Source organism: Petrocella sp. FN5, from assembly GCF_029210395.1.
GTDB lineage: Bacteria > Bacillota > Clostridia > Lachnospirales > Vallitaleaceae > Petrocella.
The window spans coordinates 1-57,671 of sequence record NZ_JARGDP010000008.1 but is presented as its reverse complement, the minus strand read 5'-3'; the positions used below and the strand labels follow the sequence as shown (position 1 = coordinate 57,671).

Here is a 57,671-nt window from a genome sequence, read left to right as displayed (position 1 = left end):
AATTGATAGTTCTTTACTCATCTCGATTAACGCTTTATTAACAAGATGCTGTTCTTCATAACCATGGTCTTGTAGTTCAAGGAAAAAATTACCTTGTCCGAAAATCTGATTATAGGTCATAGCAACTTCTTTTGCTTGTGCCATGTCCCCTCTAAGAATCTCACTGGGCACATGACCACCTAGACAAGCGCTCAACCCAATAATACCTTTACTATAACTTCTAAGTAAATCCAGGTCGATTCTTGGTTTATAATAAAAACCTTCCGTAAAGCCATCTGACACAAGACGCATCAAGTTTTGATAACCTTCTTGGTTTTCAGCCAGTAGTACCAAATGATAATAGGTGTTATCTATACCCGTTTCTTTATCTGTTCTTTTTCGATTTGCCACATAGACCTCACAGCCTATAATTGGCTTGATGCCTTGTTTAATGGCTTCGTCATAAAAATCAACAACACCATACATAACACCATGGTCTGTTATGGCTATGCTTTTCATACCCAAATCTTTAACTTGTCCAATAAGTTCATCAATCTTGCTTGAGCCGTCTAATAAGCTATATTGAGTATGAACATGTAAGTGGGCAAACTCTATTTTCGAATCTTGTGTCGTCATGTTTTTTTCCTCAATTCATTCAAGTGTTCACGATTTGTAATAATGCCATCCCCTCTACTGATCCTATCCAGATTCAATTTTAACATATCCTGCAGTAAATTGAAACTTAAGCCTTCTCATCTCTAATGGTCATTTTTTCTTCAACAACGCCATGGATATGGTTTAAATAACGACCGAGAGCATACATATAGTCCGCAAGTCGATTCAAATATTTTAAGTCCATAGGATAATCATCACCCACATAAGCTCTTACAAACGCCCTTTCACCACGCCTAATAATGCTTCTTGCCAGTTGAGCATATGTTGCTGTTTGATGCCCACTATAATAGAGAAATGTTGTCTGCACCCCAAATGCACCGGTCATTCTGTCAATCTCCGTCTCTAGTACTGATACATCTTCTTCAATAATGAGTTTTTGGGTAAAACCATAGGTCACATCACTACCCATTCTAAAAAGCGCATATTGAATATCTCGCAACCCATCTTCAAGATCAGGATACGCCCCCTCCATTAAAGATCTAAGATAACCTATAGCTGCATTTGCTTCATCTATGGTTCCTTGGAGTTCTAGTAATGCCTCTGACTTCTTGATTGGTTCTCCTTTTATATTGCTGGTATAGCCTTGATCACCTTTTTTTGTATATATCTTCATTCTAATACCTCCTTTTGATAATCATTCTCATAATCATATTATATCATTCTCACATAATAAAATATATAAAAAAACCAACCTATAATAGCATTGGCTTTTAGTATACTCTACGACTCCGCTGGGGCATCCGCCTCACGTATATCCGGATTATCAAACTCCGGTTCATCTTCAATCTCAATCTCTATTGTATCCTCAAGATCAACACGTTTAATCTCAAGTCCAGCAAACTTAATATTATAATCAATGGTCAAGCGTTTAGAAGTCGTGTCATCGGCTCTATAATCCACCTGATTGCTAACCCCTGCCTTATCTGCTATACCATCTACTTTAACATTCCAATCGCTAGGCACAGTAATCTCAACACCGGCAAACTCAGCATAGATTCTAAGCACTGCGCTATCACCTACCATCTCTGCCTGACTAAGGTCAATCTCTACACCGGCAAATACGGCTGCATAAGAATCACCTTCAAATATTTCATACTTTTTCTCAGATCCGTTAAAGGCTATTACTTGATCGTAAGTTGCTTTAAGGACCTTGACCTTTGTCATGGTTTTATATGCCGCATAACCACCACCGGCTAAAGCTGCTAATCCTGCTACGCCAAAAATCTTACTCTTTTTCATACAAATACCTCCGTTTCATTCATCTTCATTGATAATAGTTTCGTAATCGATAACCAAATTACGACCTTTTTCTTTAGCTTTTTTAAGGGCCATTTCTAATATTATGACCCAATCATCCACGTCCATAGCTGCATCTCGATCCGCTACACCAAAGGAACAGGTTAGATTCCCCACCCCTTCAAAGTCTGTGCCATCAATGGTCTTTCTAAGTTTTTGTGCTAGCCACTGGGCCTGAACATTATTCGTTGTTGGTACAACCAATATAAAAGCTTCACCATACCAACGCCCCAATACATCCGTTGTACGAATATTTGACTTAATAATCTCTGCCAACTTTAAAAGGGTTTGATTACCTATATCCCGGCCATGCTCAGCAATTATTTCATCCCATCCATCTACTTCAAAAAGGATTAAAGACAAAGGTGAATGGTACCTTTTTCCCCTTGACCATTCATGGTCTATAATATTTTGCATCTTCGTTGGATTATACACTTGTGTCATTGCATCTGTTTCTGATAATTGGGACATTTCTTCCATGCGAAGCTCCACCATGCCAATGAGTGCCATATAATCGTTTAGAAGATGTTTTGAAAAATCCTTGAGATTCTTTTTGTGTCCTTCATCTTTTAGATAGTTCTTTAGAGCCTGATAACAATTATGGTCTCTCTGGGCGTCGTACCCATTTCGCTCAAGATACTCAACTGTTTTTTCCGGTAAATAACGCATTATATGCCACCTCTCACTCAATTATAGGGTCTATCTATTACTGTGCCAAGTTCTAACTTACTACGCTTGTGCTTCCATTTCTCTTTTATGGGCATACATTTTTTGATCTGCAAGCTTGATTAATTCTTTGTAATCCCTTTCATCTGTAGGACATTGTACGACACCATAGCTATAAGAAACAAAAATCACATCTTCACCTGCCTTAATCGGATCATCCGCCAGCTTTTGATTGATCTTATCAATCAATGCATAGGCCTCATTTTTTGTCCAATGTGGCAATAATATATTAAACTCATCGCCACCATAACGACCAAATATGCAGTTTTCAGCTAATAAACTTGAAACATTTTTTGTAAAATGTCGAATCAAACGGTCACCAATACCATGACCATACGTGTCATTGACCTCTTTTAGATTGTTTAGATCCGTTGCTATGAATATATAATCTTTAATCGCCGGGTTACCATACATCTTCTTGTGTAACTCATAAAAGTAACCTCTATTATAGATTTTGGTCATATCATCATATCTAGACAAGTATATGTTCTCATTCATGACTTGAGTATAACGAATCATCCGACCTACCTCATAGGCAAATATTTCTAGGATGTCCACTTCTTTTTGAGTAAAAGCATCATACTTGCAACTGTCTACATTTAACATACCAAAAACTTTACCGTTTACCATGATGGGGGTACATACAGTTGACCGAATTGTTTCACTGTCTCCCTCAATAATCTGGTCTACGTAAGCTGATTTACTCTGATTTTTAATGTATGATACCGTATCCGGAATGATAATGGTTCGGTCCATCTTGCCTTCTGTTTCTTTATATAAATATGTATTTTTCAAACTAAGTCTCATTCCATTTAGTTGATCAAGGCTATAACCTTCATAGGCTTTGAACTGGATCAAGTCAGGACTAGTGACATCCATAATTGTACCTCGCCTAGCAAAAGGTATGGCCTTAATGGCTGCTTTAAGAATCAAATCACAAGTCTCTTCTATGGAATGCTTTAGTGAAGTCTGATGGAATAGATCATATAGAATATCCTTCAATACCAAGTCTTGCTTCAAATCCTTCGTCGCTTTCATGAATCTTACGGATAACAATATGTTAAATATAATCATGAGTATGGCATTTATAGCTATAGCCATTGATATAAGTATTGTCCTATCTTGTATATCATATAAAGTAACAAGAATAAAGGTGATTGCAACAGCTAAAACTGCAAGTATAAAGGTTGTAACGATTGCAATATATAATTCTATTGATTTTAGACTTCCCATCAGGTCACCTCACCTATCGGCTTCTCTTTTTCCCGGATGGTTTCTATATTCTTGGCTAGCTCGTTCATTCGCCTTGAAAATCCACTAACTGGGAATATTGAGTTTATGCTTTTAAACAATTAACATGTAATGACATTTTACCACAGTTCTGAAAAAATATCATTATTTGTCATGTATGTTTTATCTTATGTACTTAATCATGGTTAAAGTGTCAAAAACTTCATCTTATTTTCTGTAAGGGTTGGTCTTTCCATATCATAACCATTTATAACTGCTTTGGGGTTGTCCACAAAAATAAGTTCAGCAGCATCTTTTCCGATTTTTTTCATCACCTGATTGTATGCTTTTTTTATGGTTGGTTTCCTTACAGATGTATCATGGGCATCGGTACTTATCAAATGAACCAAGCCTAGTTTTATCCATTTAAATCCGATTTTTTTTGTTTTTTTATTCAGTAGGGCGTTTCCTGTTAACTGTATATATATGTTTCTATCCACAAGCTCTTTTATTTTATTTGGCTGATGAATGAGCGCCTCATATCGTTCTGCATGAGCTAAAATAACTTTGTAACCCTTTAATTGTAATTGATGCAATAAGACATCGTGAAATGGAAAATAGTGGCGAAAAGGTAGTTCTACAAGAACATAAGGACCATCATTTAAGGTATATGCCTTTTTTTCCATCAGATCCATCACATTGTCTTCACTTAAATAGATTTCATTACCCATATACAGTTTTAGGTTTATGTCTTGTTTAATCAATTCTTTTTTTAGTGATTCATAAGACGCATGCACTTTCTCGTTTGTATATCCCGGCCTTTTATAATGGGGTGTAACAATCATTTCCGTTATGCCTTCATCTATTGCCATCCTGGCCATTTTAATGGATTCTGACACTGTCTTTGGACCATCGTCCACATTAGAGAGTATATGTATATGTGTATCAATCATTCACATAACCCTCCGGATACATGCTTTGCCAACGCCATGCATCTCTACACATATCTTCTAGGCTTCTTTTTGCTACCCATCCCAATAACTTTTTTGCCTTGCTCACATCTGCATAACAAGTCCCAATATCACCAGGACGTCTTTTTTCAAAGGTATATGGAATAGTTACATTATTGGCTTTTTCAAAGGTCTTAATAACCTCTAAAACACTATGCCCATTTCCTGTTCCTAAGTTGATGGCTTCAATGCCTTTATGCTTTGTTATATAGGTCAAGGCACTCAGATGGCCCTTTGCCAAATCCACCACATGGATATAATCACGTACACCCGTACCATCCGGTGTATCATAATCTTTTCCAAAAACACCCAATTGTTTTCTTTTCCCAATACCTACTTGTGTTACATAAGGCATAAGGTTGTTGGGTATGCCATTTGGATCTTCTCCTATAAGACCACTTTCATGAGCGCCAATGGGATTAAAATAACGCAACAATACAATCTGCCATGTTGAATCAGCATGGTAAATATCTTGCAAGATTTTTTCTATCATCCACTTGGTTGTACCATAAGGATTGGTCGTACTAAGAGGCAAGTTTTCTGTTAGCGGCGATGGGTTGCTTAATCCATAAACCGTTGCAGAAGAACTGAACACCAATCTCTTGACATTATACTTATTCATGAGCTTAAAAAGTATTATAGAACCGGTAATATTATTATGATAATAGCTTAAGGGTAAGGCAACCGATTCTCCAACCGCCTTTAACCCTGCAAAGTGAATAACCGCTTCAATTTCATGATTCTCAAAAACCTGTTCCATGCTTTTTTCGTCTAAGATATCTACTTCGTAAAAAGTTAAATCTTTACCTGTTATAGCCTGGACCCTATTTAGGGCTTCCGGCTTACTATTGATATAGTTATCTACCACCACCACATCTATAGATGCTTCCAATAATTCAACTATGGTATGACTACCAATATATCCTGCACCGCCTGTGACCAGTACTGCCATTTCATTACCTCCTCATTAGGCTTATACACCCTTAATAAATCAGTTTGACACCCTGAATATCAAGATGTTTACAATGTTCCTCATCCGGTTTCGTGTCTGTTATCAGACTATCAAAAGACTGCCACCGTTCCAGTTTTGCAAAAGATGACGCATTGATCTTCGAACTTTCTACCAACAAAACATTACTTTTACCTTGCTCAATCATTAAGCTAATTGCCTTTAACTCTTCATAATCACTAAAAGTAATCCCTTCCGTTTTTGATATACCTTCCGGTTCAACAAAGACGATATCAATATTGAATTGTTTAATAAACTGTTCCATTTGGCTGCCTGTTAGAATCTTGCTATCGTTATCCAATATGCCTCCCGGTACATGTATTTTAATAAAAGGTTTTTCTGATGCAATCAAAGCATTGCTAATAGATGGGGTGATGAGGTTGATTCTTAGCTTAGGGTCCATATTTTGAAGCAGAAGCGCTGATAGCGTCCCATTTCCAAGAGCTATTGTATCACCGTCTTTAATGTAACCATGGGCTTTACCAACAATCTTATTATAATGGTTTTTTAATATGCTATCTTCTATGATGATTTCTCGAATGACTTGCTCTTGGCCATTTCTTTTGATCGTCGTTGTATTCTGTAAGCGAGCGTTGTAGCTGCTTGTACTCTCTCCAGGATATTTATCTGCAGGGTTTTTATTAATCCATTGTACCCTATTCTTATAAGCAACATCATTTGGAATCTCACGCAAATAAGCACCACCATAGGTAACAACTAAGCGGTCTTCTTCAGCCAATTGCTTCAGGTCCCTTCTAATCGTGGCTTCTCCAACACTATAGGCTTTTGCCAGTTCTTTTACCTTAACAGCACCATTTTTCTTTATTTCTTTCATAATATCTTGGCGTCGTTCAATTTGATCCATAACTCCTCCTAGATGTTTATTTCATCTATCCTTGGTAAGGCATCAAAACTATATATTATATGTGATTCTTGCGAAACTTGATTTTGACCCTTTAACATATTATAACATTTTCTTTCTTTATTTCATAATCATTTTATCATCAATTTAAGCAAGCAACAGCTTCAAGGCTTCCGTCAGTTCATAGTAATATCAGAAGTATATTACTATGAATTCTAGGTTAAACGTCATTTGCGTTCTCTATTGAATATTGTTAAAGTCTTTATATTCACTTTATATTCATATTATATTTAATTTATATTAAAAAGATATTGACTTTTATATAATTTATATATAATATATATATATATATATATTAAAGTGTTGTATGTTTATATTCATTTTATATATTACATGAATTTATCGGTAAAGTTGATATATGATCACGAGAGGAGGGAAACGTTTTCAACTTAATAACCGATGAAAATAAAGAAACAAAGGAGATTATGATGACACTGTTACATTTATTAATTAGTTTTGGCGGCGGCGTATTTGCTGCTACCATAGGGGCTTTGGGCGCCTTTATCTTTGTAGGTTTTACCGGACTTATAGGTATTGCTGTTATGCTGGGCGGTGGTGAAGCTACTATTCTAAACGAAATTGCTTTTGGTAGTTATTTCGGTCCACATATTGCCTTTGCAGGTGGTGTGGCCGCTGTTGCTTTTGCCGCCAACAAGAAAAAACTTATGGGTGATGCCAACGGCACAGACATCGTAGCACCTATGTTTGGTCTAGGGGATCCTACTGTACTTTTGGTAGGTGGAATTTTCGGTTCCTTAGGCTATGCAATCAATTATTTACTTTCAACCGTTCTAGCTATTCAAACAGACACCATCGCACTGACCGTTGTCATTTCAGGGCTCATTGTTAGGCTTATTTTTGGCAAGACCGGGCTTATAGGCTCATTCGATGGTTCAAAAGGTGAAGTTAGACGCTTTTTCCCCGAAGGTAAATTCTTTCTGTTCATGTTGATCCTTGCGGCCGGCTTGGGGTTAGTCGTATCTAATATGGCTATTGCTTTGAACATTGCAGCAATCGGCTTTACCATCAGTGCCGCTTCATTGATTTTCGCAGAAATGGGATTGCCTGTTCCCGGTACACATCATATCACTATGATTGCAGGTCTAGCCGCCGTTTCCTCCGGTGACCCCTATATTGGTATGGCTTTTGGTATCTTGTCCATGATTATCGGGGAAGTTTTCACCCTCGTCTTCAACAGTCACAACGATACCCACATTGACCCACCAGCTGGTGCGATCTTCATATGTGCATTTATCATACTCGCTATCTTTTAGTTCCTTAAGCAGTGAATAATCTCTCCCAAGATGAGAAACACAAAAAAAGAAAAGGCCCCAAACCTTTTCTTTTTTATGTTTCTATATTTCCACTCAGCATAACTTTACTTTTTTAGTACTTTCACTACTCGATTTCGCCCTTTTGCTTTGGCCTCATATAAGCCTTTGTCTACCCTTGATATAACGGACGCAGGTTCTTCATCACCTTCCCATATGGCAACACCGAAACTGCATGTTAATGTATCGATTTTTTCAAAGTTATATGTTTCAATTTTTTTTCTTAATTTTTCTGCTAGGATGAAGGCTCCTTGCATATCCGTCTTTGGCGCAATAATAATAAATTCTTCTCCACCCCACCGTCCTAGTATATCAATCTCCCTCACGCTCTTCTCCATTAATCTAGATAGGTCATATAGGGTTTTGTCACCAGTTTGATGTCCAAAGTTATCGTTGACATGCTTAAAATGGTCGATATCAAGTAATATAACACCAAATGGCCATTTGGTTCTCTGTGCTCTCTCTAATTCCATTTCCAATACTTCATCTATTTTCAAACGGTTATAAAGTTGCGTCAATTTGTCTGTAACAGATAACCTTCTGATTTCTTCTTCCATTGCTTTTCTCTCTGTATAATCTTCAACAATACCAATTCCACCTGTCATAATACCAGAATCATCAAACACCGGAGCAAAAGTTGCACGTACATAAACTTCTTTACCTGTAATGGTTGATTTGTAAAGATCTTCATAAACAGCCGTATTGCCTGTTAATGATTTTTCAATCACCTGTGCCAGATGCCTATCCGGAAGCTCCAACATATTTAGATTGAGCAATTGTTCCCTTGTCGCATCCAATAGATTGCAAAAATACTGATTGATGTTTAGAATCATGCCTTCCGGGTTGTATTGTATAATTCCGATAGGTGAGTTCTCAAATATGAGTTCCAACTGAGTTTCCCTGTCTTTGATAGATCTTTCATAGGCTTTAAGTAGAGTGATATCCCGAATAACATGAACCACCATCGTAACATCTTCTACCATATAAAGTCTGGCTGAAACCAAGCCAATTCGAATTCTATCGTTTTTTGTTTTGAACTTAACTTCTATGTTCTCACAATAACCTTGTTCATTCAGCATCGATTTAATAATATCTCTTTTTTCTGAATCGTTGGTATAAATATGAATGCTATCTTCTCTTAAAGCTTCAATATCTTCTACCGTATACCCACTATTGCTTAAGTAGGCATTATTATAATCCAAAATACGAAAATCATTCAATGTTGTAATCACTGTAGGTTCAGGAATCATATGAAAAATCGTTTTAAAGTGTTGCTTCAATTCTTGTTCAGTGAGTCTTGCTCGCTCAAGGGCTTCCATATCTTCAAAAAGTCTTTCCTTCATTAGCAAAAAGGCACTTGAAAACTCTCCAAAATAATCTGTATCTTGGGAAAAATCTCCTTCCGAAAGTGCCTCCATCTGTGTGTTTAAATATTGTAATTTTGTCTGAAGTTGTTTGATGGCCTCAAAAATCGGTCCTATTCCTCCTATTTCAAAAGATATCACGCCATCACGCATCTTCAGCATCGTTTCCCTGATTTTCCACAAATCAAGCACTATGCTTTCCATACTTCCAAACACAAGTGACCCTCCTGCCAAATCAGACAAGATCGTATCACTTAGTTCGTCTTGGTAGAGTATTGAAGAGATTAAACGTCTAAATTTGTCATAATCTATTTTTTCTTTCATTCCATTCACCTCAACCAACAAGGATATAATAATGAGCATAAGTTATCCATCTATTATACCATACTTCTTAGTTCTCCGACATTACATATGGGTCCATAGGACTATTTTCTTTTATATCAGCCCTTATAATGATGCATCTACTATTATTAAGAAGCATAAAAAAAAGGTTATAAACCTCAATCAAACAAAACGTACCGGTGGCGGTATGCGCCATAACAGCTAGAAATCTCATGTCAGTTAGGCTTTACTGAATATACGAAATCCAAACGTATCATTTAATCAAATTTATAACCCATTAATATTATATGGTTTAGTTAAATATTTGTCAATTTGTCGGTTCTATTTTTTTAACTTCTTGGTTAAAGGGTCAAAACTAAGCTTCACTTTATAGTTTTGACACCTTAACCCTTCTTACTTTAATCAAATTTTCTCTTTTTGTATAATGTCGACATTGTTTTCTGCAATATATGCTTCCATGGCTTGAACGTCTTTGTCGCCTCGTCCTGATAGATTGACAAGAATAATCTTATCCTTGGACAATGTTGGCGCCATCTTCATGACATAGGCTATGGCATGAGCACTTTCAATAGCCGGAATGATACCTTCTGTCTGAGACAAGTATAGAAAAGCTTTAACAGCTTCTTCATCTGTAATAGACACATATTCTGCTCTTTTAGTGTCTTTTAAATAGGCATGTTCAGGACCGACACCCGGGTAATCCAAGCCTGCAGAAATAGAATAGACTGGGCTGATTTCACCGGCATCATCTTGAACATAGATGGTACTCATACCATGTATAACGCCTTCTTTACCTTTAGCCATTGTTGCTGCATGCATATCGGTTTCAACGCCCAAGCCGGCCGCTTCTACACCAATAATGCCAACCTCTTCATAAGGTAAAAAAGCATGAAATAAACCAATGGCGTTACTACCACCACCTACACAAGCGACACAATAATCCGGAAGTCTTTTTTCTTTTTCCTGTATCTGTGCCAAGGCTTCCTCACCGATGATTTTTTGAAACTCACGGACCATACTTGGATAGGGGTGTGGCCCAACAGCTGAACCGAGCAGATAGAAGGTGTCATCAATGCGTTCTACCCATGTCTTTATGGCAGCATCCACAGCATCACTTAAGGTTCTGGTACCTTCTTTGACCGCCACTACTTTAGCGCCTAAAAGTTCCATTCTAAAAACATTCAATTGCTGTCTAACCGTATCTTCTTCACCCATATAGATTTCACATTCCATATCAAACATAGCTGCTGCTGTAGCCGTAGCCACACCGTGCTGACCGGCTCCTGTCTCAGCAATGATTTTCTTCTTACCCATTCGTTTTGCTAACAGAATCTGTCCGATAGCATTATTAATCTTGTGTGCACCTGTATGATTCAAATCTTCACGCTTTAAGTAGATCTTAGCCCCACCCAGTCTGCTTGTTAAGTTCGCTGCAAAATATAAAGGATTCTCCCGTCCTACATACTCTTTTAAATAGTACTTATAGTCTTTGATAAAGCTCTCATCTACAATTGCCGCTTCGTAAGCCGTCTCAAGCTCACGCAAAGCTTCAATGACCGGTTCCGGGACATATTGCCCCCCAAATCTTCCAAATTGATGTTTCATAATAGTATCCTCCCATAAGTTGAATTATTTATCATAGTACCATAGCACTGTAAGAAATTCAATACAATCAAAGTTTATAAACCTTAAGTTCGTCCCCAATCTTCTCTACACTTGATTTTAATTGTTCCATATTTGAGACCACCACTTCCGTATTGGCTGTCTGTTCTTCAATCAGTGCTGTCATCTCCTGTATTTGAGTGGTGGCACTTTGAGATATATCACTTATGACGACAAATTTATCCATAACATCATTTTTATGCAACATGACTACATCTGACTTTTTGTCAAGTGCATCAATTTCATACAAAACATGATCTATGGAATCCTTTAATTCACTGTAAGCCGTCACAGTTTCTTCCAACCTGTTTGTTGACTTACTAATTAGAGTTGTATTATCCTTGTTTGTAATCATGGCCTCATCGATATCCTTTAATACACTTCCAATAATGGCTTCAATCTCGGTTACTGATTTATTTGATTCTTCCGCCAGATTACGTATTTCATTGGCAACCACCGCAAATCCTCTACCCGCTTCACCGGCTCTTGCCGCCTCTATCGAAGCATTAAGAGCAAGTAAATTGGTTTGACTGGCAATTCTTCTAATGGTCTCAATAATGTTCACCACACTGCCTGATTTTTCTTCGAGACTCACAAATTTTAAAGTGTTTTTATCAAATCCAACAACCGCATTTTGAAGGCTTTCAGATAATTTTCCAAGTTCTTGTTCTGAACCTACTGTTTTTGTCTTTAACACTTCCATACCTTTCGAGGCTTTACTGATAGATGCATCCATGGCACTGATTTCTACGTCTAATTGTTCTCCAAGGTTTTTTGCCAATACCACTTCTTCTGCTTCTTTAATAACACCATCAGAAAGATTGCCAATGCGTAAGGCATTTTCGTTAGAAGAATTCGATAGCATCTCCATTGCTTGAGTCACTTCATTATAGGAAATGATGACTTTACTCGTCACTTGTGAGATTTCTGTTATCATTTTTCTATTATTTCCAATCATCTGGTTCAAGCTTCTTTGCAATATACCCAGTTCAGACTTCAAGGCCTTATGTTGGAACTCCTCTGAAAGATCAAACTTAGCAATTCTAGTAAATGCCCCTGCCATAGCATGAATCGGGTTTACTAACTGCTTTGTAAAAATCATAATAACAACCAGCGACAGACCCAGAACAACCAGTGAGATTAGTAAACCCTTTATAAAGGCATCAATAAAGCGTTCATAATCCGCAGTAATGTCAAAATCCGTTCCAATAACCGCCACAACGACGCCATCATTGTCTTTTACCGGGTAATAACTGCTCATCATTTTACCATACTCACCAGACTCATACTCACCTGGCATTGCTACTCCTTGTGAAACTAATGCTTCATAAACCTCCTCATAATCTTCCTCTACCGGTGTGCCAAGAGGTGTATATAGTTCATCGCCTTCGTCATAGGCGTCTACCACATAAATCCATTCACCTTTTTCATTCATCTTAGAAATATAAACAAATTTCGCACCACTTGACTCTTTCAAGCCTCTTATTAGGCTTTTTAATTCTTGATAACCTTCTTTGTTTTGATCTGACTCTAGATTATAAGACGCTAAAGTTGTAAAATCCACTTGACTGCTAATATAATTCTTTGTGTTGTTGGCCCGGTCTATTGCAGATGACTTCACCATATCGAACATAATATTAAAAGATGTGATTTGTAACGCGATGCTGCATAAGAAAATTAAAGTAAACACAATGGAAATGAGCCTAAAGCTGATTCTGTGAAAGACTTTCATAAATAGTTGGTTACCTCCGTGTAATGACCCTTCGGTCTCTATTTGGAACTGATAAACAATCCCCTCCGTGAAATTTTATCACTAATCCCACTATTTTTCTACTTTTATATTTGGTTAAAGTTCAAATCATGTAGTTGAACTTTCATAAAGAGTTTATAGTTACGAATGCATCAACGTAATCTATACATTCTTTTTGATTTAGTGAAACTTGGTTTGATCTTTAACCATATTTGGTTAAAGTTCAAATTGCTAACACCCCCTGAAATAAATTTTGAATGAGAAAATGGATATTTCAAAATTTTTTCATGGTAAGATGCTTCATATAATGGTAAAATATAATATATGTACAATTTATGACTAACCTTGCATAGATCATCTAAATACCATGGCACACCTATTGAAAAATAGGGTCGCAAAACTTGAGTCTAAGGCTTATGCTATGACAGTTCGGTTGCAAAATTTGTTATTAAAGTTTATGCAACTTTTTTAATTCAATTCATAATTTCGTGAGGTCTATTATGACTAAAGCAAAGCACACTAAATACAAACAAAAGCATACTTATACTGTATATACCTTGGGTCGTTTTGATGTAATTAAGGATAACGATTCTCTAATTACGTCTACTTCTACCTCAAAAAAAATATGGGAGCTCTATAAGTTCATGTTGACCCATAGAGATCGTTCATTTACACCCGAAGCACTTATGGATCAATTATGGATTTATGAAGAATATAATGATCCAAGAAGTACCTTACGCAGACAAATGCATCGGCTGAGACAAACTTTGCACGAAGATGGGAAAATGGATGACGAAACCACTGTCCTCTATACCAATGGCTACTACAAATGGAATGATCAAATCGAACTTATATTAGATGCCGACCACTTCGAGATGCAAATACAACAAGGTGATGCTTCAATTGATTCAAATCCAGATTTGGCTTTAGAATCATATCTTCAAGCAATCGACCTTTATCTAGGAGATTATCTACCGGAGTGTGCCGACCAGCATTGGGTTTTTCCTATCCGAAATCAATATAGAAGGCGATTCATCAAAGCCATATACAGTGCAATCAAGATTTTAAAGGCTCAAGACAATTATGATACCATCATCAGAATATCTCAAAAAGCAATAAAAATGGATATTTACGAAGAATCTTTTCACCTTAACCTAATGGACGCGCTACTCGTTATAGGTGAGCAGCGCCAAGCTTTTGATCATTATATATACATCAATGCGTTCTATGATCGTGAGATGGGCATTCAGCCTTCCGACGAAATGAAAGCCATTTACAAAAAACTACTACAAACACAACAGACCCTTTATACCGAAGATGATCTGATGAAAGTACTTGAATCCAATCACCTTATTGAAAATGCTTTTTATTGTGAGCCGGATGTTTTTAAGTCTATTTATGAATTAGAACGCCGCCGAAGTGAACGTAGCGGCAAAGACTTTAGCATCGGTGTCCTTACGCTTCAATTCTCTAACAAAGATACCTTAGCCCAGCGCGATCACCGCATAAGACTTTTAAAGGAATTACTTATGTCTCAACTAAGAAAAGGTGATACTTTCACACAATGGAATGAACAGCAAATGATTATACTACTACCCGGTGTGGATGAGGTTCTAACAGAAAAAATCTTAAAAAGAGTGGTTTCAAAAGTCCCCCTTGCCCCCACTGTATCGGTTCATCACATTGACAGTTTGAAAGTTGACCTAAGCATTACCCCCTCACTCTAGTCTTTGTTTAGTCCGAATAAGGATGTCACAGTATTGTAACGCTCATTTGTTATAATATAATTCAACAAGGGTCAAAAGATCAAAACTAAGTTACAATAAGTTAACACCATAACCAAGACTACCTTTTCAAGCGTTCCTCAATTAGGAGGTATATGATATGACTAATAAACCATCGCAAGCACAACCCATAAAAAGCTCCAACTTTCTAATTACGATACATCATACCGATAATTATGGTTACCAAGGCTTAATTCAGTGGCTTGACACCGGTGAAAAGATTCATTTTAGAAGTGAACTGGAACTGATGATGCTTATACACAGTGCAGTTTCTTGTCATACAGCAGAAGATTCACCCTTGCGAAACTGGGGTCAGACCGAAAACATAAGTGTTTCATAAATTCGCTTTATTCAATTCAATTTTTTAATAAGAGGTTCAACCATAATTTGGTTGAGCCTCTTATAATTTTGTCAACATGGCGTCACAAGGATGTCACAAGGATGTTCGTCTTATGTCACAGCGCTTTGGTATAATAGTCTTATTCAATTGATTTATCCTATAGGCGTAGCCTATATAGGAGGCTAGAAAATGAAAAATCAAAAAGTACAATTAACAAGAAGTACCAATTTCTTAGTTTCAATCTATCATCAAGATCACTTTAGTTATCAAGGCTTGATTCATTGGATTGACACAGGAGAAAAGATTCACTTTAGAAGTGAACTTGAACTGATGAACCTCATCCACAACGCACTGCCCATCGTTCAAAATCAAGAAATTCGCAATTGGAACAAACAAGAACAAGGTAGTGCCTAGATGACATTTGGCAAATTATCGTTTAATAAGGACATAAAGTAAAACACAAGGGTAACCACGTCCCAATAAAAAACGAGGCTGAAAAATAACCTGTCCCATAGATGGACAACGACTTTCAGAAGGAGAGATCTATTATGAAAAAACAAAGATGGCATAAAATAATGAGTTTGGTATTGGTATTTTTAATGATGTTAAGCAGTACAGTAACGGTAAATGCGGTAGTTGAAAATCCTATGGTATATACGGGTAATGACCAGCATTTGGATTTCGAAGAGATTTTAGAGTATTTTGGTTCTTATTATTCTGAAGAGCATATAGACTTTGTAGAATTTAATCAGAGCATTATTAAAAATGATAAAGTAACTGTAAGTGGTTTTAGTGTGACTTTTAGTGATATAGAGACTAAAGAAGATGAAACTTCCGAAATAATTTCATTAAATTGGTCAACTTCTTCTAAACAAGTCCTTTTTGTTTCAGTAAAAGCAGGCAATGGTGGCAATCTTTATTACTACAATCCTTTAAGTGATGGTGGATTCGTAGAAGTTCCCAGTAATAACTCAGTTAGTCATTTAAGATTCTACTATGTTGACGAAGATGTTGATGATGATGATGATGATGATGATGATGAAGATGAAGATGAAGATGAAGATGTTAATGACGAAGATATTGATGACGAAGACGTTGATGACGAAGACGTTGATGACGAAGATGTTGATGACGAAGACGTTGATGACGAAGACGTTGATGACGAAGATGTTGATGACGAAGACGTTGATGACGAAGATGTTGATGACGAAGATGTTGATGACGAAGATGTTGATGACGAAGACGTCGAAGAAGAAACAACAACAACCAGAAGAAGAAGAGTTGCTGTTGTAGAAGTTCCTGAAATCGAACTAGAAGACGAAGAAATTGCCGAAGCTCTACCTGAACCAGTGATGGAAGAAGTTGTAGAAGTTGTGGCCCCTATCGAAGAAGTTATCCTAGATGAGCCAATAGCTGAAGCACTTCCTATAACCATTCTTGAAGATGAAGAATTACCACAAACTGGTGGTATCCCACTAGAAGCATTATCACTTATCGGTGTTGCACTTACCGGCATCGGTGCTGTTCTAAGAAAAAAGAGTTCATAAGATAAATTTATAATCAACAAAAAGAAGGGGTTGTCCAGTGGACAGCCCCTTCTTCTTGTTTTCTTGAATCTCTATGAAACCTATGACGACTTAGCCCTTACCCCAACCTTAAGGCCTTTCGCTTCTAAATCCGTAATAATAACCTCACCTTCTTCAACACCTTCTTCAATAACCGTGCGCCCTGTTAATTCATAACCTAGGGTAACGGGCACCTCTTCTACCTTGCCATCTCGAATAGCTAAGACCATGTCTTTGTCATCTCTTTTATATAAAGCACTGTTAGGTAATATCAGTTTATCCGGTTCATTAAAAACAATGAACTTAACATCCACTTCATAACCTGTCTCAAGATACGCGTTGACCTCCGGCTCAATAATGACCAAAACCTTTCGTTCCTCTATACCTAGAGGCGATAACTCAACTGTAGCGTTATTTGCTACGTAAGTAATTCTACCTGTCAATGTCACTTCTCCCGAACGACGGTTATAGATTAACTCAACCCCATCACCTTCATGAACATATTCAATGTCTCTGGTATTCACCTTGACTTGTATCTCTCTTACCCCATCACCTATGAGTAAAAAAGCCGGTTCCATTCCACTGACACGGTTGGTGCCATCCACCATGATATCACTAATATACCCATCATGTGGCGCTTTGATATCCATTTCTTCTGCTTGTGCTTTTAAGCCCGAAAGACTTGCTTTTGCACTATCAATCATAGACTGATAATAAGCTTCTGTTGTGGTTAGACGGTCTCTCTTTAACGAGGCATCAATACTGCTGATTTGTGCATGAATAGCACTTTTCATGCCCTTGTAATAATCAGAACCTGAAACTTTTGATACCTGACTCATTTGATAATCTGCTTCTAAGCCATTCACCATGGTCTTGAAATCATTAAATTCACTTTCAGCAATGATACCTTCTTCAAAAAGTAATCGATATTTTTCTAGATCCGCAAGACCTTGTTCATATCTCTCCTTACTTTGGGCTACTAACATTGCTTCTAGTTCTCTCTGATCTTCTGTACCTATTTCTGCCTCAAGGCCCTTTAACTGACCTACCAATTGAGCTCTAGTGAGCCTCATATTGTCCATACTTACTTGAATATCCACCTCAGCCCCGTTTTTTTGAGCCTGATAACCTTTAATCATTTCTTCCTGGGCTAATATTTGTTGAATCATCTGAGTGTTGTCCATACTGGCTAACACATCCCCCGCCTTTACCTGATCCCCTCTTTTTACATGTATTTCTTTTACTTCACCCGCCATGGCAGGGTATAAGTAGATTTCTTTACTATTAACCATATGACCTTTTTCAATAAAATAAATCTCCGACTGATCTTTACTCAAGGTTAGGGTCTCAACCGTTAAGGGTTGAAAATAAGCATATATGAAATAACCAATGATAAAAATTGCCACTAGCCCAATACCTATGATTTTAATATGTTTTTTCATTATTCTCTCTCCTTTAACACTTCAACCAAGTCTAGTTTTTTAATGGCTTTTACTGATGTTAGGTTGGCAAACGCTACCGCCAACATACAACCTGCAGCACCTACAAAATATGCGTTGGTTGGTATTGTCGATGGCCATGCAAAGGCATCCACCTCGATGGCATTAATCAATCCTTGATTCAAAACCCGAGCAAAGGGTATGCCAAGTATAATGCCCACAAAACAAAGAATCCAATATTCAAAGCCCATAATCTCCTTCACTTCATTAATGTGAAGGCCAAGAACCCTTAAGGTTGCATACTCTCTACTTCGCTCTGACAAGGATATAACTGCCGTGTTATAAATAATGGTAAATCCGATGATAATAGCAATAAATTGCAAAACTACAATTATAAAATCATAAGAACCCAACAGCGTTTCATAGAGTTCTAAAGTCTTATCCTTACCCTCTACTTTACTCACCGAACCACTATATAGGAGTTCTTTTCTAATACCATCCACATCCTTTGATTGAACGATCAAGCTATTAAGCTTCATATCTTGACTTGTTAGTTCCGCCAAAAGAGATAAGTCAATATAAGCGCTAGATCCAATGCTTTGGCTTACCACTTCCGTAACGTAGAGTGTCTGGTCCTGGGACATATAAGGGCTGGATAAAACCACCTTATCGCCTTTTTTAACTTCAAGGTTTTTTGCCAGTATACTTCCTAGTATTACACCGTCTCGGTTTAATTTCAAATTGTAGTTTCTCTCATCATCGTAGAGCTTATATAAATAGTTTCCTTCCTTAATTCCAATTAATGCTGTACCCGATTTTTTGAAACCCTTGCTCACCAAGACCGGTAAAGTTAATATCCCCTCCACGTAATCCACTTGATCCATAGCCATGGCCGACTGAACACCTTGAGCATAAGGTACCGATTCATTCAAAACAATCTCACCATCGTACTTCAGAACATGGGTGAATTGATTATAAAACATAGTATCCACTAGACCATTCATCATACCAATCATCACCATCATGCTATAAGAAAATACAATACCCATGACCACAAAACCCGATCTGATTTTATTACGTGTAATGTTTCGAACCGCCATAAAACCTCTACTATTAAGAATATGTTTAAGAATGGGAATGACTTGAGTAATGTCTTTTTTTATCGGTCTTGGCGCTTTTGGTCGCATAGCTTCTGCCGGTTTAAGCTTTACTACATTTTTGGCTCCAAAATATGCGCCTACACTGCCACCTATAATTGACATGAAACCACCTATATAATAGTATCGATAATCTGTCACCACATTGCCTATGGGCATTTTGTAATAATCCAAATAAAACTGTATATAGGGTCCAATGCTTGCCACACTAATCAGTATACCGACTATGGCTCCTATAAGACCGGTTACAAATCCATAGAATATGTAATGGTAGAGTATGGTTGTATTGGCATAGCCAAAGGCTTTTAGGGTTCCAATCTGTGTCCGGTCCTGCTCAATAATACGTTTGAGCATAAGGTATAGAACCACCGATGCCATGGCAACAAAAGTCATCGGTAGGGTGGTGGACATGGACCTTCCACTGGATATTTCTTCTTCCAGCATCAAATAACTAAAAAGATCATCACGTTCATAGAGCTCTATTAATCCATATTTTTTTAAAGCATGCTCCAGTTCATCTTTAACATCATCATAATCATAGCCTTCTTCGAAAGCAAAAGATAAGTCATTATAGAGACCTTCCATACCAAGCAGCCTCATAAGAACCATTTCATCCATATACGCTATATTGTACTTAGTTGTATCCGAAAAAAATTCATTTATATTTTCAACGATATACACATACTCAGGAGAATAAATGGATCCTTGTACCGTAAAATCATAAGTTCTTTGCCTAATAATCATGGTTATACGATCACCCGGCACAAAGTCATAAGCCTTATAAAAATCATGACCAATCAGGATATCTTCTATAGAACCCAGATCATTGCCCTCCCTCATATAGGCATTGAGTCTTGTATTGTTTGTGTCCATTATCGTCGAAATAGTTTTTAGTTTAATAACATCATCAGGGTAATCCGGCATTACAACACGAAAAGTCTCTACTACTCTACCGTCTACCTGGTCAATACCCTCAATGGCTTCAAGATAAGGTAGTGCTGTTTTGGGAATCTGAGCCACACTGGCAAATGCATCGCCCAGACGTTGTTCTTCATAATAACCGTCTTTGCCTTTCTCGATCTCCAATAAAGCTGTATTCATAGTGGTATAGGTCCAAACACCTAAAGCCATCAGTATAATACAGGAAATATAAGCCTTCTTATGCCGTAACATGGAACGAATGGCTTTCTTAATAAGAATCACCAGTTCACCTCCTCCGGATTCATGGGATGATCGTTTACGACAACTTTTTCAATAACACCGTCTTTAACATAAAAAACCCGATCTGCCATGTCACCAATTGACTTATTATGGGTAATAATGGCCACTGTCTTTTTATAGTTTCGGTTAAAAGAACGTAATACCTTGAGGGCACCAATGCCTGTGGTCACATCAAGAGCGCCTGTTGGTTCATCACATAAGAGTATGGCAGGATTCTTCGCTACGGCTCTTGCAATGGCCACCCTTTGTTGCTGTCCGCCAGATAATTGAGAAGGAAAATGATTGCCACGATCCTCAAGTTCGATTTCTATTAATAAATCATCCACAGAAATGGCTTCATCCGACAGCTCAGAGGCAAGAAGTATGTTTTCTCTCGCTGTCAGGTTCGGTACCAAGTTATAAAACTGAAATACAAAGCCTATCGCTTCACGACGATACTTGGTTAAGGCTTTTTCATCTAGATCACCTATCTCAGTTCCTTTATAATTTACTTTTCCATTTGTTGGGGTATCAATACCGCCGATGATATTTAAGATGGTACTTTTCCCAGATCCACTAGGACCTAAAATAACCACAAACTCACCTGCATATAGTTCCATATCCACACCTCTTAGGGCATGGACAACCACTTCACCCATTTGATACTCTTTGGTCAGATTATGTACTTCTAGAATTTTCTCCTTATCCATTTTTGTTCAAACCTCCAAGCATATACAGTCTATGATTATCATATCATTTATTATATTTCATTACCATATCATTGCCATGTTATCTCGAAATAATAGGTTAAATGGTTGTGATTTTAGAGGGGTTGTTATAGAATGAAAGTAGAGTGAAAACTATGGAGGTGTTTGATGATGAAACGATTAGGATTTTTAACAATGGCATTAACAGGTGCTTATGGTGTACTGAGCTATCATGTCTATAAAAATGTGGCCAAGCCACAAATATTCACCCACGAAGAGGCCTATGACTTTGATATAAAACAAGGCAGCTACAATGATATACTGATTAGCAGTATGCCCAAGGAAGCTGTTATGATTCCATCTTCTTTTGGCTACGATTTGTTTGCCTACTGGATTCCATACAAAGGTGCTACTAAAACCGTTATTCTCTCTCACGGTATCACTTCCAACATCTTTGGCGCTTTAAAGTATTTTCAACTTTATTATGATTTAGGCTTCAATATTATCGCTTACGACCATAGAAACCACGGTGAGAGCGGGGGTAGGACCACTACCCATGGCTACTATGAGAAGCATGACCTTGAAGATGTCGTCTGTTGGGTCAGAGAAAAAGTTGGTTCTAATGGAATTATTGGTACTCATGGCGAATCTATGGGCGCTTCAATTGCATTACAGCACATAGCTACATATGACAACCTTGATTTTGTAGTAGCTGACTGCCCTTACGCAGATTTATTGACCATTCTAAAATACCGAATAAAGGTTGAAAATAAGTTACCTGTTTGGTTAGGTTTGTACGGTGCCTCCATTATCAACCGACTTATGGGGCAAGGTTTCTACCAAGATGTATCACCCATCTCCGAAATGAAGCATGTCCATACACCCGTCTTATTCATTCATGGTGCCCAAGATCATTATATTCCTTATGAACACTCTGTGAATCTGTATGAGCACAAACTAGAAGGTGTTCGAGAGCTTTATTTATCAACACATGGCGACCATGCTAATTCAATTATCGTTGACAATGAACATTATACAGATGTTGTCTATGATTTTCTTAAGCAAATAGGTTTGAAGAAATAATACATCATAAACCAAGGAGGTAAATGCATGCACCATTCAAAATGTTGTGCCGATGAAGGTTTTGTTGATCAAGTAAAAGAAGCCCTCGAAGTCCCTGAGACTTTGGATGCTTTAGGTGATTTTTTTAAGATTTTTGGCGATGCTACAAGACTCAAGATTCTTAGTGCTCTACTTGAGGGGGAAATGTGTGTCGGAACCATCACAGAAGTCTTAGAAATGTCCCAATCCTCTGTGTCTCACCAACTACGCATACTAAAAAGGGCAAGACTTATCAAATCCAGAAAAGAAGGTAAATGGGTTTATTATAGTATCAATGATGAACATGTACAAATCATATATGAAATGGGCCTTAGTCACATAAAAGAAAGTGACTAAAGCCCATTTTCTTACTATCAAATAGTAAAACTTTAAATATGCACACGTGCAAAGAAGCGTGAGGCAGAGCCTCTTTTTTCTCCGTTAATCCACGCCGCCACTTGAACCACCGGAACCGCCACCGGCATCACTACCACCAGAAGAAAAGCCACCACCGCCACCTTTAGATGCGGCTTTTTGAGCGATATTCACTGTATCTCTCATGGCTTCACTCATGGTTTTTCCAATATCATTAAAGCCTTCAAAATTATTATAACCTCTATTATAATAGGCTAAATATAGAAGTCTTGAATCATAATCCACATTGGTAAGTTCGGGATACTTGGCATACAACTGCTTAAGTAATTTGCCTGCCACACCAAGAACCGTCGCATACACCAAGTATTTTTCCCACATAAACAACTCCGGTAATTCTTTTTGCTCAAAAGTCGTAAAGTCTGATAGAAATTTTTTAAAAGCCTGCCAGAGAGCCAACTCATTTTCACCCTTTTGAGTTAAAAGCTTTTTGGTCTTACCTCCAAAAATAATTGTAATCATAAAACCAATAACACTGGCTATGGATATATAATATATTGGCGAATCCTCTAAGGCCTTTACCTGACTTACCAAGACCATAGGTAGGATCATTAAAATAACATAGATCAACACATATGTGGTTATAATTTTGGGTAATACATTACGTTTTGTCTCAATAAAGTCTCTGCTATTAAGTTTACTGCTGACTTTGCTTTCAAAATCCAAATAAAAATCATAAGCCTCACTATTTGACTTTTTATTCGAACAGTATTTCTTAATACCTTTAAGTGTGACTGTTCCTGTCCCACCACCTACAGTGATGAATATGAATGCCATTAGTATTTTTTCATGAGGTGCCAAGGCATCCCACTGGGTTAACTGATTGGTAAAAACAGTATCTCTTTTGTTACCAAAAGTTGACGCTTCTTCTGTAATCGTGGCAAATATGGCTTTTTTGTGAATCAGATCTAGCAAAGTAGCCGAGATTTGATTGGAAATATTTTCTTTGCCGTTATAAAAATGCAACAATCGGTCCAATTCTGCCGGATAGATGTTAGAAGGTAAATCTCTATAATATGTCGGTGATAAGGTCGGCTTAAACCGTTTCAGTTTGCTATGATATTGAATAAGGGTACCAACAGGTAAAAGAATGATGGTTCCGGACACCATCATGGCCAATAGATTTATAATACCATTTATTCTTCTTTCTCTCGTACTTTCTTCTGCAGCCTTATTTTCCATATCACGAAGGACTTCGTAACGGTTTTGATCTATCCTTAGATGATTACCTAGAATAACCCCAACCGGCATTAGAAAACGTGCCTCAATAAATACACCGGGTGGCACATTTTTCATCTGAAGCTGAACCTTACGATCATCTAGAAAAGACAGATTACCACCACTTGGACCATGGGCCCAAATCTCTGTGTTATCTGTGTTAGCCCCTTCCGGTAGATGCACTGTCACCGACAGATTCTTGATTTTATATACATTGTTGCTGCTGACGTATTTGTGAAAATAATCCACACAATCGTTATATATTGTAGCTACTTCCGGTATGAGATAGGTTATTTTAAAGGTTTTTGTCGTCTTCTCATCGACTCTATAATACCACTCAACCCTTGTACCGCTTCCCGAAGGTTGCACTGCAAAATAGCCCTCAGGTCTATTGGTATCAAAACCCTCCATTTTTATAAAAGGCGTCTCGCCATCATAGACCGCCACCTGATCAATAGAACCTTCTACGTCCAAAAAGCCTCTGGAGAAATCACCTTGAAGAAATGCATAGGTACGATATTCCTCAACATAAGCTTTGCCATCTTTCATAATTGTCACATCATAATGCAGATCTTTTAGTATGGATTTTCTACCATTGGCGTTTAGAATGCCTTGCTGATTTTCATAGATGCCAATAGCAATCAAACCTACAATAAGCAATAAAAATAGCGTCAAAAAAAACTTTTTAATCACCTAATCCACCCCATTCTCTATTTCTCTAGCAAAAATAACATTTTGATTTACAATATTTCCGTTTTGTCTTCAACGATTGTATTTTTCTCTATGTAAATATCCAATGCTTTTATGGCTCTAAAGGCTATCTTAATACCCAATACCATTATAAATAATGATAACCCAACTAGGACTAGTACAAAAACCGCATAAATAACTAAGAAAATTGATAATCCGATACCTGCTACTGCATTCATTTTTCTTCCTCCTTCATATTTGTATTTTTAATTTACACTTATAACTATATATGGTTAAGGTGTATCGTTTTGACACTTTAACCATATATAATTAACGCGTCGCCATGGCTTCAATGGCTTTTTGAATAGCTTCTGCCTTTTCCTTTGTCATAGCATACCGTCTGTAAAAATAATAGGCCATAAACAAAGCCACCAAGGTACCAAAGGCGACTACAAGTCCTAATCCGACCACAGTCGCTGTTGGTTGAACGGAAAGACTTGAGTCAAAGCCAACCAAATCTAAAATAACCCCTAATAAAAATATGGCAACCGATTGAGATATCTTGTAACTAAAGGTCAGACCACCATAATATAAACCTTCCGACCGATGACCGGTCATCAGTTCTTCTTCATCTACTGTATCTGCAATCATGGAAAATGGTAGTGTAATCAATCCTCCGATACCGATACCTGAAGGAATAACATAAGCCATCATCCATATGGGATGGGCAATGACATAATCCCTAAACAACACCAATATAATGAAAAAAATCGAGCTTAGAATAGATAGTTTAACCGCCAACAATGCAGACATTCTTTTATCCCGTTTTTTTGTATATGCCACCCAGAACTGTTGAGAAAGCACACTAAGACCAAACATGACCCCAAAAAGGATACCAATACCATAATTATTAATTTTAAACGTATAGGTATAGACATGGAGCCCAACCGCACCCACAATTGCTGTCGCAATGTTTGCAGATAAATAAGCCCCTGCAACATATAGATAATTCTTATTTTCAAGAATGACTTTGAATTCCATAATCATGAGCTTAATCGTGCTCTTCTTAGTCACTTTTGTGTTTTTGGGCAAATAAGGTATGTATTTTAGCGTGGTAACAGTGGCAATACCGGCACAAATCAAAACAATCAGAGATAGACTGATACCCAACTGCTGATAAGCTAACGGATTCAACTGACCTAGGGGGTACAAAGGCGTCGGTTTAAAATAAAATACCATACCGGCAACGGTGGTAAAGGCAACACCAAGAATAAAAAATACGGTTCTATAGGCCTGAATGGAAGTTCTTTCATGATAGTCACTGGACAATTCAGCGCCAAGAGCGTTATAAGGTGTTACTAAAATGGTCATAAAGGTTTTGACCATCATGACACAAATAAACAGAAGAAATACTTTTAAGTTGTAGGACCAAGAAGGGTGAATACTCCATAAGAGTCCGTTAAAAATCACCAGTCCAAAGGTACCTACAATCATAAACAGATGTCTTCGGCCGAATTTTTTACTAGCCGCATAATCCGACATATGACCGATTAATAGATCACTAACCGCATCCCAAAGGACACTAACCGCTATTACCAGACCAATAATCGTTCCTGATAAACCTAATATCGTCGTTCCAAAAAAAACCAAATAAGATGTTAGTGCTTGTAATATAATGCCATTTGAAACATTTCCAACGCCATACGTCAGTTTATCCTTTGTATTAATCATACATACTCAACTTTCATAATTTTATGAGCTCAATCGACCTGGAGGTTATCGATAAAAATGGGTACGACTCAGTATATCAAATTCCATTGTTTTATCCTAGGCATGTGTTTAATTTTTAACCTAAATTTAATCCATAGGTCATAATTTATGTTTACAAAAAATTCATATTCATTACTATAAGAAATAGCTTTCAATACTACATGTTTTATGGTAGAATATAAAATAGTTTGACACTCAAAGTAATTAAGGAGATTCTTATGCATACAAAAGCACTGCAAATCGGAGACTTAACCATAAAAGTACCTATTATACAAGGCGGCATGGGCGTCGGTGTATCTAAATCCCGCCTAGCTGCAGCTGTGGCCAACGCTGGTGGTGTTGGTGTTATATCTGGTGCCCAAATTGGTTATCTGGAAAATGACTTTAAAAGCAACCCCATAGAAGCCAACAAAAGGGCTCTAAAAAATGAAATCATAAAAGCAAAAACCAATGCACCAAAAGGGGTCATTGGTGTCAATCTTATGGTGGCCATGCAAAACTATGCAGAATTTGTGAAGGTTGCTGTTGAAGCCAAAGTGGATATGATTATATCCGGAGCCGGTCTACCACTTGACTTACCTGACCTCGTTAAGGATTCAAAAGTCAAAATCGTACCCATTATCTCTTCTTTAAGGGGTGCACAACTGATTATAAAAAGGTGGAAGAAAAAATACGATAAAACACCGGATGCCATTGTGGTAGAAGGCGCCAAAGCCGGCGGTCATCTTGGCTTTAAATATGAAGAGTTAATCGACGGTAGCAATCAAAGTTTGGTTGACATCGTTTCTGAACTAACGGCCCACCTTAAGGAAGTTGGACTTAAGATACCGATTATTGCCGCTGGTGGTATCTATGATGTTCATGATATCAAAGAAGTCTTAGATGCAGGTGCAGAGGGCGTGCAAATCGGTACAAGATTCGTTGTCACTGAGGAATGTGATGCCTCAGACACCTATAAGAAAGCCTACTTAGATGCCACAGAAAAAGACATCAAAATCATGATGAGCCCTGTCGGCTTACCTGGAAGAGCTCTTAACAATCCTTTTCTCAAACATGTCGAAGCCACTCAAAAAGTTAAGATTGACCGCTGTTATAAATGCATTCATAAATGTAATCCGGCCGAAACGCCTTTTTGTATCACCAAGGCACTTATTGATGCCGTTGAAGGACGGGTGGACGAAGGTTTGGTTTTTGTTGGTGCCAATGCCTTTCGTGTGAATGAGATGACCACCGTTCAAGCTATTTTCGATGAATTATCCCCGGCTTTTGCCTTATAAAGTCTTAATAATGGTTAGTTTATAATTTTCATGGGCCATTAAATCGATTTTCTTAAGGTCATCTAACTTTTTGTTTTCTTCAATCACTTTCAAGATGGGTCTAAGTGGGTTATTTACATTATAGCCCACGACCACGGCCATCTCCTGATTAGAAAGCATTACATAACTGCCTATCGCATAAGGCACCACCCGCCTCACAAAACGTCTGGCAATATCAATATCAAACAGGCCTGTTTCCCCTGAGTTACCCATAATATATTCAATGGCCTCACTGGGTTGGATAAATGTTCCGTCAATACCTGATGTCATTTTATCATAAACATTGGCTACGGATACGATTCTTGCATTTTTATGAATTTTATTACCTTTTCTACCCATTGGATAACCTTCACCATTATAAGTCTCATGATGCTCCAAGATTGGTATGATGCTGGCACCGGTTAACATGGTGTTTTCTTTAATAAATTCATACCCCAGCCCTGCGTGACTTTTATAAATCTTCTTCTCTTCTTCTGTAAAATCCTCTTTATAAACCCATAGATTATGGTCAATCATGGCCAAACCAATGTCATGCAGCATGGCTCCAATAGCCAATTCTTTTAGATTCTGTCTTCCCAATTTCATGTCGATGCCTACAACTAAAGATAAGACAGTTACTTGAACGGCATGTTGGTATAAAAAGCCATTCATATTTTTGATATCCACAAGACCCACCATAGCATCTTTGTTTTTTCCGATATCTTCCATCATATCATCGATCACGCCACTAATCTGATCAAAATACTTTTGATCTGCCATCATGTTCAATCTTTTTTTGATGGATTTTTTCTCTTTTTGTAGCTCCGTTATTTGATCATGTAAGTCCCTTTGGACCATTTCAAAGACTTGCTTCACTTCCCTAACCGCTTTGTTCCTAAGCTCTGGGGAAATTACATCTTGTATTTCACCTAAACTATAGTCATCTTTAATATAAACACTTATGATACCATTATCTCTAAGTTTTTCAATTAAGTTTTCTGACAAACTAACATTCGACTTAAGCAGTACACTGCCTCTTTCGTTATAAATTGTTTTTGCTACGATGCTATCATTTTTAAGAGAACCAATCGGTACCAGTCTCATAGTATCACGCCCCAATACTCTTTCTAGTTATTTCTAATCTACATGGTTAAAGGTCAAACTATATTTCACTAAATTTATATCTATTATAAGCGAAAGTTTATCTATGTAATTTTAACGCCTTAATCATACATTAAATATACTAAACCTTAAGGATTAAGTAAACAGTTTAACACTTAACTCTATTTAAGTATCTATATTCTTTATTTTACCCTATACATTTTATCAATCCAATGATAAAATGATAATAGCTTTCCTACCCCTCAACTTTTATAGTTCATCGGTTTGGACTTAGCCACTTCTGCGGATTATTCTTATTGGAGGCAATCACATGAATACGACAGACTTCTCACCCCTGATAACGGCCGAACCCATAGGTTTTATCGTTTATATCCAAAAAGATGGTGTCAACCTTACCTTTGCTGAATTTTGCAATGCATCTGAAATGGATGTACTGGACGTCATGAAGGTCTTGACATCCTCAAGTGGTTTTAAAGCTGAACCTACCGATGCTATCGGCTTTTTCTTATTTGAAGATAATGCCAACAGATTTGTTAGTGCCTTATTATCACAGTAACCAAAAGACGATGCAGCCGTATCGTCTTTTATTATTCATGAACAATGACACTTGCAACTCTTATAAGATACCTTTAATCTAGCACAGAGAGGCTAAAAAGGAGATAATTATGTTAAAAGGAAGACATCTAATTGAGTCCAATGATTTTTCTTTAGAAGAACAGGAAGAAATTTTTACCCTAGCTGACCGGATTATGACCAATGAAGTTAACTATCTGGATGCTTGTCGGGGAAAACTGCTTTCTACCCTATTTTATGAACCCTCTACCAGAACCCGTTTCAGTTTTGAAGCCGCTATGCTTAGACTTGGGGGTCAAGTTGTCGGCTTTTCCGAGCCCAACTCCTCCTCCGTATCCAAAGGCGAAAGTATTGCCGACACCATACGTACCGTCGGTTGTTATGCAGATATTGCCGTCATCCGTCATCCAAAAGAAGGTGCACCAAAGCTGGCTTCCAAAAACGCCAACATACCGGTCATTAATGCCGGTGACGGTGGTCATCAACATCCTACCCAAACCCTTACCGATCTACTTACCATAAGGTCCCTCAAAAAGTCCATCAACCATCAAGTTATCGGTCTTTGTGGTGATCTAAAGTTTGGCCGAACCGCCCATTCATTGGTTAAGGCTCTAAACAAGTATGAAAATATCCGCTTCATCTTCATATCACCTACCGAGTTAACCATACCCGATTATATTCTTGAAGACTTAGCGCCCGGTTCTTACGCCTTGACCGACAATCTAGATGAAGTCATCGACCAACTGGATATTCTCTATATGACTCGAATCCAGAAAGAGCGTTTCTTTAACGAAGAAGAGTACCTAAGACTTAAGGGTTATTACATCTTAACCAAAGATAAGTTGACCTCTGCCAAGGAGGATATGATTGTCATGCACCCCCTTCCACGGGTAGATGAAATCTGCTCCGATGTGGACGATGATCCAAGAGCTGTCTACTTCAAACAGGCCAAGTTCGGTATGTACGTTCGTATGGCTTTGATTCTAAAACTACTGGGAGGTGCTTAATATGTTAGAAATCACCGGAATACACCGTGGTATTGTCATTGATCACATTAAGGCCGGCCTTGGCTATAAGATCTTCAAAGAATTAAAGTTACAAGAAGTTGCTTATCCAACCGCCCTGATTCGTAATGTCCATTCCAACAAACTGGGTAAAAAAGATCTTATAAAAATTGACAATGTTATTGATCTTAATCTTAATGTTCTGGGTCTCATTGATCCTAACTTAACCATTACCATTATTGAAAATGGTCAGGTTATTGAAAAGAAACAAATTAAGTTGCCAAAGACAGTGGTCGGTATTTTATCCTGCAAGAATCCTAGGTGCATCACCACCACCGAGCACAACGTCGATACCACTTTCCATCTGGTCAATCCGCAAACCAAAGAGTACCGATGTGAGTTTTGCAATACCCGTGCCAAGCTATAAATCAATAAATGGGTAAAAGAAAAAAGTGCTGTAATCAGCACTTTCTTCTTTTACCTTTTTATGCAAAGCTCAATACCTTACCTAAAAATGCTTGTAAAGCTTCTGTTTTCGGATTGGATAATATGTCCCTACCTTGCTCAATCACTCGACCTTCATCCATGAATATAACATAGTCCGCAACGTGTTTCACAAAACCTATTTCATGGGTGACCAATATGACATCTTTCTTTTCATCCACTAACTTCTTAATTGCATAAAGCACCTCGCAAGTTAACACTGGATCCAAAGATGATGTTGGCTCATCTAAAAGTATAATTTCCGGTTTAATAGACAAAGCCCTTGCAATAGAAGCCCTTTGAGACTGACCCCCACTGATTTGATGGGGCAACTTATCCTTATGCTCATCTAATCCAAAGTAAGTCAGGAGACTTAATATTTCCGATGTAAAAACTTCTCTTTTTTGTCCGTGCACTTTCTCAAGTATCAGACTGATGTTCTCAAAAATGGATAAATGAGAGAAAAGATTGTGATCTTGAAAGACAAAGCCCACCTTTTTCCTATAGTCTCTGATATCTTCCCGACTCATCCAATCATCATTGATGGCTATATCACCGCTTTCAAATGTTTCAAGACCTGCAATCAACCTAAGTAATGTGGATTTACCGCTACCGGAAGCACCAATCAAAGCCAGCACTTGAACGTCTTCAATATCCATGGACATGGCGTTTAGAATGATCTTGCCATCGTATTTTTTCACGAGGTTGTCGATTTTAAGTTTCATAGTTACACCTCAGTTCTTGTAATTCAAACGTACTTCCAGATACCGTACCAATTTAATCAAAGGTATGGTAATAAGCAAGTAGCCAAGGGTCATAATCAAAAAGCCCTCTCTGTTTAGATATGTGTTGGCAATAACATTGTTAACCCGATTATAGTATTCACTGGTGCCCATAAAGGACAAGAGTGCACTGCCTTTTATGGTTAGTGCAAACTGTCCTGCTAAAGGCGGAAGAATGCTTATAATAACTTGTGGAAAAACAATGTACCTGTAAGTCTTGAACCTTGTAAATCCAAACATCTTGGCGGTCTGCCATTGATTAATATGAATGGATTCAATAGCACCTTTGTAAATGTCCGATACATAGGCCCCAATATAGAGTCCCAGTGTTATCGTACCTACCAGAATCTTAGACCTAATCTCAAAAGCGTTGCCAATATAATAGTAGGCAACAATCGCTATAACCAATAAAGGTGTTCCGAAAATAATATTCTTATGAATGACGGCCAGATAATGTAATATAGAAAAGTTCGTCTGCTCCATCAAATATAGAATCAAGCCAATGAAAAGGGCCAATAACAAAGCTATGAAACTAATATAAATGGTTGTCAGCCAACCTCTAAATATAAAAAAGCTATATGCGCCAAAGGGTTCAAAGTTCCAAGCCCTACCAATATCTTTTGTCATGACATAATAGAAAAACACGCAATATATAACCAGTGCTGCCACAAACCCAAATGTCTTTCTCATGTTTTTCATATAATTACCTCTTTTTCTCTAGAAGAAAAAGTCTAAGCCTTGATCTTCGAATTCTTTAATCTTATCATCTAAAAACTCGGCACGAATAGCATCGTAGGTGCCATCTGTTTTGGCTTTTTGGATAAACTCATTTAACTGTTGCTTGAATTCATCCTCACCTTTTCGAAGGGCAATACCCCACCCTTGAGTATTTGGCAGTGGTTCTAGAATCGCTACTGTTGTATCCGGATAATTTTCTTGATGTCTGATAATTGATAATGGGTCATAAATAAACACATCCGCGTTGCCTTGAGCCACTTCCAGTACGGCGGTTACTTCTTCCTCCAAAGTCAATACCTGAGCTAGGGGTGCATTTGATGCTGCCCATAAAGCCCCTATGGTGCCTGACTTCGAAGCAATAATCACTTCCGGATCATTCAAATCCGCCGGCGACTTAACTTTAGAATCTTTATGAGCCAACATCATGAGTTGACTGGTGGTGTATGGGTCAGAAAAATCAACAATCTCTTGACGTGCTGCTGTGATGGTCATAGACGATATGATGATATCAATACTACCCGATTCAAGAGCAGGAATCAAACTTGGATAGGGGGTATCAATAATCTCAATCTTCATGTCCAGATGTTCTCCTAAGGCTTCTGCCAATCGAACGGAAGCGCCTGTCGGGTTACCTTCTTCGTCAACAGTCTCAAATGGCGGATACTTAAGTTCCATGCCCACCTTTAAGATTTCCTCTTCTTTTGCACATCCTGCTATAACGAAAACAAGTATGCCGACTAACGTTAAAATACCTATTAATTTTTTGTTTTTTTTCATGAGATAACCTCCTAAATTCAATCGTGCTCGATGAATTTTCTTAAATGAAAAGCCTTTTAAAAGGCTTTATTGATAATCATTATTGACTGTATTTATTTAGATTATACTGTTACCACTTACATCTGTCAATAGATGATTGACTTATTTTTGATTCTTTACAAAGGCTGTAATCTCTTTGGCTAATACAATAGAAGCCTCTATTTCTTCCTTACGTATAGAAACACTTTCAATATTACAACCAATGGGTATGCCTTCCGCTTTTGCAATCTTTGTGAGTTCCTTATAGATGACTGTAATCAACTGAATGGACTTAGATAACATCTCTTCTGAAGACAATAAAGTGTTCTCTAACCAAGAAGGTACACTGATACCCAACCACTTAATAAATTTTAGAGTTTTTGTTGAGCCACAGGGTGTTAATGTGAAAATAATCGGAACCATGTCCATCTCATGGTCCAAACAATACTGCTTATAATCCAGTAAGAATTTTCTGGAAGCTTCTAGATCATAAACGGCTTGAGATACAAAAAAACGACAGCCTTTGGATATTTTAAAACCAACACGCTGATCCTCATCACCTAGAAGTCTATGACGCTCCGGTATGGTGACCGCCCCGAGAATCATGTCTTCATTATGTTGTTGTCTGAGTTTGTAGGCCGCATCCAGCTTAAGTCCCACTTCCTGATGGGTCGCTGCTGTACCGACAAAAACCGTAAATTGATCTTCGCCATCTTTAAGCCATTCTACAAAAGCTTCTTCAATATAGTTACCGACACACCGATAAACCACTCTAGGTACATTTAATTCTTTTAAGTAGTGTCTAGAGTACAAAGATGGATCCACCGTATGTATAAATTCAAAAGGTCGCTCTTCATGGGTGCGTTCTGTTTCATCTTGTATATCATAAACAATCACACCATCTATATCCAACCCTTTGATTCTGGCGATGTGTTTTTTAGATATGGCTTCAATCTGCTCATCTGTATTGTTGGATTTTGGAGGTGTCAATCCGTAGAAAACAATACCGCTTTCTCTGTTTAATATTTTATCTTTTAACATACTCTCCCTTTCTTCTATAATGCATTGTCAAAACCATTATATCTCAATTCCTTAGATTTGAAAACATCTTCCACAGAATTTCGTTTTATTTGATTGTAATTCTCATTTGTCTCTTTTAAAATGAATTCAGTTGTGCTAGACTGAATTATAGAGATTTATTACAACTTTTGAAAGGAGTTGATTTATATGTTAACCAATCAACAAAAAGGCTTAATCTATGGCGCTTTCATCGGGGATGCCTTGGCACTCGGTCCCCACTGGATATATGATACTAATCTAATAGAACAACAATTTGCACCTTTAACTGATTTTATGGAACCTGCCACCCCTTATCATTCTATTAAGGGTGCCGGAGATTTTACCCATTATGGTGACCAATCTCTCATGCTTCTTAAACATCTGGCAAGCTATCAACGTTTTGATTTGGCAAATTTCAAGGAGGACTGGATAAACTTTATCAAATATAATACCCTCTACCTGGATCATGCAACCAAAACTTCTTTAGATATTCTAACACGTGGTGATGGGTTCATTGGTTCTGATTCTATGGAGCTTGGTGGTCTTGTTAGAAGCGGACCTCTTTTTGCTCTAGCCAATATGACTGTTGATGATCTTCTAGCTCAAACCCATTTGACCCACAACAATGAGATTTTAGATGCCATTGTACTTTTCACCTATCAATTGCTTGAGCATATCTTGTCCGGCAAGACCCCTTCTGAAGCCTTAGAACTGATTTATCCGGAATCCTCTGATATCATAAAGGCTTATGTGGACCAAGGTTTGACCAATATTGACCAACCACCCGTGCCTACCATCAAAGCCATCGGTCAAAGTTGTTCTGCTGAATTTGGATTCCCTGCTTCCATATATCTCATTGTCAAATATGAGAATGATTTTGTTGAAGCACTGGTTCAAAACGCTTATGCCGGTGGTGATTCTGCAGCTCGTGGCATGTACATTGGTATGGTTCTAGGTGCTTATATGGGCTATGACAAACTTCCTTCTAAGTGGATTGAAGACTTAAACGCTAAGGATACAATTAAGGAAGCTTTATCTGTTTTTGAATAAATAATACCCCTATGATTAATGGGTCAAGCAAGTCTCTAAGTGATATAAGCTTAGAGACTTTTTTTGTTTCTATTTACACGAACGTATGTTCGTGTTATAATTTGAATATACTCTATTGAGTTGAAGTTTGTGTTAAGTTTGTTGAATGTGTTGAAGTTTTGTTGAAGCTCTTTGATCTATACTAGGAGGCCTGTTTATGAACCGCTATATTTTTCATATTGATGTGAACGCCGCCTATTTAAGTTGGAGTGCTGCTTACCGGCTACAACAAGGTGATGCTGTGGACTTAAGGTCTATTCCCTCTGTTGTCGGTGGTAACGAGAAATCAAGACATGGTATTGTCCTTGCCAAGTCAACACCTGCTAAGCAATATGGCATCCATACCGGAGAACCCCTCATGGCGGCACGACAAAAATGCCCTAACCTTATGGTGGTGCCTCCTGACTACAACCTTTATATGAAGGCCAGTCAAGCCATGATTGACATCATCCAAAGATACTCGCCCCTTGTCCAACAGTTTAGTGTGGATGAGTGTTTTGTGGACTTTCTTCAGATTGGATCTGATAAAAAAGACCCTGTCCTACTGGCGCACACCATTAAAGATGCCATCTCAGATGAACTGGGCTTTACCGTTAATATAGGTGTCTCTCACAATAAGATCCTTGCAAAAATGGCTTCCGACTTTAAGAAACCTAACCTTGTTCATACCCTTTTTTCTCATGAACTGGAAGAGAAATTATGGCCCCTGCCGGTTTCTGACTTATTCATGGTGGGACGACAGACCTCTAAAAAGCTCTATTATCTTGGCATCACCACCATTGGTGAATTGGCAAAGGCCGATACGGATATGCTCTATGGTCATTTCAAAAGCTTTGCCCACCTGATTCAGAGCTATGCCAACGGCGTTGACCCTTCCCCTGTTCGTAAAAATAACCATCCCTTGGTTAAAGGCATGGGTAATTCGACCACCGTTAAGTTTGATGTTCTTGAAGCGACAACCGCTTATCAGGTTCTCTTGTCCTTAGCCGAAAGCGTAGGCATGCGCCTAAGGGCCGCAGGCTTTTGCGCCGGTCTGATTGCCGTGAGCATTACCTCTGCCACTTTTGGTCACAAGAGCCATCAATACAAGCTTAGCGTCGCTATGAATTCAACCAGCTATATCCACCAAGTTGCAAGGCGTCTTTTTGATGAACTTTGGGACGGCACGCCTATTCGCAAACTGGGTTTACGAGCCAGTGACCTACACACCAATGATTATGTTCAATTGTCTTTTCTAGAGGATTATGATTTTTCTAGAGATCGGCTTCTGGATCTGGCTGTTGACCGGATTCGAGGGCGCTATGGGCTGACTTCCATACAGCGTGCCAGCTTTTTACATTCCGGTTTAAAACCGGTCACCGGTGGCATTGGCGTGGAAGATTATCCTGTCATGACCAGTATTTTATAGATGAGGTGTTATATATGAAAACCATTGCAAAACCTATCGAGATGATCAGTTGGACCGAAGAAGACGGTCGTATCCATCCCGTCAAGTTCAAGATCACAACCCACGAAGGTGAACGACAGGTCTACCGGGTCCTTCAGATCTATACCACTGAACTTGACCGGGTTGCCGGCAACAAAGTCTATCGCTTCACCTGTGAGATTGCCATCAACGCCATGATTAAGCTTTGTGAGATTCGCTACGACTTGGATTCTTGTCGTTGGGTTCTTTTTAAGATATAGATTTGGTTAAAGGGTCAAACCAAATTTTATAAATGACTTTTTTTGAAAAGTTCGTAATTAAAAACCAGACACAATATATGAGGTTCTTCTCCAACAGCTTGGATGTAAGATGAAGTGGTCACACATATGCTGTTGGTTAATAAAGATATGTAGGGCTTGGTAATCCATACCTCAAGACTGCCGCCACTGATAAAGCGATATAAATCTTCCTCTGAGTAATCATATCCTTTATTATGAATCTTAAAAATATCCGCATTCCTAGAAGAAAAACCTGTGTTGTTAATCATGGCATCACTTATTTGAATACCCTCCCTATTAATAATCCAACCATTTTCAATCGAAGGATACGCCGTAAAAAGCTGATTCACATTTTCTTCCATAGAATATTGGGGCCAATTATGGCTTTCGGCTTTAAGCTGGTCTAAAAACATAACAATCTTATTCATAAAAAGGCGCATGTCTTCTATCGTAGCTGTCTTTGCATGACTTCGAATAAGCTCAAAGCCCTTCTCCAACTCAAACAAATCAACATAATCTTCTTCAACGACTCTGACCGGTTCTTTGATGTAGTAGCCTTGAAAATATTGAGCACCTTGTTCAAAGGCCAATGTTAGACCTTTTTCTGTCTCAATACCTGTTTCTACGACAACCATCCCCATCTCATGGGCAATCTGACCCATATGCTTAAGTATGCGTTTTGAATAACTTGGGTTGTTTAACTTGGCTAAATATTGGTGATTGATCTTTATAATATCTGGGTTAAAAAGTATAATTCGATCCAGATTAAAATAATCTTTGCCAATATCATCAATACTAATGTAAAAGCCAAATGTTCGCTGTTGATGAATAAAAGCCTGAATCTGCTCCACCGTCATATTCTCATAATTACCGATATCAAAAACAACGGATTTTGGTGATATTCCATGTGCTTCGATTAGGTCCTTTAGAGCATGGGTTTCTTCACAGGCATGGATCATACTTTCATTAATATTGATAAACAAAAGGGATTCGGAGTGTTTATTCTGAATATGCCGGAAAACTTGAATCGTCTTTTTAATAACCAACCGTCCAAGTGCCATATCTAAGTCTTCTGCCACAGCCTTCTCAAAAAGCGCATTGGGTTCTATTACTTTTTTGGTTCTTGGATGAATGCCTTTTACAAAAGCTTCTATGCCAATGGCAAATCCCTCGTGGTGGGAAATGATTGGCTGCATATATATTTCTATGGATTCTTGGTCAATCAGTTCACGGGTTGTATAATTATGGTTCATGTGTTTCTCCATCTCTAATAATATTTACGCTATAGTAGGAACTTCCTAAAGAAGACCAACAAAATCCTGATATAGAGCGGCTCTCTCATCCTGACCAATCGGCTCGCTCATTCTGGCAATGGCCATAGGACGAAGCCAAGGTTCTATCGTGTTCAATTCTAAACCCGACACCTTGTAATAAGTCTTCAAATAAGACCCAATTAATATTTTCCTAGCAAAATAAAACATCCACATGAACACTCTAGGCTGTTCTTTATGAAGCGCTTCGTATTTTAACAGGATGAACGTCCTTGCCACATCTGCAGCAGGATGCCCCTTAGCTGCTGTCACCCAGTCAATAACCGTTGCTTTTTTCTCATAATAAAACACGTTCCGAGGATGAAAATCCATATGGCATATGGCTTCACCATCGGGTAATTCATTTATGGTTTTCATCACTGCTTCAACCAAGTCAACAGGTAGATCCACCACCTTATTAATGCTTCTTCTAAGGTGCTCCTTAACATCCGGCAAAAGAGGTGCTGTTTTCTCATGGATGTTCAGTTGGGTACTTGCCAAACATTTTCCGTAAAAATAAGCCTTCCATATCTTTTTTGTCAAATGAAAAAGTATGGTCTTCCCGTTGATACGTTCAAAAATGTAACCTCTACGCCCTTCTACTTCTATTTCTTCTATAAGCCTTGGCATGGATAGACCTTTGGCATAGACAATCTCATGAATCAGACCTTCATAGTCAATCATCTGATCTTCAATATGAGGTTTGAATAACTTCAAAACCGTATGGTCGTGCCACTCATAAACATCTGATGTTGCGCCGTAACCCATAAGCTGTCGTTTCATCCAAATGCCCCCATTCCATCTTCTACCGCTCGCTATTTTTATCAACCTACACTCTAAAATATGGCATAGATATGGTCTGTAAACCAAATCTCACCATTGCCAATCATGGCCCCTCGCCAAGATGCAAAAATCTCTTCATGTGTGCTGGACGCAACAATACTTCTTATATCTTCGTTGATAATCCAGTCATAATGCTCCACAAAATCTTCTTTATTATAAAACTTAATTCGGTCTCCTGCCCGCTCGACTTCTAAAGGGAACCCAACCATATTTGCTAATTCCTCTTTATTGCCACTACCAATAAATTCTTTGAACTTAAAGTAAGTTGTTAGAATCTCCAGATTGGTATAACCGGTACTCATGGAAAAATCCATGTCTGGGTCATGAAGCTTTTGTGCAAGTGCTTTAATACCATAAGTTTCCTGTATTCGTTGATTCAATAAGGTGTAATCCATGTCCAGATGGCTGTTGTCTGCCAAGGTCAACTCATTAAATACTTGTTTTAGACCCTCATTCTCCCATATATAAATAAGATCAACACCACTAGAAGAGGTGTAAACATAGGTCAGTCCCTCATAGGTAACCAGATTAAGAAAATTCGTAATAAGTTCCTCACTCATAATCACTTGGCGATACGTTGAGCCGTCTTTTAGAAACAGAGTCGTTATAGAAGAAAACATGCCCGTTCCGGCAAACTTATACATGATGACAAGGTCTTCCTCTCCATTGTTGTCTATGTCAGCTTGATACAGAAAACTGGTATTGTCAAAAAAAGAGGTTTCCATATAAGCCTCTAGGGTTAAGATCTCTTCCTCATAAAACACCAAATGTCCTTCAAATATACTTTCAATGGCTGCCATAAAAAGGACCTCTTCTTCATATCTTATACCGCTCATGACCACCATATTCTCTTGAAACTCGGATAAGTCTTCAAGGGTTATTATAGAAGCCACTGAGGGCACCTGCTTGTCTGTACACCCTATCAATATTAGAGCCATCACCATCAGAAGGCCAAAACTTTTCATCATCTTCTCTATCACAATCCACCTCATTATCTCTATTTTAATATTCCATTACTCTTCTGATGATTTTATCACAGTCGTCAAATTTTTTCTATAGGACATGCTTCGTTTTAAAATAAAACCACTTCAAAATCATTGTTAAAAAGATCTATAAGTAGAAGCTTGCCATTTAATAGCTCACCCCTTCCAATTAATACCTTAACTGCCTCACTGACCTGTAGTGATGCTACCAGTGCCGGAGAAAAAGAAGGGTTACCCAGTTCTGCTTCATGGCCTTTCCCTTCGTGATTTCTATAGATTCTACTTAGAAAATCATCGCCAGGCATAATCGTACTTACCTGACCGTACCAACCTGCAATTGCACCATAGATCATAGGGATACCCAATTCTGAAGCTACCTTTTGAAGTATAAAGCGTGTCTCTATAGAATCCAGGGCATCGATTACAAGATCATGTCCTCGAACAATGTCTAGGGCATTTTCCTGGGTCAAATAAGCACTGACAGGCGATAATTCCACATCTGAGTTGACCTTTTCCATCCTCTCTTTGGCTGTTATGGCTTTACCTAAGCCAATATGCACTTCTGTCGAGAGAAGCTGTCTGTTCAGATTACTCACATCAAAAACATCACCATCCACGGCGGTAATCTTCCCTACACCAATTCTACCCAGCATTTCAATCACATAGCCACCAAGGCCACCACAGCCAATGACACATACGCTTTTATTCTTTAATACATCACACTCGTCTTGACTCAACATATTTCTATTTTTTGTATAACGGTCCATATCAACCACCTCCTACAGGTGGAAAAATAGAAACAATATCGCCTTCTACAAGCTTTGTATCCAAAAGACCGTCGCGACCGTTAATCATAAGAATCGCCACATCCTTCTCATCAATCTGAAGTTGGTTAATAATGGCTCTGGCTGTCTGTTCCTCCTGAAGTTCTACCATGACTTCACGGCCTCTATCTTTTCTAAGTGTTGCAAACAATCTTACTTTAAATTCCATAAATCCTCCTTCTAGCTATACACAATAAACAAGATTACGCACCCATAGACAATCGCCACAGGAAGGCATATTGCCATAACAGTCACTGGTCGTATCTCTTACAAGGTCACACCCATCCACCAGGTCACAGTCTGTACATGAAGGGTAATGATTATCGTAAACCATAGCACGGTATTTTTTATAAGCATCGGTTTCCCAAATGTTCTCAAGTGTATCCGCCATGACATGGCCAAAAGTATGGGCTTCAATCTTTTTGCTTCTGCCAAATACAACTTCTGTACCACTGTGGGCAAACCGGTAACAAGGGGTCACATCACCTTTGGCGTTGATGACGGTTGTATCGTTTTCAATGAATCTACATCTGCGCTCCGTTTTAAGCTTCGATTCAGACAATCGAACTTCAAGCCCTTTTTTTAGACCATGACTACGAATCCTCTGATAAAAAGCTTTCATTTCAGGTGCATCATTTTCCGAATAAAGAATTAAGTCCCCGTCTTCTAAAGATGCAGGTAGAATATTAGATACAATAAATTGGGTGGCACCAAGTTCACTGACCAAATCCATGAGCTTAAACACATCTTGTTTATTGGTTTTTGAGATCACCATTTGAAACACAAGCTGAGGTGTTTTACTGTTTCTAGCTGCCTTTAACGCATTCAGCTTCTTGATATTATCTATAACAATTTGAAGTTCAAAGCCCCTAATGTCAAAAAACATCTCCGCTAAACCATCTATGGATATAACCAGTTGGTCTACATGATCGATGAGGGCGATCATCAGATCTTCTGTAAAGGATGTTCCGTTACTGGTGAGCATTAATTTGTATTGGCTAAGTCGCTTCAGCACTTTTTTGATTTTGGGGTGGACCGTAGGCTCACCAATCCCACCAACGACCACTTCTTCTAGGGTCTCCATACCTACGAGTTCATTTAGAATCTTATCCAGCACTTCGGTTTCCATGTCCTGAGGTGCTTCGCTCCATGATTTTCTATAGCACATGGTACAGTTAAGATTGCACCGATCGGTTAATTCTAGATTTACCTTTTTGATTGCCATTTTTACCTCCATTTATAACCTTCCGAACAAGAAAAGAAGCTACGCTTCGTTATGAGCTCTGCTCATATTTCTGAACGGTTCGAAAGGAAACTTCCTTGATAGTTAATGCGATGCTTCAACGCATTAACATAGCATTGTCTTTCCTAGAGAAGAACAAAGAGGCTACGCCTCGTTTTGCAAAGCAAATTGTTCCGGCAGGAAAGGCTTCCTTGATTGTTAATGCGACACTTCAACGCATTAACATAGTATAGACTTCCTAGAGAATAAGAAGAGTGACTTTGTCACATTATATACCATCTAAATACCTATATAGAGAAGTCAGACTTCTTTGCGCATGTGCATAGCACGCGCTAAATTTTAATTTATTATATATCAGGAAATACACTTTCCTGATATATAACAAAGGGGTCCCTTTCGGAACCCCTCAATCTTTAAGGATTAGATTTCAAGCAAACTTTTTCTCTCATCTGTAGGGATACCACCCGTACTCCAACCACGAAGTTCATAGTACTCAGGTAGTAACTCTGAAAGTCTTGCTACATTACCTTTTGATGGACCTTCTGCAATTGGATCTTCAAGAAGTCGCTTAGGTAGTGTGTCTTGTGAAGGATCAACACCAGCATCTAAGTTAAATACCCTCTCAAGGTTCCAGATACGTTCACCAGCAAGAAGTACGTCGTCTGCTGTCCACTCAGTTCCAATAACTGCATTGGTCATTGCTGCATAATCACCGGCACCCATCGCGAAGGAGGTGAATAAGCAAAGCCCTGATGCATCAATAAACGCTGTAAAATCTTGGAAAATCTTAACCCAAGCCGCTTTGCCTTCAATGGTAAATCTGTCTAATTTTTCAGGTAAACCTAAAATCTCAGGTGAGATAAGGTAACCTCTTACGTGACAACCGCCACGGTTTGACGTTGCATACTGAAGCCCTTGACCTTGGATAGCTCTTGGGTCATAAGCTGGTAATTCTTGTTTCTTAACAGACATGGACAGTTCAGGTACACCATAGGAATCTGCCAAACGATATGAACCGTCTGCCATCTTGTCGCCAAGACCTGCTCTCTCTCCAATACGCTTGGTCCATTCAACTACAGCGTTACTATCACCAAAGTCCAATGTTAAACCATCTAAGTCCTCATCTTTGATGAAACCCTTTTGATAGAGCTCCATAGCAGCTGCTATAGTCGCACCGGTTGATATGGTATCAAGACCATATTCATTACACCAAAAGTTGGACTTAATGATGGATGGCATATCTGAGACACCACAGTCACCGCCAAATGCCCAAATGGTTTCGTACTCAGGACCGCCACCTTCAATGTCATCGACTTTACAATAACGTCCACAAGCGATGGGGCACCTATAACATGGGTCTTTTTTGGTTAAGTATTTTTCAGCAAGGAGTTCACCACTGGTATCTTCCGCTTCAGAAAATTGTGATAATTGGAAGTTATTGGTAGGGAATACGCCGCCTTCATTGATGATGTTAACCAGTACAGCTGTTCCATAAGTCGGTAAGCCTTGTCCGGTAACACCGTTTTCTCTGATTTTTGCGTTACAGTCTTTGACGACAGCCTTAAGCGCTTCTTCATTGGCAATAGCCACTTTGTTCGTACCACGGACTGTAATTGCTTTTAAGTTTTTGGAACCCATAACCGCACCAACACCTGAACGACCTGCTGCTCTGGAAACGTCATTCATAACCGCTGCCATGTTGGAAAGTTTTTCTCCTGCCGGTCCAATCGTAAGGACTTTGGACTTCTCAGGTACTTCTTTTAAAAGTGTTTCTGTTGTCTCGGATACTACTTTACCCCATACATGGGCTGCGTCTCTAATCTCAACTTGGTCGTCTTCAATCATGACATAGACAGGTTTCTCAGATTGACCTTCTACAATAATCACGTCATAGCCTGAGAATTTGAGCTCAGCGCCCCAATAGCCACCAGAGTTTGAAGATGCAATTGTACCGGTAAGGGGTGATTTGGTCACGACCATATAACGCCCACCCGTTGGTGTTGGTGTTCCTGTTAACGGACCTGTTGCAAAAAGAATCTTGTTTTCAGGACTTAATGCATCTACGGATGGGGATACTTCATCCACGAATAATTTCGTGCCTAAACCCCGTCCACCAACGAATTTTTTTGCTACATCCAGATTCAGATCTTCTACCTTTGAAACACCTTTACTTAGATCAATTCTTAAAATTTTACCTTGGTAACCGTACATATTTTGCCTCCTTCTTAAATTTGGTGCACTGAAAATTCAGTGCAAATAAACGTTACATTTATTCCAAATCCTTTCCAAGAATGGGAGGCAGTATGGTTTCCCATCCTACCCTTTGGTCCATGGTTCATGGCTATTGCTTTAGAACCATGGACTCGGATTTTGGCTTCTTTTAATCTATGATCTCGATGGTGTCGCCTACTCTTATTTTACCTGTTTTTAGGACTCTTGTAAATATACCTTCTTTGGGCATAATGCACTGACCCACTTGAGCTTTAATGGCACAACCGGTGTGACATTCCTTACCAATCTGGGTCACTTCATGAAAGGATTCACCTATTTTCACTTTGGTCCCAACCGGTAATTCATGAAGAATAATGCCTTTTGTGGTTAGGTTTTCTGCAAACTTACCGCTACAAAGCCCTTCAATACCTATTTCGGTCATTTTATCAATGCTTTCTTGAGCCAGCAAACTGACTTGACGATGCCATTTACCTGCATGGGCATCTCCCACTAAACCATGTTCCTCTTGAAAAACACCTTCTGGTATGGATTCTTTAATCACACCTTTTTCTTTGCTGATGTTAATGGCTTTTACTCTTCCTACAATTCCATTCATTATTCATCCACCTGCCTTATATAATGTCCTGACTTACCACCAGTTTTTTCCATTAATCGGACCTGGCCAATGACCATATCCTTATCCATGGCCTTGCACATATCGTAAATGGTAAGGGCTGCAACCGAAACTGCGGTCAACGCTTCCATCTCTACACCGGTTTTGCCTTGTGTTTTAACCGTAGCTATGATTATAATCCGATCCTCTTGTATCTCAAACTCAAGATTCACACCTGTGAGCATCAAGGGGTGACACATGGGTATGACGTCACTGGTTTTTTTTGCCCCCATAATACCTGCCACTTGTGCCACATTCAAAACATCACCTTTTTTAATACCCGCTGATTGAATGGCTTCAATAGTAGAAGGCTTCATAACAATCTGTCCTTTGGCTACTGCAACCCTGTAGGTATCTGACTTATCCGTCACCTCTACCATGTGTGCTCTGCCATTTTCATTAAAATGTGTTAGACCCATATTGCCTCCTTTTAGCCTCCGATTTGTACCATGTTTCTTAGGATGCTTTTTCCGTTTTCCAGATTATGCTCTTTTGGTTTTTTCTGTATGGATTCTTGAATATAAGCTTTTAAGTCTCTTCCTTCTTCCAAAGCTTTTTTAAGGTCGAATTCTTCGTCCGAGTGCAGACAGTACTTAAGCTTGCCTTCCGGTGTCAGTCTAATCCTGTTACAGTCCTCACAGAACTTGCAGGTGATTGGACTAATCAGACCGATTTTACCTTTTCCACCGGGGAGTCTGTAATACTTTGCAGGTGATGCAGGGTCTTCATCTTCTACCGGTGTTAATTCAGGCACCCGTTCCAGTACCGTTTGATTGGCCAGGAAGTTGTTCTTAGACCATCTGGCTACTTCGCCAATGGGCATAAGTTCTATGAACCTAACATCTATGGCTTCATCTTTAGTCAAAGCAACAAAATCCGGAATCTCATCATCGTTAAAACCGCCGATCAGCACCACGTTCAACTTAATGGGGGTTAATCCCACACGCTTAGCTTCTTCGATACCTGCAAGCAGATCTTCCAAATGACCACCTCGTGTCATATCAGAAAATTTCTTTGAATCAAGGGAATCCACACTAATATTCACACGATTAAGTCCGCTGTCTTTTAAATCCTGTGCCATGTCTTTTAAGAGCAGCCCGTTGGTGGTAAGGGCTACTTCTTTAATCTCTGTATGGGCTTTTATTTTTTCTATTAGCGTAAGAATACCGCCACGCACGAGTGGTTCACCACCAGTGAGTCTGATTTTCGTGATGCCCATTTTTGCAAATACGCCGACGATGGCATCCATCTCTTCAATGGAGAGGATATCTTTATGTTCCATCTTCTCGATGCCGTTTTCCGGCATGCAATATTGACATCTTAAGTTGCATCGATCGGTCACTGATAATCTTAAATAATTGATTTTCCTACCATAACTGTCAATCATCCTGTGCTCCTATCTGAAGTATGCTTCCCGCGTCATTATAGGTATAACCACCTGTTAATTCTAGTTTATGCCTAAATCCCTCGGACTTCAAGACCTTAATAAAATTCTTTATTCTAGGTTCTTCCAAAACCCTATCTGAAACCAAAAAGTCATAGGCTTCATACCCAATGGGAATGAAATCAAGGCCCATGGTTTCTGCCGCCGCATAGATGCCAAGTCCCACATCCGTACCTTCGGATAAGACCGCTACAGCTACCGCCATATGGGTGGTCAACTCCCTATGATAACCTTCTATGTTCTCAGGATCTATGTCCCTCTTTTTTAATTCAAAGTCCAGAAGTTGTCGTGTACCGGCGCCTCGTTGCCTGTTGACAAAGACAACACCTTCCGTTGTTAGATCTTCAAACTTCTTTATACCTTTCGGGTTGCCTTTTTTTACCATCAGGCCTTGAAGGCGCTTAACCCCTTGAATCAGTGACATATCCCCCTTCGGGAACATTTTCTTAACGCTGGATATATTGTAAATGCCTGTGGTTTCATCGATGAGATGAATGGGCGCAATATGACATTCTTTTTTCTTCATGGCCATGAGTCCGCCAAAGCTACCGACATGGGTTGAAGATATCGGCATTTCATCGGCGATGATATCAATCAATAGATCATGACTGCCGATGATCACCAAACGTTGTTCGATGTCCTCAAGTGCTTTCATTAATTCGACAGTCACCCATTCACCGGACTCAATCCCTTCAAAAAGTCTTGGAACCCTTAATATCCCATCGGCCCTTACAAGACTCATGGTGGCGCCGGCACCTCTACTTAGGGGTGTCACAATCCACTGATCCTCCACTTGACCCACTGTAACTCTTATGAGTTCTTCGTTTTTAACTGAGGATATAATTCTTTGGGTCAGTTTGGCCTTAACTTGATGATGGGCATGGGGCAATCCATACCAGGATTCAATTAATGGTCTAACAAATTTTTCAAAAGCAAAAAAAGCTGAAACCGGATAGCCTGGAAGACCTACAATACCCTTGCCATCAATCTTCCCAAGAATCGTCGGCTTCCCCGGCTTGATGGCTACACCATGAACAATCACGTCGCCAAGTTCTTCTATAATGGTTACAGTAAAGTCTTTTGATCCGGCTGATGAGCCGGCGATGGTCATGAGAAAATCATTTTCCTCTAAGCCCTTTTTTATAGCTGCTGTTAGTATGGCCGGATCATCTATTGCAGGCGCATAGACTATAGGTTCACACCCTAGTTCTAATAACAAGCCTTTGATGACACTGGAGTTGGTATCTAGTATTTTACCTTTTTCCATGGCTTCCATGGATTGAACAATCTCATTTCCTGTGGGCAGTATACCGACTTTTAATTTATTAAGAACCTCTATTTTATCTACACCGCCACTAAGCAGTGCCCCTAGATCTAGTGGTCTTATCTTGTGCCTACTTGGTAGAATCATCTCTCCACTTATAATGTCTTCTCCCACTTGGCGAATGTGTTGCCAAGCATAAGCCGCTTCAATAATCTCCACTTGGTCATCATCTAGAGGGGCGATGTCTTCAATCATAATGACTGCATCTTTACCCCTAGGCATAAGGTTACCCGTATTAACGTATTCAAAATCATCATGAAGCTTCAACTTCAGGGGATTTCTTTCATTGGCACCATGGGTTCTTTCTGCAACCACCGCAATACCGTCCATGGCTGCACAATGGTCACCTGGCGAGGAACGTTTGGCAAAAACCGCCTTGGCTGTTGTTCTATGTAAAGCTTCATCTGCGCCAATAATTTGTGTCCCTACAGGACTGGGCAAGGCTTCTAGGTAAGTTTTAAGTGCTTCTTCAAGGGGAATGTTGGTAATGTATACGTTATCTCTTCCCATTAACTTGACACCTCCTTGATTAGAGTGACTTCTACTTCCTGGCCTTTGTATAGACCTTCTTGTTCGCTGGCAATCTGAATATAACCCGTTGCCTTTGTAAGCAAGGTCATAAGGCCGGATTTGCCTTGAATTGGTGTGGCGTAATAGATGCCTTCCTCACGGTGCAGAACCGTCATGACAAAAGTATCTTTTCCGGGCGCCGCATGAAGATTGGTGGTCATAATCGCACGGACTTTAAAATCATTTGATGGTCGCATCTGAGAACTTCTAATATATGGCTTTACAAGTATTTCAAAGATAATGGCCGATGCTGCCGGATGACCAGGTAAGCCGAAGACCATCTTACCTTCTAACTTACCGACGATCGTCGGTTTTCCAGGTTTTACAGATATACCGTGCATCAGTATCTCTCCTGTTTCAAAGGACTCTATGGCTGATTTGGTATAATCACAGGTACCTACAGAGCTACCACCGGATAAAATGACCAGATCTGAAATCTGAGCGCTATACTCCAGTGCCGCTCTTAAGGCTTCAAAATCATCTTTGATGAGGGCTTTATAAACCACCTCACCGCCGCAAGCCATAACCGCACCTGATAAAGTATATCCGTTGATGTCCCGAATCTGTCCAGGGTTGGGCACCTGGTCATAATCGATGATCTCATCGCCTGTGGAAAGTATAGCCACTTTGATTTTACTTAAAATCTTGACTTGACCAAAGCCCACACCGGCAAGTATGCCCATATCATAGGCTGATATCTTTTCACCTTTTTCTAGAATAACATCCTTTTCTTTTAAGTCATCGCCTTTATAAGTAATGTTCTCACCGTAAGCTATGGGCTTTTTAATAAGGAGGGTCTGTTGATCTAATAACTCTGTATGTTCAATCATAACCATACCATCTGCGCCTTCCGGTAACATGCCACCGGTTGGTACATAGACCGCTTCACCTAAGTGACAAACCATTGTAGCGGCTTCGCCCATTAAGACTTCACTTTTTGGTGTCAAGATGGAAGGTATGCTATCAGAGGCGCCCAATATATCTTTAACTTTAACGGCATAGCCATCGACTGTAGAACGGTTAAAAGCCGGTATATCCACCTGTGCGTACAAAGTTTCACTCACAATGCGGCCATGGCTATTTAGCAAATGGACGCTTTCGCTTTTTAGTTCTATGGTATTGTCTTTTGAAAGTACGATGGCTTTTGCATCATGGAGTGATTTCATATTGAAAATATTCACAGTGAGGTCCTTCCTTTTATGTATTTTTATGAATTTATATTTATAACTTAATTTCTATAACTTGATTTCTATGACTTACAAATCTATATTCTTTTACCTTTTTTCATATATATAATCTCATCACACATACGCTTCACTTGATCTATGTTGTGAGAAATCATGATAATGGTCATATTCTGAAGCTTGTTTCTTTTTTTAATGGCTTCTTCAATTATCTCTATAGTGGCCGGATCGATGCTGGCTGTCGGTTCATCCAACAACAAGACTTCAGGATCAAATACCAAGGCCCTTGCAAGGGCTACTTTCTGTGATTCTCCGCCGGATAATTGGGTGGCCAACTGATCTCTCAGTTCTGCCACTTGTAGTTCTTCCATGATTTCAAAGGCTTTTCTTTCTATGATTTTACTGTCCACATTTCTGATTTTCAGCGGATAGATAATATTCTCATAGACGCTGCTTCTCATAAGATAAGGCGTTTGACTTAGATAAGTGATTTTCTTCATCAGGCTTGGTCCAAGGGGTTGGTCGTTGTAAACGATGTTGCCCAAGTCGTGACTTTCAAGCCCGGCAAGGATTTTTAATAATGTGGTTTTACCCGCACCATTGTCCCCTGTAACACCATATATGTTACCGCTTAGAAATCCAATACTGTTCATATCCACAACGGTTTTGTCTTGATATTTTTTTATGAGATTCGTAACCTGAATATTCATATCATTCTCCCGTTACATAATGGTAAAGTATGGTGTTAACCATAAAGGAAATCAGTAAAAGTACAATCCCCATGGAAATCGCCACAGCATAGTTACCCATAGAGCTGTTCATGGCGATGTATGTGGTCATGACTCTTGTGTGGCCTTTAATATTGCCGCCTACAATCATAACGGCGCCCACTTCTGAGGTGGCTCTTCCAAATCCTGTCACTAAAGCAATCAAAAGTGTGATTCGCATCTCGGTTATAAGCAACTTCAGCGTCTGCAATCTGCCAGCGCCCAGTGTCATGCCAATCTGTTTTATGGCCGGACCTTGTTGCTTTGCATCGTTGTAGACAATACCTAATATAATAGGGGTGATGAGAATCATCTGAGCAATCACCATCGCAGTCGGTGTAAATATAAGACCCAATGATCCTAGAGGACCACTCCTTGAGAGGAACAAGGCCACCAAGAGACCGATCACCACCGGTGGTAAACTCATCATGGTATAGATGGTTCGGGTGAAGGTTTTCTTGAACCTGAAGGGCTTAATTCCAAGATACAAGCCCAAGGGAATCCCTATGATTGCAGAGAATATTGTGGAAGTAAAAGAAAGCCCGATGGATAATCCAATAATCCCATAGACTTCTCTATCAAATCGAAACAACAATAATAAGGCTTCTTTTAATCCTTCCATTAATAGCGCCATCGAAAAACTCCTTCATTATTTTGCATTCGGAAAAAATAAAGCTTGACCATATAGGTCCTGACCAAATTCACCGATCATCTCTTGTGTATCTGAGGATAGAAGCCAGGCTATAAAGGCGTTGGCACCCTTGTTGTTAATCTCATTGTTCTTAGTAGGATCCACTGCAATAACACCATATTCATTTAATAATAGGGCGTCGGCTTCAAAAACAATCTCAAGTTCTAATGCGTCCTTCATAGAAAGATAAGTAGCTCGGTCTGTTAGGGTATATGCACGCAACTCATTGGCCATCTGAAGAACATCTCCCATACCTTTTCCTGCTGATACGTACCAGTCGCCTTCTGGTTCGATGCCTGCTGTTGCCCATATGCTTAGTTCCTTTTTATGGGTGCCTGAATCATCACCCCTTGAGACAAATTTCGCTTCATTGTTTTTTATGCCTTCTAAAGTTTCGCCTATACTGGCATATTCAAGAGCTTGTGGTCCAACCAGTATAAAGTCATTGTACATCACATCAAAACGTTCCACGCCATGTCCTTCTTCAATAAACTCAACTTCACTGGCTTTTGCATGGACAAGTAAGACGTCTGCCTCACCGTCACGTCCCATTTGAAGAGCTTTTCCTGTACCTACAGCTACAACTTTCACTTCAATGCCGGTTTCTTCTGTAAAACTCGGTAAAATATAATCCAACAAACCACTGTCTTGTGTACTTGTTGTCGTAGATAGCAATATGAACTCAGGTTCTTTATTCATGTTCATAACTGCCCATGCCGTTAATATTAAAGCAAATACAAGTATAGCGCCAATAATTTTTTTATTCATCATAACCTCCCAAATTTTATTATTCTTTGTATGGTTAAAGGGTCAAAACTAAGTTTCACTAAATTCACAAATAATATATAGATTACGTTGATACATTCATAACTATATATTATATGCGAAAGTTCAACTATATAGTTTTGACACCTTAACCATCTATTAATTATATAGTAATTCTGTCCAAAAAACTATCGGATTATTAAGAAAAAATAGCGCATAATTATAAAAATCTTCTGAGAAAGTTGCCTGAGAGGGTCATCCGTTGATAATATAGGGTGGCTATGCTATTATGGTGATAGTAGGCAGACGCTTTGTGACCTAGGAGGCCGACGGATGATTCAAAATTTTGATCGCTATTTTGAGAAGAACGATGGTATAGAAACGGATTACATCAAAATCCTATATTATGATCTTGCAAAAGACTATAAAGCCACTTACAAATCCTACCAATACACACGGCTTTGTACCATAGTAGAAGGTTCAAAACATGTTAAAATCAATGATGGCAATGAGTTCACTTATTCCACCTCTGATTTTATTTTATTGCCCCCAAATTCCAGCGTCAAAATGGAAATGAAAGAAGATACCAAAGCCATTGTCTATGAGATCAACGACAAGCTATTGGATGATATGATTAAACGCATTGAGCATCAATTCGAGTATGAAGTAACAACGGCTGACAAACCGGTTGTGCGCAATCAATTGATGGCTCAAATTAAGTCACAGATAGAACGCATCAACGCCTACAGTATTAGCCAGGACCCGAACAAAGAATTCCTCATTGATCTGGTTTCTCAGGAAATGGTCTATACTTTGATTAAAAACTATAAGTTACCCCTTCGTGCCCGAAAAAAAGAAGAGCCTGTGGCGTATGCGGTTCAATGCCTCAAAGACCATCTCTCAGATTCAGATATGACGGTGAACGAGATTGCTTATGAACTGAACATGTCCCCCTCTAACTTGATACCCCTTTTCAAAAAAGCAACTGGGCTGACACCTAAGGCTTATCACAACCTACTTAAAATCAATAAGGCAAAAGAATTGTTGCTTCACAAAAACGTCTCCGAGGTCAGTTATGATCTTGGCTTTGAAAGTATTTCCTATTTTATTAAACTCTTTAAGCATCATCTCGGATTGACGCCAAAACAATACACCATGAAATACAAACAGGATCATCTCATATGAAAGCAGATAATCGAATTGTAAGCGGTATACCCTTTCATTACTTAAAAGACTATTTTAATACTGTTTCGACATCCTGCTCAGAAAATGATTATTACGGCGACCATTGGCACGTCAAACTCATGCCTTTAGATGACCAAGTACACGGTATTATACATCTGCCAAGGACGGAGATATACTTCGAAGGGGACCAAAATATTATAGGCATCCAAATGGATGCCTATAGGATGACGTTCTTATCAGCCGGTGGGTGAGTTTGCATTTTATAATCTTACTGAAACCAAGAAAAAGGTGCTTTGACATTCCGGTCAAAGCACCTTTTTCTTGAATTTCTTGTTAAGATCTGTCGCTATCGTATTGTCAACCATGATGGTGTGTTGACCTTATGTTTCTCAAATTAATAAACAAATAAATGAATCTGCGAGAATATTCTCAATTCTATTGAAGTATTTGTCTCAAAATGTTAAAATTTATATGAACTCATTTAAATTCTTTGTAAACGGATGAAAATGAAAGCTTTTTATAAGTTGACGCAGGATTTGAATATAATCGATTAGGTAGCAGTAGCGTATGATTTTCCTGTTGCCTAGCTCAAAACAATTTCAAAAAGGAGGTTCTTTATGCAACGAAGAAAATTGATTAGTTTAGTGGTTGTTGGTATCATGGTGTTAATGAGTTTTACAGTATTAGCTGACCAGCATCTGCCCACGGTCGCTCTTTGGATCAACGGTAATGAAGTAGAAGCTGATTCTCCCCCTGTTATCATAAATGACAGAAGTATGGTGCCACTACGTGTTATTACCGAGAACATGGGTGGCGTAGTTGAGTGGAATGCGGTAGCTCGTCGGGCTGAAGTAACCACTCCAGCCAAAGTTTTTGGTGAGAAATGGGTAGATGAAGGCATGTTATTATGGCCTGCTGCAGACGCTGCTACTTTGGTTGCTGAGAATCAGGCAATGGTTCTTGATGTACGACCAGCTGCTATGTTTGAGGTTGACGGTGTTCCAGGTGCTCTGAATATACCTGTATCTGAACTCGCTGATCGTATGAACGAGTTGGACCCTGACATGCAATATGCCGTATACTGTGCCAGTGATATCAATGCTGCCTATGGTGTTGCTATTCTGACCATGAATAACTTTGACGCTTATGTCATCGTAGGTGGTCGTGTTGCTTTCTTAGAAGCATGGGAAGCCTTAAACGACTAAGCAAAAATTCAACTTATACTTATACCTAATGATTCAAGTAATTCAAAAATAAAAGCCTAGCAGCGATTTATTCTCGCTGCTAGGCTTTAACTATTGAATTACTTATTTAGTCGGTGGTGTAAAGACACGTGTGCTCATTTCTGCATCCACATCATATAACAACACTGGATTATCTTTAGCTCTCTTGATTTTACTGATGAGACTTTTGAAGGTAGCTTCTTCTTCAACCTGTTCATCAATAAACCATTTTAAGAAACTAATTGTTGCATATTCTTTTTCTTCTGTGGCTATGTCCATGAGTGTGTAAATTCTTGAAGTAACGAATTTCTCATGTTCAAGTGATGCAACCATTAATTCTGTAATATTATTAAAATCAACATTTGGCTTTTCTAAGGCATCAAAATCAATGATACCATCCATTTCTTGAATATAATTAAAGAATTTCATGGCATGAAACTTTTCTTCTTCAGCCTGAACGATAAAAAAGTTTGCAAATCCTTCTAAATCTTCTTTGTATGCATATCCTGCATAGGCTAAGTATAAATGTGATGAATAGAACTCATACTTCATTTGTAAATTTAATTCCGCTAATAGTTTTTCGCTTAACATAAATATCTCCTTTCTTAATGTGATCATCTAATTATGGTTAAAGGGACAAAACTAAGTTTCACTAAATTCACATAAAATATATCGTTTTGACCCTTTAACCAATTATAACAGTTATATATTTTATTATAAAGTTATTTAGTAATAATGGTCGATTGGAGCTCTTTATTTTTGAAATTTATGATTTGGCCTCTAAGATATCTAAAACCAATTACATTTGCTGTGCAAATTGAATACTAATGCCATTTGGGTCTTTTATGTAAAAGAATCGTATATGAGGATTGGGTTGCACAGGTTCTTTATATATCTCAATTCCTGCTTCCTTTAACTGCTTAATCTTATCGTCCACTGAATCTACTGAAAAACCAATAGATATCTGATCACTAACCGGGAATGTATCTCCGTCACCGGCATCTATTAATTCTAGCTGTGTTTCTCCATCACCTAAAAAAGCAATCTCAATACCCGGTCGTGACTCGAACCGTCTGTTCACAGATAGTCCTACAAAAGTTTCGTAGAATTTGATGGATGCGTCTAAGTTTTTTACATGTAATGTACACCATAACATCGCCATAATAATGCCTCCAAGATAATTAAATTTTTTATTTATAGTTTCAAGCACAACTTTCTCAGATGATTTCTTCCAAAACCATTCTGGCTCTGTGGGTAACCAAGGCACGCCCTTTTTCGCCTTTACCAATAGGGATTGCTAGATTGCCTATTGGGCTTTCTAGAGGAAAAGTACCGTCTTGGTCCATCTTTTCTTTTAACAACTCTATTGCCCTTTGCATCTGTGAGACGACCACATGCTCTCTTTTTAGCAACCATAATATTTCCAGAAAATCCCCACGGTACATGTTAGGAAAAGTTAATTGACTGATTTTTGGATGCAAAAACTCTGAAGGACTATGGGAGCTATAACACACTTCATGCTTAAGAACAAAATCAATACAGCGCTGTAACAACATCTTTGCTTTATCTGATCGCTTTTCAACCGGTATAAAAGATAGACCTTTAAAAAGCTTCACAACACCCCAGTAACACGTGTGTTTTCCGTAACAGCTTTGGTTTTTATGATAAGGAAATTCTTTGGGCGTGACAAAATCCCCATCATCAAATCGTTGATATTCCCAGAAAAAGTCAACGACACGGTTCATCAAAGTGTCGCTATCCGATTGAAAATAATGATGTAGATACAGCATATTACCGTTTAAGCAAGGAATAGGAAAGTGGCTTTTACCAATAGTAAATATCCCATGTTCTTGATTTAGGAATTGTTGTGTAACAATCTCAAGTGGTTGAATCAGCTCAGGGGTTTTAGGATCTACTTCTAAGTCTGCTAAGAGGATTAATGTCCATAGCGTTGATTTGTATTTAGGTACATAATGATGCCATTGAAGTTCGTCATAGTACTTGTCACCTTCTTTTAAATCAAACCAACATCCCTGATCATCTTGAAGCGCCATTATTCTGTCAATCATATCCGCTTTTATATCCTCAGTCGTCATACACAACCTCCTTACAAAAGATTCATTTAATAATACAATCTATAAGTACGCCTCAGTATAGGTCGAAAGGTCTTCCGGATACTCATGACCCAGGCCCTGAATATATCTGATTGTACATTCATAATCTAATTCATTTGCCTTTTCTTCAAATAACTTACAAAGTGGTAAACAGTCTTCATCTAGTTCCCCACAAACAATCATGACCTCCACTACAGATTCCTTAAGAGACTCAATGATCTGTGTCATCGAAGCTTCACTCACCGGTATCCAGGGTGAAAATAATAATAATTTATCAGGTACAATTTTTTCTTCAACAATAGCTCTTAATATTGTATTACAACCTGCTGAAAATCCAGCTAACACCTTATTATCAAACCCTATATCATCCGTCTTCTTCATCGCGCTTGCCAGTTGCTTGGGACCATTCCCATCATCATTCCATCTATACAAATTATATGAGTCTAGCTCTTTTGATTGAAGGTATTCAACCTGATAATCTTCTATAGATATATCCCTCCAAAGCGCACGACTGATATCATTATTTTGTTGATTCCCATGTAAAACAACAAGCAGATTGTCTTCTAATCGCTCTTTCAAAGTGAACTCTGTTGATGCTTCTTTCAAAGCATCTTCATATCTCTTTTTTGATGTCTTTTCACACAGCTGGAATCGTTCTTCATTTCTTATATGATCAAGATCTTCATCTTCAAAAACCTCCGGCCGGTACCATTGCCCCTTCTCAATGATGGCTTCTTCCAACCATGTTAGAGCTTCATCAGGCAAGTCAGATGTAGCTGCCAGACAGTATAAGAAATTATATACTTGGCTGGACCAATCTTCATCCTTATTCAGATGCGCCTTCAGATATTCATAGGCCTTTCGTGTTCCAGTCTCATCAATGCGTTCTAAAGTGTTATCTAATAATTTCGTCTCTGTCATCACTTTTCCTTTCATTCATACTTTTAATCTTAGTCCTCTTTGAAAAGTATATC

At 38.6% G+C, this 57,671-nt stretch carries 59 protein-coding genes and 2 riboswitches (1 of these 61 running past the window's edge); of the genes, 18 read left to right on the top strand and 41 right to left on the bottom strand.

The window, feature by feature from the left end:
* The 8 genes from P0N36_RS04075 to P0N36_RS04040 form a co-directional block, all read right to left on the bottom strand.
* Positions 1–594, bottom strand: partial view of a DNA polymerase III subunit alpha gene (locus P0N36_RS04075; protein ID WP_275841576.1) — the beginning only. 2,865 nt of this gene lie to the left of the window's left edge; only the first 594 of its 3,459 coding nucleotides appear in the window; its start codon is at positions 592–594; the stop codon falls past the left edge of the window.
* A 127-nt stretch (positions 595–721) separates the two neighbouring features.
* Entirely contained in the window at positions 722–1,267 is a 546-nt protein-coding gene (locus tag P0N36_RS04070) for a cob(I)yrinic acid a,c-diamide adenosyltransferase (RefSeq protein ID WP_275841558.1), read from the bottom strand.
* A 107-nt stretch (positions 1,268–1,374) separates the two neighbouring features.
* Entirely contained in the window at positions 1,375–1,893 is a 519-nt protein-coding gene (locus tag P0N36_RS04065; RefSeq protein ID WP_275841557.1) for a LiaF domain-containing protein, read from the bottom strand.
* Positions 1,894–1,908: 15 nt separating this feature from the next.
* Positions 1,909–2,619, bottom strand: coding sequence for a GGDEF domain-containing protein (locus P0N36_RS04060; RefSeq protein ID WP_275841556.1), 711 nt, complete (start codon positions 2,617–2,619; stop codon positions 1,909–1,911).
* A 60-nt stretch (positions 2,620–2,679) separates the two neighbouring features.
* On the bottom strand, positions 2,680–3,909 hold the full coding sequence (locus tag P0N36_RS04055; protein ID WP_275841555.1) for a sensor domain-containing diguanylate cyclase: 1,230 nt from the start codon (positions 3,907–3,909) through the stop codon (positions 2,680–2,682).
* Positions 3,910–4,112: 203 nt separating this feature from the next.
* A complete protein-coding gene (locus P0N36_RS04050; RefSeq protein ID WP_275841554.1) occupies positions 4,113–4,859 on the bottom strand; it encodes a tyrosine-protein phosphatase in 747 nt (248 codons plus the stop codon).
* A complete protein-coding gene (gene galE / locus P0N36_RS04045) occupies positions 4,852–5,868 on the bottom strand; it encodes a UDP-glucose 4-epimerase GalE (RefSeq protein WP_275841553.1) in 1,017 nt (338 codons plus the stop codon). The genes P0N36_RS04050 and galE overlap by 8 nt, the downstream gene beginning before the upstream one ends.
* 31 nt (positions 5,869–5,899) lie before the next feature.
* Positions 5,900–6,790, bottom strand: a complete 891-nt coding sequence (locus P0N36_RS04040; RefSeq protein WP_275841552.1) for a DeoR/GlpR family DNA-binding transcription regulator — start codon at positions 6,788–6,790, stop codon at positions 5,900–5,902.
* Between the two features lie 485 nt (positions 6,791–7,275).
* On the opposite strand from P0N36_RS04040, the gene P0N36_RS04035 reads away from it, so the two are divergent.
* Positions 7,276–8,121, top strand: a complete 846-nt coding sequence (locus P0N36_RS04035) for a hypothetical protein (RefSeq protein ID WP_275841551.1) — start codon at positions 7,276–7,278, stop codon at positions 8,119–8,121.
* Positions 8,122–8,225: 104 nt separating this feature from the next.
* Here P0N36_RS04035 and P0N36_RS04030 read toward each other — a convergent pair whose 3' ends face one another.
* The 3 genes from P0N36_RS04030 to P0N36_RS04020 form a co-directional block, all read right to left on the bottom strand.
* A complete protein-coding gene (locus tag P0N36_RS04030) occupies positions 8,226–9,866 on the bottom strand; it encodes a sensor domain-containing diguanylate cyclase (protein WP_275841550.1) in 1,641 nt (546 codons plus the stop codon).
* A 420-nt stretch (positions 9,867–10,286) separates the two neighbouring features.
* Positions 10,287–11,489 carry a tryptophan synthase subunit beta gene (gene trpB, locus P0N36_RS04025; RefSeq protein ID WP_275841549.1) on the bottom strand — a complete coding sequence of 401 codons (1,203 nt, stop codon included), beginning with the start codon at positions 11,487–11,489 and terminating at the stop codon, positions 10,287–10,289.
* Between the two features lie 67 nt (positions 11,490–11,556).
* Positions 11,557–13,278, bottom strand: coding sequence for a methyl-accepting chemotaxis protein (locus P0N36_RS04020; protein WP_275841548.1), 1,722 nt, complete (start codon positions 13,276–13,278; stop codon positions 11,557–11,559).
* 377 nt (positions 13,279–13,655) lie between these two features.
* Positions 13,656–13,737, top strand: a riboswitch (cyclic di-GMP riboswitch).
* Between the two features lie 59 nt (positions 13,738–13,796).
* Between P0N36_RS04020 and P0N36_RS04015 the strand changes: the two genes are divergently transcribed.
* From P0N36_RS04015 to P0N36_RS04000, 4 genes are all read left to right on the top strand, one after another.
* Positions 13,797–15,023, top strand: coding sequence for a BTAD domain-containing putative transcriptional regulator (locus P0N36_RS04015; protein ID WP_275841547.1), 1,227 nt, complete (start codon positions 13,797–13,799; stop codon positions 15,021–15,023).
* 157 nt (positions 15,024–15,180) lie between these two features.
* Positions 15,181–15,420, top strand: coding sequence for a hypothetical protein (locus P0N36_RS04010; protein ID WP_275841546.1), 240 nt, complete (start codon positions 15,181–15,183; stop codon positions 15,418–15,420).
* Between the two features lie 189 nt (positions 15,421–15,609).
* Positions 15,610–15,834, top strand: coding sequence for a hypothetical protein (locus tag P0N36_RS04005; protein ID WP_275841545.1), 225 nt, complete (start codon positions 15,610–15,612; stop codon positions 15,832–15,834).
* Positions 15,835–15,995: 161 nt separating this feature from the next.
* Positions 15,996–16,967: an LPXTG cell wall anchor domain-containing protein gene (locus P0N36_RS04000; protein WP_275841544.1), complete on the top strand. Its 972-nt coding sequence runs from the start codon at positions 15,996–15,998 to the stop codon at positions 16,965–16,967.
* An 80-nt stretch (positions 16,968–17,047) separates the two neighbouring features.
* Here the strand turns inward: P0N36_RS04000 and P0N36_RS03995 are convergent, their stop codons facing one another.
* The 3 genes from P0N36_RS03995 to P0N36_RS03985 are packed head-to-tail and all read right to left on the bottom strand — an operon-like array spanning position 17,048 to position 21,491.
* A complete protein-coding gene (locus tag P0N36_RS03995) occupies positions 17,048–18,427 on the bottom strand; it encodes an HlyD family secretion protein (protein WP_275841543.1) in 1,380 nt (459 codons plus the stop codon).
* Entirely contained in the window at positions 18,427–20,784 is a 2,358-nt protein-coding gene (locus tag P0N36_RS03990; protein WP_275841542.1) for an ABC transporter permease, read from the bottom strand. Before P0N36_RS03990 ends, P0N36_RS03995 begins: the two co-directional genes overlap by 1 nt.
* Positions 20,781–21,491, bottom strand: coding sequence for an ABC transporter ATP-binding protein (locus tag P0N36_RS03985; protein WP_275841541.1), 711 nt, complete (start codon positions 21,489–21,491; stop codon positions 20,781–20,783). The genes P0N36_RS03990 and P0N36_RS03985 overlap by 4 nt, the downstream gene beginning before the upstream one ends.
* 165 nt (positions 21,492–21,656) lie before the next feature.
* On the opposite strand from P0N36_RS03985, the gene P0N36_RS03980 reads away from it, so the two are divergent.
* Positions 21,657–22,571: an alpha/beta hydrolase gene (locus P0N36_RS03980; RefSeq protein ID WP_275841540.1), complete on the top strand. Its 915-nt coding sequence runs from the start codon at positions 21,657–21,659 to the stop codon at positions 22,569–22,571.
* A 27-nt stretch (positions 22,572–22,598) separates the two neighbouring features.
* Positions 22,599–22,946 carry an ArsR/SmtB family transcription factor gene (locus tag P0N36_RS03975; RefSeq protein WP_275841539.1) on the top strand — a complete coding sequence of 116 codons (348 nt, stop codon included), beginning with the start codon at positions 22,599–22,601 and terminating at the stop codon, positions 22,944–22,946.
* An 84-nt stretch (positions 22,947–23,030) separates the two neighbouring features.
* On the opposite strand, the gene P0N36_RS03970 is transcribed toward P0N36_RS03975, so the two are convergent.
* The 3 genes from P0N36_RS03970 to P0N36_RS03960 all read right to left on the bottom strand — a co-directional run bounded on the left by P0N36_RS03970 (position 23,031) and on the right by P0N36_RS03960 (position 26,660).
* Entirely contained in the window at positions 23,031–24,932 is a 1,902-nt protein-coding gene (locus P0N36_RS03970; RefSeq protein WP_275841538.1) for a DUF2207 domain-containing protein, read from the bottom strand.
* 47 nt (positions 24,933–24,979) lie between these two features.
* Positions 24,980–25,168 carry a hypothetical protein gene (locus P0N36_RS03965; RefSeq protein ID WP_275841537.1) on the bottom strand — a complete coding sequence of 63 codons (189 nt, stop codon included), beginning with the start codon at positions 25,166–25,168 and terminating at the stop codon, positions 24,980–24,982.
* 91 nt (positions 25,169–25,259) lie between these two features.
* Complete coding sequence (locus P0N36_RS03960) at positions 25,260–26,660, bottom strand: MFS transporter (RefSeq protein WP_275841536.1); 1,401 nt, start codon at positions 26,658–26,660, stop codon at positions 25,260–25,262.
* Positions 26,661–26,917: 257 nt separating this feature from the next.
* On the opposite strand from P0N36_RS03960, the gene P0N36_RS03955 reads away from it, so the two are divergent.
* The gene (locus tag P0N36_RS03955) at positions 26,918–27,976 is read left to right on the top strand and encodes an NAD(P)H-dependent flavin oxidoreductase (RefSeq protein ID WP_275841535.1); all 1,059 of its coding nucleotides are present in this window, start codon (positions 26,918–26,920) and stop codon (positions 27,974–27,976) included.
* On the opposite strand, the gene P0N36_RS03950 is transcribed toward P0N36_RS03955, so the two are convergent.
* Positions 27,971–29,098, bottom strand: coding sequence for an HD-GYP domain-containing protein (locus P0N36_RS03950; RefSeq protein WP_275841534.1), 1,128 nt, complete (start codon positions 29,096–29,098; stop codon positions 27,971–27,973). The genes P0N36_RS03955 and P0N36_RS03950 overlap by 6 nt on opposite strands.
* A gap of 328 nt (positions 29,099–29,426) precedes the next feature.
* Here P0N36_RS03950 and P0N36_RS03945 point away from each other — a divergent pair, with 328 nt between their 5' ends.
* From P0N36_RS03945 to P0N36_RS03935, 3 genes are all read left to right on the top strand, one after another.
* Complete coding sequence (locus tag P0N36_RS03945; protein WP_275841533.1) at positions 29,427–29,672, top strand: hypothetical protein; 246 nt, start codon at positions 29,427–29,429, stop codon at positions 29,670–29,672.
* Positions 29,673–29,781: 109 nt separating this feature from the next.
* Positions 29,782–30,696, top strand: coding sequence for an aspartate carbamoyltransferase (pyrB, locus tag P0N36_RS03940; RefSeq protein WP_275841532.1), 915 nt, complete (start codon positions 29,782–29,784; stop codon positions 30,694–30,696).
* A 1-nt stretch (position 30,697) separates the two neighbouring features.
* Positions 30,698–31,120, top strand: coding sequence for an aspartate carbamoyltransferase regulatory subunit (locus P0N36_RS03935; protein WP_275841531.1), 423 nt, complete (start codon positions 30,698–30,700; stop codon positions 31,118–31,120).
* A gap of 58 nt (positions 31,121–31,178) precedes the next feature.
* Here the strand turns inward: P0N36_RS03935 and P0N36_RS03930 are convergent, their stop codons facing one another.
* From P0N36_RS03930 to P0N36_RS03915, 4 genes are all read right to left on the bottom strand, one after another.
* Positions 31,179–31,901 (bottom strand): amino acid ABC transporter ATP-binding protein, encoded by a 723-nt coding sequence (locus P0N36_RS03930; RefSeq protein WP_275841530.1) that lies wholly within the window; start codon positions 31,899–31,901, stop codon positions 31,179–31,181.
* Between the two features lie 9 nt (positions 31,902–31,910).
* Positions 31,911–32,657 (bottom strand): amino acid ABC transporter permease, encoded by a 747-nt coding sequence (locus tag P0N36_RS03925; protein WP_275841529.1) that lies wholly within the window; start codon positions 32,655–32,657, stop codon positions 31,911–31,913.
* Between the two features lie 18 nt (positions 32,658–32,675).
* Positions 32,676–33,473 (bottom strand): transporter substrate-binding domain-containing protein, encoded by a 798-nt coding sequence (locus tag P0N36_RS03920; protein WP_275841528.1) that lies wholly within the window; start codon positions 33,471–33,473, stop codon positions 32,676–32,678.
* A gap of 141 nt (positions 33,474–33,614) precedes the next feature.
* On the bottom strand, positions 33,615–34,532 hold the full coding sequence (locus P0N36_RS03915; protein WP_275841527.1) for a methylenetetrahydrofolate reductase: 918 nt from the start codon (positions 34,530–34,532) through the stop codon (positions 33,615–33,617).
* A gap of 186 nt (positions 34,533–34,718) precedes the next feature.
* Here P0N36_RS03915 and P0N36_RS03910 point away from each other — a divergent pair, with 186 nt between their 5' ends.
* The 3 genes from P0N36_RS03910 to P0N36_RS03900 all read left to right on the top strand — a co-directional run bounded on the left by P0N36_RS03910 (position 34,719) and on the right by P0N36_RS03900 (position 37,325).
* Complete coding sequence (locus P0N36_RS03910) at positions 34,719–35,600, top strand: ADP-ribosylglycohydrolase family protein (protein ID WP_275841526.1); 882 nt, start codon at positions 34,719–34,721, stop codon at positions 35,598–35,600.
* A gap of 196 nt (positions 35,601–35,796) precedes the next feature.
* Complete coding sequence (locus P0N36_RS03905) at positions 35,797–37,047, top strand: DNA polymerase Y family protein (RefSeq protein WP_275841525.1); 1,251 nt, start codon at positions 35,797–35,799, stop codon at positions 37,045–37,047.
* Between the two features lie 14 nt (positions 37,048–37,061).
* Entirely contained in the window at positions 37,062–37,325 is a 264-nt protein-coding gene (locus tag P0N36_RS03900; RefSeq protein ID WP_125136093.1) for a hypothetical protein, read from the top strand.
* Positions 37,326–37,351: 26 nt separating this feature from the next.
* Here the strand turns inward: P0N36_RS03900 and P0N36_RS03895 are convergent, their stop codons facing one another.
* The 6 genes from P0N36_RS03895 to P0N36_RS03870 all read right to left on the bottom strand — a co-directional run bounded on the left by P0N36_RS03895 (position 37,352) and on the right by P0N36_RS03870 (position 42,528).
* Positions 37,352–38,596 (bottom strand): EAL domain-containing protein, encoded by a 1,245-nt coding sequence (locus P0N36_RS03895; RefSeq protein WP_275841524.1) that lies wholly within the window; start codon positions 38,594–38,596, stop codon positions 37,352–37,354.
* A 45-nt stretch (positions 38,597–38,641) separates the two neighbouring features.
* On the bottom strand, positions 38,642–39,436 hold the full coding sequence (locus P0N36_RS03890) for a phosphotransferase family protein (RefSeq protein ID WP_275841523.1): 795 nt from the start codon (positions 39,434–39,436) through the stop codon (positions 38,642–38,644).
* 53 nt (positions 39,437–39,489) lie between these two features.
* A complete protein-coding gene (locus P0N36_RS03885; RefSeq protein ID WP_275841522.1) occupies positions 39,490–40,476 on the bottom strand; it encodes a hypothetical protein in 987 nt (328 codons plus the stop codon).
* Between the two features lie 92 nt (positions 40,477–40,568).
* Positions 40,569–41,246 (bottom strand): HesA/MoeB/ThiF family protein, encoded by a 678-nt coding sequence (locus P0N36_RS03880; protein ID WP_275841521.1) that lies wholly within the window; start codon positions 41,244–41,246, stop codon positions 40,569–40,571.
* A 1-nt stretch (position 41,247) separates the two neighbouring features.
* Positions 41,248–41,472, bottom strand: a complete 225-nt coding sequence (locus P0N36_RS03875) for a MoaD/ThiS family protein (RefSeq protein ID WP_275841520.1) — start codon at positions 41,470–41,472, stop codon at positions 41,248–41,250.
* Positions 41,473–41,487: 15 nt separating this feature from the next.
* Positions 41,488–42,528 (bottom strand): tungsten cofactor oxidoreductase radical SAM maturase, encoded by a 1,041-nt coding sequence (locus P0N36_RS03870; protein WP_275841519.1) that lies wholly within the window; start codon positions 42,526–42,528, stop codon positions 41,488–41,490.
* Positions 42,529–42,623: 95 nt separating this feature from the next.
* Here P0N36_RS03870 and P0N36_RS03865 point away from each other — a divergent pair, with 95 nt between their 5' ends.
* Complete coding sequence (locus P0N36_RS03865; protein ID WP_275841518.1) at positions 42,624–42,779, top strand: hypothetical protein; 156 nt, start codon at positions 42,624–42,626, stop codon at positions 42,777–42,779.
* A gap of 187 nt (positions 42,780–42,966) precedes the next feature.
* Here the strand turns inward: P0N36_RS03865 and P0N36_RS03860 are convergent, their stop codons facing one another.
* The 9 genes from P0N36_RS03860 to P0N36_RS03820 form a co-directional block, all read right to left on the bottom strand.
* Entirely contained in the window at positions 42,967–44,757 is a 1,791-nt protein-coding gene (locus P0N36_RS03860) for an aldehyde ferredoxin oxidoreductase family protein (RefSeq protein WP_275841517.1), read from the bottom strand.
* 51 nt (positions 44,758–44,808) lie between these two features.
* Positions 44,809–44,927: riboswitch (molybdenum cofactor riboswitch) on the bottom strand.
* Positions 44,927–45,373, bottom strand: coding sequence for an MOSC domain-containing protein (locus P0N36_RS03855; RefSeq protein WP_275841516.1), 447 nt, complete (start codon positions 45,371–45,373; stop codon positions 44,927–44,929). It overlaps the preceding riboswitch by 1 nt.
* On the bottom strand, positions 45,373–45,849 hold the full coding sequence (gene moaC / locus P0N36_RS03850) for a cyclic pyranopterin monophosphate synthase MoaC (RefSeq protein ID WP_275841515.1): 477 nt from the start codon (positions 45,847–45,849) through the stop codon (positions 45,373–45,375). The genes P0N36_RS03855 and moaC overlap by 1 nt, the downstream gene beginning before the upstream one ends.
* An 11-nt stretch (positions 45,850–45,860) precedes the next feature.
* On the bottom strand, positions 45,861–46,817 hold the full coding sequence (moaA, locus tag P0N36_RS03845; RefSeq protein WP_275841514.1) for a GTP 3',8-cyclase MoaA: 957 nt from the start codon (positions 46,815–46,817) through the stop codon (positions 45,861–45,863).
* Positions 46,810–48,708 (bottom strand): molybdopterin biosynthesis protein, encoded by a 1,899-nt coding sequence (locus tag P0N36_RS03840; RefSeq protein ID WP_275841513.1) that lies wholly within the window; start codon positions 48,706–48,708, stop codon positions 46,810–46,812. Before P0N36_RS03840 ends, moaA begins: the two co-directional genes overlap by 8 nt.
* Positions 48,708–49,949: a molybdopterin molybdotransferase MoeA gene (locus tag P0N36_RS03835; RefSeq protein ID WP_275841512.1), complete on the bottom strand. Its 1,242-nt coding sequence runs from the start codon at positions 49,947–49,949 to the stop codon at positions 48,708–48,710. Before P0N36_RS03835 ends, P0N36_RS03840 begins: the two co-directional genes overlap by 1 nt.
* Before the next feature lie 83 nt (positions 49,950–50,032).
* Positions 50,033–50,662 (bottom strand): ABC transporter ATP-binding protein, encoded by a 630-nt coding sequence (locus P0N36_RS03830; protein ID WP_275841511.1) that lies wholly within the window; start codon positions 50,660–50,662, stop codon positions 50,033–50,035.
* A 1-nt stretch (position 50,663) separates the two neighbouring features.
* On the bottom strand, positions 50,664–51,353 hold the full coding sequence (locus tag P0N36_RS03825) for an ABC transporter permease (RefSeq protein ID WP_125136107.1): 690 nt from the start codon (positions 51,351–51,353) through the stop codon (positions 50,664–50,666).
* Between the two features lie 15 nt (positions 51,354–51,368).
* Positions 51,369–52,178 carry a substrate-binding domain-containing protein gene (locus P0N36_RS03820; protein ID WP_275841510.1) on the bottom strand — a complete coding sequence of 270 codons (810 nt, stop codon included), beginning with the start codon at positions 52,176–52,178 and terminating at the stop codon, positions 51,369–51,371.
* 330 nt (positions 52,179–52,508) lie between these two features.
* Here P0N36_RS03820 and P0N36_RS03815 point away from each other — a divergent pair, with 330 nt between their 5' ends.
* The 3 genes from P0N36_RS03815 (at position 52,509) to P0N36_RS03805 (ending at position 54,565) form a co-directional block, all read left to right on the top strand.
* A complete protein-coding gene (locus P0N36_RS03815) occupies positions 52,509–53,360 on the top strand; it encodes an AraC family transcriptional regulator (protein WP_275841509.1) in 852 nt (283 codons plus the stop codon).
* Positions 53,357–53,611 carry a hypothetical protein gene (locus tag P0N36_RS03810; RefSeq protein ID WP_275841508.1) on the top strand — a complete coding sequence of 85 codons (255 nt, stop codon included), beginning with the start codon at positions 53,357–53,359 and terminating at the stop codon, positions 53,609–53,611. Before P0N36_RS03815 ends, P0N36_RS03810 begins: the two co-directional genes overlap by 4 nt.
* Before the next feature lie 366 nt (positions 53,612–53,977).
* Complete coding sequence (locus P0N36_RS03805) at positions 53,978–54,565, top strand: stalk domain-containing protein (protein ID WP_275841507.1); 588 nt, start codon at positions 53,978–53,980, stop codon at positions 54,563–54,565.
* Between the two features lie 102 nt (positions 54,566–54,667).
* Here the strand turns inward: P0N36_RS03805 and P0N36_RS03800 are convergent, their stop codons facing one another.
* The 4 genes from P0N36_RS03800 to P0N36_RS03785 all read right to left on the bottom strand — a co-directional run bounded on the left by P0N36_RS03800 (position 54,668) and on the right by P0N36_RS03785 (position 57,618).
* The gene (locus P0N36_RS03800) at positions 54,668–55,174 is read right to left on the bottom strand and encodes a ferritin (protein ID WP_125136115.1); all 507 of its coding nucleotides are present in this window, start codon (positions 55,172–55,174) and stop codon (positions 54,668–54,670) included.
* A 208-nt stretch (positions 55,175–55,382) separates the two neighbouring features.
* On the bottom strand, positions 55,383–55,745 hold the full coding sequence (locus P0N36_RS03795; protein ID WP_275841506.1) for a VOC family protein: 363 nt from the start codon (positions 55,743–55,745) through the stop codon (positions 55,383–55,385).
* Positions 55,746–55,800: 55 nt separating this feature from the next.
* A complete protein-coding gene (locus P0N36_RS03790; protein WP_275841505.1) occupies positions 55,801–56,679 on the bottom strand; it encodes a hypothetical protein in 879 nt (292 codons plus the stop codon).
* A gap of 39 nt (positions 56,680–56,718) precedes the next feature.
* A complete protein-coding gene (locus P0N36_RS03785; RefSeq protein WP_275841504.1) occupies positions 56,719–57,618 on the bottom strand; it encodes a TPR end-of-group domain-containing protein in 900 nt (299 codons plus the stop codon).
* Positions 57,619–57,671 lie beyond the last annotated feature (53 nt).

Excerpts from the sequence above, each read along its gene's own strand:
- P0N36_RS04070 (WP_275841558.1), bottom strand. The coding sequence starts at position 1,267 with ATGAAGATATATACAAAAAAAGGTGATCAAGGCTATACCAGCAATATA.
- P0N36_RS04065 (WP_275841557.1), bottom strand. The coding sequence starts at position 1,893 with ATGAAAAAGAGTAAGATTTTTGGCGTAGCAGGATTAGCAGCTTTAGCC.
- P0N36_RS04060 (WP_275841556.1), bottom strand. The coding sequence starts at position 2,619 with ATGCGTTATTTACCGGAAAAAACAGTTGAGTATCTTGAGCGAAATGGG.
- P0N36_RS04055 (WP_275841555.1), bottom strand. The coding sequence starts at position 3,909 with ATGGGAAGTCTAAAATCAATAGAATTATATATTGCAATCGTTACAACC.
- P0N36_RS04050 (WP_275841554.1), bottom strand. The coding sequence starts at position 4,859 with ATGATTGATACACATATACATATACTCTCTAATGTGGACGATGGTCCA.
- galE (WP_275841553.1), bottom strand. The coding sequence starts at position 5,868 with ATGGCAGTACTGGTCACAGGCGGTGCAGGATATATTGGTAGTCATACC.
- P0N36_RS04040 (WP_275841552.1), bottom strand. The coding sequence starts at position 6,790 with ATGGATCAAATTGAACGACGCCAAGATATTATGAAAGAAATAAAGAAA.
- P0N36_RS04035 (WP_275841551.1), top strand. The coding sequence starts at position 7,276 with ATGACACTGTTACATTTATTAATTAGTTTTGGCGGCGGCGTATTTGCT.
- P0N36_RS04030 (WP_275841550.1), bottom strand. The coding sequence starts at position 9,866 with ATGAAAGAAAAAATAGATTATGACAAATTTAGACGTTTAATCTCTTCA.
- trpB (WP_275841549.1), bottom strand. The coding sequence starts at position 11,489 with ATGAAACATCAATTTGGAAGATTTGGGGGGCAATATGTCCCGGAACCG.
- P0N36_RS04020 (WP_275841548.1), bottom strand. The coding sequence starts at position 13,278 with ATGAAAGTCTTTCACAGAATCAGCTTTAGGCTCATTTCCATTGTGTTT.
- P0N36_RS04015 (WP_275841547.1), top strand. The coding sequence starts at position 13,797 with ATGACTAAAGCAAAGCACACTAAATACAAACAAAAGCATACTTATACT.
- P0N36_RS04010 (WP_275841546.1), top strand. The coding sequence starts at position 15,181 with ATGACTAATAAACCATCGCAAGCACAACCCATAAAAAGCTCCAACTTT.
- P0N36_RS04005 (WP_275841545.1), top strand. The coding sequence starts at position 15,610 with ATGAAAAATCAAAAAGTACAATTAACAAGAAGTACCAATTTCTTAGTT.
- P0N36_RS04000 (WP_275841544.1), top strand. The coding sequence starts at position 15,996 with ATGAGTTTGGTATTGGTATTTTTAATGATGTTAAGCAGTACAGTAACG.
- P0N36_RS03995 (WP_275841543.1), bottom strand. The coding sequence starts at position 18,427 with ATGAAAAAACATATTAAAATCATAGGTATTGGGCTAGTGGCAATTTTT.
- P0N36_RS03985 (WP_275841541.1), bottom strand. The coding sequence starts at position 21,491 with ATGGATAAGGAGAAAATTCTAGAAGTACATAATCTGACCAAAGAGTAT.
- P0N36_RS03980 (WP_275841540.1), top strand. The coding sequence starts at position 21,657 with ATGATGAAACGATTAGGATTTTTAACAATGGCATTAACAGGTGCTTAT.
- P0N36_RS03975 (WP_275841539.1), top strand. The coding sequence starts at position 22,599 with ATGCACCATTCAAAATGTTGTGCCGATGAAGGTTTTGTTGATCAAGTA.
- P0N36_RS03965 (WP_275841537.1), bottom strand. The coding sequence starts at position 25,168 with ATGAATGCAGTAGCAGGTATCGGATTATCAATTTTCTTAGTTATTTAT.
- P0N36_RS03960 (WP_275841536.1), bottom strand. The coding sequence starts at position 26,660 with ATGATTAATACAAAGGATAAACTGACGTATGGCGTTGGAAATGTTTCA.
- P0N36_RS03955 (WP_275841535.1), top strand. The coding sequence starts at position 26,918 with ATGCATACAAAAGCACTGCAAATCGGAGACTTAACCATAAAAGTACCT.
- P0N36_RS03950 (WP_275841534.1), bottom strand. The coding sequence starts at position 29,098 with ATGAGACTGGTACCGATTGGTTCTCTTAAAAATGATAGCATCGTAGCA.
- P0N36_RS03945 (WP_275841533.1), top strand. The coding sequence starts at position 29,427 with ATGAATACGACAGACTTCTCACCCCTGATAACGGCCGAACCCATAGGT.
- pyrB (WP_275841532.1), top strand. The coding sequence starts at position 29,782 with ATGTTAAAAGGAAGACATCTAATTGAGTCCAATGATTTTTCTTTAGAA.
- P0N36_RS03935 (WP_275841531.1), top strand. The coding sequence starts at position 30,698 with ATGTTAGAAATCACCGGAATACACCGTGGTATTGTCATTGATCACATT.
- P0N36_RS03930 (WP_275841530.1), bottom strand. The coding sequence starts at position 31,901 with ATGAAACTTAAAATCGACAACCTCGTGAAAAAATACGATGGCAAGATC.
- P0N36_RS03925 (WP_275841529.1), bottom strand. The coding sequence starts at position 32,657 with ATGAAAAACATGAGAAAGACATTTGGGTTTGTGGCAGCACTGGTTATA.
- P0N36_RS03920 (WP_275841528.1), bottom strand. The coding sequence starts at position 33,473 with ATGAAAAAAAACAAAAAATTAATAGGTATTTTAACGTTAGTCGGCATA.
- P0N36_RS03915 (WP_275841527.1), bottom strand. The coding sequence starts at position 34,532 with ATGTTAAAAGATAAAATATTAAACAGAGAAAGCGGTATTGTTTTCTAC.
- P0N36_RS03910 (WP_275841526.1), top strand. The coding sequence starts at position 34,719 with ATGTTAACCAATCAACAAAAAGGCTTAATCTATGGCGCTTTCATCGGG.
- P0N36_RS03905 (WP_275841525.1), top strand. The coding sequence starts at position 35,797 with ATGAACCGCTATATTTTTCATATTGATGTGAACGCCGCCTATTTAAGT.
- P0N36_RS03900 (WP_125136093.1), top strand. The coding sequence starts at position 37,062 with ATGAAAACCATTGCAAAACCTATCGAGATGATCAGTTGGACCGAAGAA.
- P0N36_RS03895 (WP_275841524.1), bottom strand. The coding sequence starts at position 38,596 with ATGAACCATAATTATACAACCCGTGAACTGATTGACCAAGAATCCATA.
- P0N36_RS03890 (WP_275841523.1), bottom strand. The coding sequence starts at position 39,436 with ATGAAACGACAGCTTATGGGTTACGGCGCAACATCAGATGTTTATGAG.
- P0N36_RS03880 (WP_275841521.1), bottom strand. The coding sequence starts at position 41,246 with ATGGACCGTTATACAAAAAATAGAAATATGTTGAGTCAAGACGAGTGT.
- P0N36_RS03875 (WP_275841520.1), bottom strand. The coding sequence starts at position 41,472 with ATGGAATTTAAAGTAAGATTGTTTGCAACACTTAGAAAAGATAGAGGC.
- P0N36_RS03870 (WP_275841519.1), bottom strand. The coding sequence starts at position 42,528 with ATGGCAATCAAAAAGGTAAATCTAGAATTAACCGATCGGTGCAATCTT.
- P0N36_RS03860 (WP_275841517.1), bottom strand. The coding sequence starts at position 44,757 with ATGTACGGTTACCAAGGTAAAATTTTAAGAATTGATCTAAGTAAAGGT.
- P0N36_RS03855 (WP_275841516.1), bottom strand. The coding sequence starts at position 45,373 with ATGAATGGAATTGTAGGAAGAGTAAAAGCCATTAACATCAGCAAAGAA.
- moaC (WP_275841515.1), bottom strand. The coding sequence starts at position 45,849 with ATGGGTCTAACACATTTTAATGAAAATGGCAGAGCACACATGGTAGAG.
- moaA (WP_275841514.1), bottom strand. The coding sequence starts at position 46,817 with ATGATTGACAGTTATGGTAGGAAAATCAATTATTTAAGATTATCAGTG.
- P0N36_RS03840 (WP_275841513.1), bottom strand. The coding sequence starts at position 48,708 with ATGGGAAGAGATAACGTATACATTACCAACATTCCCCTTGAAGAAGCA.
- P0N36_RS03830 (WP_275841511.1), bottom strand. The coding sequence starts at position 50,662 with ATGAATATTCAGGTTACGAATCTCATAAAAAAATATCAAGACAAAACC.
- P0N36_RS03825 (WP_125136107.1), bottom strand. The coding sequence starts at position 51,353 with ATGGCGCTATTAATGGAAGGATTAAAAGAAGCCTTATTATTGTTGTTT.
- P0N36_RS03820 (WP_275841510.1), bottom strand. The coding sequence starts at position 52,178 with ATGAATAAAAAAATTATTGGCGCTATACTTGTATTTGCTTTAATATTA.
- P0N36_RS03815 (WP_275841509.1), top strand. The coding sequence starts at position 52,509 with ATGATTCAAAATTTTGATCGCTATTTTGAGAAGAACGATGGTATAGAA.
- P0N36_RS03810 (WP_275841508.1), top strand. The coding sequence starts at position 53,357 with ATGAAAGCAGATAATCGAATTGTAAGCGGTATACCCTTTCATTACTTA.
- P0N36_RS03805 (WP_275841507.1), top strand. The coding sequence starts at position 53,978 with ATGCAACGAAGAAAATTGATTAGTTTAGTGGTTGTTGGTATCATGGTG.
- P0N36_RS03800 (WP_125136115.1), bottom strand. The coding sequence starts at position 55,174 with ATGTTAAGCGAAAAACTATTAGCGGAATTAAATTTACAAATGAAGTAT.
- P0N36_RS03795 (WP_275841506.1), bottom strand. The coding sequence starts at position 55,745 with ATGGCGATGTTATGGTGTACATTACATGTAAAAAACTTAGACGCATCC.
- P0N36_RS03790 (WP_275841505.1), bottom strand. The coding sequence starts at position 56,679 with ATGACGACTGAGGATATAAAAGCGGATATGATTGACAGAATAATGGCG.
- P0N36_RS03785 (WP_275841504.1), bottom strand. The coding sequence starts at position 57,618 with ATGACAGAGACGAAATTATTAGATAACACTTTAGAACGCATTGATGAG.